The 57,671-nt window shown below is 45.0% G+C and carries 45 protein-coding genes (1 of these 45 running past the window's edge); 26 read left to right on the forward strand and 19 right to left on the reverse strand.

Annotated features, from left to right (window positions below; all coding sequences use genetic code 11):
• Positions 1-199: 199 nt before the first annotated feature.
• Complete coding sequence (locus tag QUA33_RS28260) at positions 200-463, reverse strand: HNH endonuclease signature motif containing protein (protein WP_445243251.1); 264 nt, start codon at positions 461-463, stop codon at positions 200-202.
• On the opposite strand from QUA33_RS28260, the gene QUA33_RS15655 reads away from it, so the two are divergent.
• From QUA33_RS15655 to QUA33_RS15670, 4 genes are all read left to right on the forward strand, one after another.
• On the forward strand, positions 385-651 hold the full coding sequence (locus tag QUA33_RS15655; protein WP_333149364.1) for a hypothetical protein: 267 nt from the start codon (positions 385-387) through the stop codon (positions 649-651). The genes QUA33_RS28260 and QUA33_RS15655 overlap by 79 nt on opposite strands.
• A gap of 252 nt (positions 652-903) precedes the next feature.
• Positions 904-1,104 (forward strand): hypothetical protein, encoded by a 201-nt coding sequence (locus tag QUA33_RS15660; protein ID WP_333149365.1) that lies wholly within the window; start codon positions 904-906, stop codon positions 1,102-1,104.
• A 22-nt stretch (positions 1,105-1,126) separates the two neighbouring features.
• Complete coding sequence (locus tag QUA33_RS15665; protein ID WP_333149366.1) at positions 1,127-1,333, forward strand: hypothetical protein; 207 nt, start codon at positions 1,127-1,129, stop codon at positions 1,331-1,333.
• Complete coding sequence (locus tag QUA33_RS15670; RefSeq protein ID WP_333149367.1) at positions 1,330-1,725, forward strand: hypothetical protein; 396 nt, start codon at positions 1,330-1,332, stop codon at positions 1,723-1,725. The genes QUA33_RS15665 and QUA33_RS15670 overlap by 4 nt, the downstream gene beginning before the upstream one ends.
• An 81-nt stretch (positions 1,726-1,806) precedes the next feature.
• Here QUA33_RS15670 and QUA33_RS15675 read toward each other — a convergent pair whose 3' ends face one another.
• The 3 genes from QUA33_RS15675 to cobU form a co-directional block, all read right to left on the reverse strand.
• Entirely contained in the window at positions 1,807-3,876 is a 2,070-nt protein-coding gene (locus tag QUA33_RS15675) for an AarF/ABC1/UbiB kinase family protein (RefSeq protein ID WP_333149368.1), read from the reverse strand.
• A 77-nt stretch (positions 3,877-3,953) separates the two neighbouring features.
• Positions 3,954-4,376, reverse strand: coding sequence for a hypothetical protein (locus QUA33_RS15680; RefSeq protein ID WP_333149369.1), 423 nt, complete (start codon positions 4,374-4,376; stop codon positions 3,954-3,956).
• A gap of 277 nt (positions 4,377-4,653) precedes the next feature.
• The gene (gene cobU / locus QUA33_RS15685) at positions 4,654-5,229 is read right to left on the reverse strand and encodes a bifunctional adenosylcobinamide kinase/adenosylcobinamide-phosphate guanylyltransferase (protein ID WP_333149370.1); all 576 of its coding nucleotides are present in this window, start codon (positions 5,227-5,229) and stop codon (positions 4,654-4,656) included.
• Positions 5,230-5,415: 186 nt separating this feature from the next.
• Between cobU and QUA33_RS15690 the strand changes: the two genes are divergently transcribed.
• Both QUA33_RS15690 and QUA33_RS15695 read left to right on the forward strand, forming a co-directional pair.
• On the forward strand, positions 5,416-6,387 hold the full coding sequence (locus QUA33_RS15690) for a glycosyltransferase (RefSeq protein WP_333149371.1): 972 nt from the start codon (positions 5,416-5,418) through the stop codon (positions 6,385-6,387).
• Between the two features lie 101 nt (positions 6,388-6,488).
• On the forward strand, positions 6,489-7,445 hold the full coding sequence (locus QUA33_RS15695; protein ID WP_333149372.1) for a glycosyltransferase family 2 protein: 957 nt from the start codon (positions 6,489-6,491) through the stop codon (positions 7,443-7,445).
• A 95-nt stretch (positions 7,446-7,540) separates the two neighbouring features.
• Here QUA33_RS15695 and QUA33_RS15700 read toward each other — a convergent pair whose 3' ends face one another.
• Positions 7,541-8,338, reverse strand: coding sequence for a cation diffusion facilitator family transporter (locus QUA33_RS15700; protein WP_333149373.1), 798 nt, complete (start codon positions 8,336-8,338; stop codon positions 7,541-7,543).
• A 55-nt stretch (positions 8,339-8,393) separates the two neighbouring features.
• Here QUA33_RS15700 and hpsU point away from each other — a divergent pair, with 55 nt between their 5' ends.
• On the forward strand, positions 8,394-9,071 hold the full coding sequence (gene hpsU, locus QUA33_RS15705) for a hormogonium polysaccharide biosynthesis acetyltransferase HpsU (protein ID WP_333149374.1): 678 nt from the start codon (positions 8,394-8,396) through the stop codon (positions 9,069-9,071).
• A 19-nt stretch (positions 9,072-9,090) separates the two neighbouring features.
• Here the strand turns inward: hpsU and QUA33_RS15710 are convergent, their stop codons facing one another.
• A complete protein-coding gene (locus tag QUA33_RS15710; RefSeq protein WP_333149375.1) occupies positions 9,091-10,419 on the reverse strand; it encodes a response regulator in 1,329 nt (442 codons plus the stop codon).
• Between the two features lie 5 nt (positions 10,420-10,424).
• Complete coding sequence (locus QUA33_RS15715) at positions 10,425-14,912, reverse strand: PAS domain S-box protein (RefSeq protein WP_333149376.1); 4,488 nt, start codon at positions 14,910-14,912, stop codon at positions 10,425-10,427.
• A 989-nt stretch (positions 14,913-15,901) separates the two neighbouring features.
• On the opposite strand from QUA33_RS15715, the gene QUA33_RS15720 reads away from it, so the two are divergent.
• Both QUA33_RS15720 and QUA33_RS15725 read left to right on the forward strand, forming a co-directional pair.
• Complete coding sequence (locus tag QUA33_RS15720; RefSeq protein WP_333149377.1) at positions 15,902-17,413, forward strand: mechanosensitive ion channel domain-containing protein; 1,512 nt, start codon at positions 15,902-15,904, stop codon at positions 17,411-17,413.
• A 10-nt stretch (positions 17,414-17,423) separates the two neighbouring features.
• Positions 17,424-18,596, forward strand: a complete 1,173-nt coding sequence (locus QUA33_RS15725; protein ID WP_333149378.1) for a flagellar assembly protein H — start codon at positions 17,424-17,426, stop codon at positions 18,594-18,596.
• Positions 18,597-18,683: 87 nt separating this feature from the next.
• Here QUA33_RS15725 and QUA33_RS15730 read toward each other — a convergent pair whose 3' ends face one another.
• A complete protein-coding gene (locus tag QUA33_RS15730) occupies positions 18,684-19,292 on the reverse strand; it encodes a TetR/AcrR family transcriptional regulator (RefSeq protein WP_333094518.1) in 609 nt (202 codons plus the stop codon).
• 114 nt (positions 19,293-19,406) lie between these two features.
• On the opposite strand from QUA33_RS15730, the gene QUA33_RS15735 reads away from it, so the two are divergent.
• From QUA33_RS15735 to QUA33_RS15745, 3 genes are all read left to right on the forward strand, one after another.
• Positions 19,407-20,834, forward strand: a complete 1,428-nt coding sequence (locus QUA33_RS15735) for an HlyD family efflux transporter periplasmic adaptor subunit (protein WP_333149379.1) — start codon at positions 19,407-19,409, stop codon at positions 20,832-20,834.
• 149 nt (positions 20,835-20,983) lie between these two features.
• Complete coding sequence (devC, locus tag QUA33_RS15740; protein WP_333149380.1) at positions 20,984-22,168, forward strand: ABC transporter permease DevC; 1,185 nt, start codon at positions 20,984-20,986, stop codon at positions 22,166-22,168.
• Positions 22,169-22,411: 243 nt separating this feature from the next.
• On the forward strand, positions 22,412-23,128 hold the full coding sequence (locus tag QUA33_RS15745) for a DevA family ABC transporter ATP-binding protein (RefSeq protein WP_333149381.1): 717 nt from the start codon (positions 22,412-22,414) through the stop codon (positions 23,126-23,128).
• A gap of 80 nt (positions 23,129-23,208) precedes the next feature.
• Here QUA33_RS15745 and QUA33_RS15750 read toward each other — a convergent pair whose 3' ends face one another.
• The 3 genes from QUA33_RS15750 to QUA33_RS15760 form a co-directional block, all read right to left on the reverse strand.
• The gene (locus tag QUA33_RS15750; protein ID WP_333149382.1) at positions 23,209-24,264 is read right to left on the reverse strand and encodes a glycoside hydrolase family 104 protein; all 1,056 of its coding nucleotides are present in this window, start codon (positions 24,262-24,264) and stop codon (positions 23,209-23,211) included.
• 102 nt (positions 24,265-24,366) lie between these two features.
• Entirely contained in the window at positions 24,367-25,632 is a 1,266-nt protein-coding gene (locus QUA33_RS15755; RefSeq protein WP_333149383.1) for a glycosyltransferase family 1 protein, read from the reverse strand.
• A 562-nt stretch (positions 25,633-26,194) separates the two neighbouring features.
• On the reverse strand, positions 26,195-27,112 hold the full coding sequence (locus tag QUA33_RS15760) for a YihY/virulence factor BrkB family protein (RefSeq protein ID WP_333094511.1): 918 nt from the start codon (positions 27,110-27,112) through the stop codon (positions 26,195-26,197).
• 111 nt (positions 27,113-27,223) lie between these two features.
• On the opposite strand from QUA33_RS15760, the gene QUA33_RS15765 reads away from it, so the two are divergent.
• Together QUA33_RS15765 and QUA33_RS15770 are read left to right on the forward strand one after the other, a co-directional pair.
• Positions 27,224-28,309, forward strand: a complete 1,086-nt coding sequence (locus tag QUA33_RS15765; RefSeq protein ID WP_333149384.1) for a hypothetical protein — start codon at positions 27,224-27,226, stop codon at positions 28,307-28,309.
• 252 nt (positions 28,310-28,561) lie between these two features.
• Positions 28,562-29,455 (forward strand): CNNM domain-containing protein, encoded by an 894-nt coding sequence (locus QUA33_RS15770; protein WP_333149385.1) that lies wholly within the window; start codon positions 28,562-28,564, stop codon positions 29,453-29,455.
• 171 nt (positions 29,456-29,626) lie between these two features.
• Here QUA33_RS15770 and QUA33_RS15775 read toward each other — a convergent pair whose 3' ends face one another.
• Positions 29,627-36,628: an FkbM family methyltransferase gene (locus tag QUA33_RS15775; RefSeq protein ID WP_333149386.1), complete on the reverse strand. Its 7,002-nt coding sequence runs from the start codon at positions 36,626-36,628 to the stop codon at positions 29,627-29,629.
• Between the two features lie 479 nt (positions 36,629-37,107).
• Here QUA33_RS15775 and ftsH3 point away from each other — a divergent pair, with 479 nt between their 5' ends.
• From ftsH3 to QUA33_RS15795, 4 genes are all read left to right on the forward strand, one after another.
• Positions 37,108-38,946 carry an ATP-dependent zinc metalloprotease FtsH3 gene (gene ftsH3, locus QUA33_RS15780; RefSeq protein WP_006633639.1) on the forward strand — a complete coding sequence of 613 codons (1,839 nt, stop codon included), beginning with the start codon at positions 37,108-37,110 and terminating at the stop codon, positions 38,944-38,946.
• Positions 38,947-39,093: 147 nt separating this feature from the next.
• On the forward strand, positions 39,094-39,456 hold the full coding sequence (locus QUA33_RS15785) for a nuclear transport factor 2 family protein (RefSeq protein WP_190733226.1): 363 nt from the start codon (positions 39,094-39,096) through the stop codon (positions 39,454-39,456).
• A 240-nt stretch (positions 39,457-39,696) separates the two neighbouring features.
• Positions 39,697-40,335, forward strand: a complete 639-nt coding sequence (locus QUA33_RS15790) for a bifunctional 4-hydroxy-2-oxoglutarate aldolase/2-dehydro-3-deoxy-phosphogluconate aldolase (protein WP_333149387.1) — start codon at positions 39,697-39,699, stop codon at positions 40,333-40,335.
• A 101-nt stretch (positions 40,336-40,436) separates the two neighbouring features.
• On the forward strand, positions 40,437-40,958 hold the full coding sequence (locus QUA33_RS15795; RefSeq protein WP_333149388.1) for a L,D-transpeptidase: 522 nt from the start codon (positions 40,437-40,439) through the stop codon (positions 40,956-40,958).
• A 124-nt stretch (positions 40,959-41,082) separates the two neighbouring features.
• Here QUA33_RS15795 and QUA33_RS15800 read toward each other — a convergent pair whose 3' ends face one another.
• Both QUA33_RS15800 and QUA33_RS15805 read right to left on the reverse strand, forming a co-directional pair.
• Positions 41,083-41,913 (reverse strand): DUF1963 domain-containing protein, encoded by an 831-nt coding sequence (locus tag QUA33_RS15800; protein WP_333149389.1) that lies wholly within the window; start codon positions 41,911-41,913, stop codon positions 41,083-41,085.
• A gap of 77 nt (positions 41,914-41,990) precedes the next feature.
• Positions 41,991-43,580 (reverse strand): Hsp70 family protein, encoded by a 1,590-nt coding sequence (locus tag QUA33_RS15805; RefSeq protein WP_333149390.1) that lies wholly within the window; start codon positions 43,578-43,580, stop codon positions 41,991-41,993.
• 376 nt (positions 43,581-43,956) lie between these two features.
• Here QUA33_RS15805 and QUA33_RS15810 point away from each other — a divergent pair, with 376 nt between their 5' ends.
• The gene (locus QUA33_RS15810) at positions 43,957-44,637 is read left to right on the forward strand and encodes a CPBP family intramembrane glutamic endopeptidase (protein WP_333149391.1); all 681 of its coding nucleotides are present in this window, start codon (positions 43,957-43,959) and stop codon (positions 44,635-44,637) included.
• 71 nt (positions 44,638-44,708) lie between these two features.
• Here the strand turns inward: QUA33_RS15810 and QUA33_RS15815 are convergent, their stop codons facing one another.
• Positions 44,709-45,008, reverse strand: a complete 300-nt coding sequence (locus QUA33_RS15815) for a hypothetical protein (protein ID WP_333149392.1) — start codon at positions 45,006-45,008, stop codon at positions 44,709-44,711.
• A 1,193-nt stretch (positions 45,009-46,201) separates the two neighbouring features.
• On the opposite strand from QUA33_RS15815, the gene QUA33_RS15820 reads away from it, so the two are divergent.
• The 6 genes from QUA33_RS15820 to QUA33_RS15845 all read left to right on the forward strand — a co-directional run bounded on the left by QUA33_RS15820 (position 46,202) and on the right by QUA33_RS15845 (position 52,268).
• Positions 46,202-47,341: a glycosyltransferase family 4 protein gene (locus QUA33_RS15820; protein ID WP_333094490.1), complete on the forward strand. Its 1,140-nt coding sequence runs from the start codon at positions 46,202-46,204 to the stop codon at positions 47,339-47,341.
• Between the two features lie 504 nt (positions 47,342-47,845).
• Positions 47,846-48,475 (forward strand): hypothetical protein, encoded by a 630-nt coding sequence (locus tag QUA33_RS15825; RefSeq protein ID WP_333149393.1) that lies wholly within the window; start codon positions 47,846-47,848, stop codon positions 48,473-48,475.
• A 37-nt stretch (positions 48,476-48,512) separates the two neighbouring features.
• Positions 48,513-48,893, forward strand: a complete 381-nt coding sequence (locus tag QUA33_RS15830; RefSeq protein WP_333149394.1) for a glycosyltransferase — start codon at positions 48,513-48,515, stop codon at positions 48,891-48,893.
• Positions 48,894-49,022: 129 nt separating this feature from the next.
• The gene (locus QUA33_RS15835; protein ID WP_333149395.1) at positions 49,023-50,393 is read left to right on the forward strand and encodes an O-antigen ligase domain-containing protein; all 1,371 of its coding nucleotides are present in this window, start codon (positions 49,023-49,025) and stop codon (positions 50,391-50,393) included.
• A 442-nt stretch (positions 50,394-50,835) separates the two neighbouring features.
• Positions 50,836-51,630 carry a WecB/TagA/CpsF family glycosyltransferase gene (locus QUA33_RS15840; protein WP_333149396.1) on the forward strand — a complete coding sequence of 265 codons (795 nt, stop codon included), beginning with the start codon at positions 50,836-50,838 and terminating at the stop codon, positions 51,628-51,630.
• 194 nt (positions 51,631-51,824) lie between these two features.
• Positions 51,825-52,268, forward strand: a complete 444-nt coding sequence (locus QUA33_RS15845; RefSeq protein WP_333067855.1) for a DUF4079 domain-containing protein — start codon at positions 51,825-51,827, stop codon at positions 52,266-52,268.
• 81 nt (positions 52,269-52,349) lie between these two features.
• Here the strand turns inward: QUA33_RS15845 and QUA33_RS15850 are convergent, their stop codons facing one another.
• Complete coding sequence (locus QUA33_RS15850; RefSeq protein WP_333149397.1) at positions 52,350-53,258, reverse strand: alpha/beta hydrolase; 909 nt, start codon at positions 53,256-53,258, stop codon at positions 52,350-52,352.
• A gap of 371 nt (positions 53,259-53,629) precedes the next feature.
• Positions 53,630-54,475 (reverse strand): bifunctional 2-polyprenyl-6-hydroxyphenol methylase/3-demethylubiquinol 3-O-methyltransferase UbiG, encoded by an 846-nt coding sequence (ubiG, locus tag QUA33_RS15855; protein WP_333149398.1) that lies wholly within the window; start codon positions 54,473-54,475, stop codon positions 53,630-53,632.
• Between the two features lie 228 nt (positions 54,476-54,703).
• Here ubiG and QUA33_RS15860 point away from each other — a divergent pair, with 228 nt between their 5' ends.
• On the forward strand, positions 54,704-55,435 hold the full coding sequence (locus tag QUA33_RS15860) for a TIGR04283 family arsenosugar biosynthesis glycosyltransferase (protein ID WP_333149399.1): 732 nt from the start codon (positions 54,704-54,706) through the stop codon (positions 55,433-55,435).
• A gap of 1,300 nt (positions 55,436-56,735) precedes the next feature.
• Here the strand turns inward: QUA33_RS15860 and QUA33_RS15865 are convergent.
• Positions 56,736-57,422 (reverse strand): DivIVA domain-containing protein, encoded by a 687-nt coding sequence (locus QUA33_RS15865; protein WP_333149400.1) that lies wholly within the window; start codon positions 57,420-57,422, stop codon positions 56,736-56,738.
• A protein-coding gene (gene coaD, locus QUA33_RS15870; protein ID WP_333094476.1) for a pantetheine-phosphate adenylyltransferase crosses the window boundary here: on the reverse strand, positions 57,305-57,671 show its 3' portion. It continues 212 nt past the right edge of the window; the window shows 367 of its 579 coding nt (coding positions 213-579); its start codon lies beyond the right edge, outside the window — the gene reads right to left on this strand; it ends in the stop codon at positions 57,305-57,307. Before coaD ends, QUA33_RS15865 begins: the two co-directional genes overlap by 118 nt.

The raw sequence follows: 57,671 nt of genomic DNA on the forward strand, positions 1-57,671 counted from the left end.
AGAGAAATAAGTTTATTGGCTCGCGTTCTGGGACTACTTAGCTCAGATACTCCAACCAGCGGTTATTGAGCAGTTACGACAATCCAACAAATTGCATCAGCTATGGTTCCATGAAAGCTGTTGCCCGAATTAGGATTTGGAATTAAGTTTGCAGCAGCAATTACTGGGATAAGACTTTTACCACCTCCAGGCGTAACAATCATAAAAATTTTTTTATTTGTTCTCCCGCCTTGATGCGTTTACAGATTTGATAAAATTCATCTTGATGCTTTCTTAAATTAATAGGTTCTGTGGGAGATTGCGAAGAAAAAATATCTAATTGGATTGCATCTGTCATGTTTCTGTTCTCCTCAGCAGTTTTTTGATAATGACATTTGGGGCATAATGCCTGCATTTCGTGGACATTGGTTCTCTGAGTTTCTGCCCATCGCTCAATATGATCTGCGTGCCAGTCTGAAGGCAAATCGCATCTGCAATGCTGGCACTTGCCGTTGGCGGCATACCAGAGGGCAGCGCGTAGCCGTTTCGATCGAAGAAAGCGACTCTGATTCTGCATCTGAAAAAGCTATAAGGCTTACGCAGCAAGTAAAAACATCTACTGTAGAAATTTTATCTATTGTTGAAGTTTTAGTCAACATAAAGATTTTATGAGCTAGCTGTCTGCACTTTTGTGAACAGGATAACGACGAAGCAGGCAGGGACATCTTGCTGGAAGAATCTGGTAGCGATACCTGGTTCGGCGTTTCCGGCAACAACATTTCTTAATGCGGTGGGGTTGCTGTTTTTTGGCTATGTAGGTATCATAACGTATATCGCGCAACCGCGCAATACGTAGTCAGGTCGCCACGTAGTAAACCGCCCCCTCGCCAGATGCGAGAATACAGGTATGCGCGTATGAGAGACATGGCTAAAAAAATTCCACCTGAAATGGCTGAACTAAGCGTTTACGTAGATAAAAGGCTAAAGCTACGATTCAAACTAGCTTGCACAGCTCAAGAAAAGCCAATGAGCGAAGTCATCGGTTTACTGATGAAGCAATGGCTAGAGACAGCAGAAACCCCGCCAGAGCCTAAAACTAAAGCGGGGCAAAACCTTCAAGACTGAGGAGACATTAAGCGAGGGACAAATGTTGAGAGACGCAGACAACCCAGAAAAATCTTGGGAAGACTTGGAAGCCGAACTCGCTGAACACCCGGACAGACCTTTTTATGCTCGGAGTGACGCAGAAGCTGCTAAGCGATGCGAAGAGCAAAACCGCGAAGCAACAAGACACCCCGATGCAACCGGAAGAACCTACTACACCTGTGACGAGAAAAAAAGGAAAAACCGATGACCGAATATCGATTAACACCCGCAAAATATCACCACGTACAAGTAGTTGTTTCCCTGAACCGCGTTCACTTAGACAACTATAAAAACCCTGATGAAGCATTGACAAAACTGCTAGAACTTGGTTACACTCCTGAATTGCGATATCAATGGAATCCAGATCGAAACGAATTTGATTTATACGCCCTAATTCACGACTTACCGCTAGAAGAATCGCTAATGACCGATGAAAAGTGTCAGGAGTTTTTCAAGCATTTCAAACACAGCCAAATATATTCGATCGGGTGCGGTAACGCTGACCCCGATTGGCTATTTGCTTGGGATTTTGATGACCCTCGCCGTCACGCCAAGCCCGAAGAAATTGAACCTTTACCAGCAGCTACAGCATTAGCTTAATTAAAAGAACGCAGACGAAATTTCATCTGCGTTCATCTGTGTTTATCTGCTAATATCTGCGGTCAAAAACTCCCCATCCAACTACTTCGCAGCAGGTAAAGACAACTGAGGCGAAGTTTTAGCATAGCTTCCATTCTCAGGAATCATTGTCGGTTCCTGGGAAAGCAAAAACTCGCGAATTACCCTAGCAACTGCTCTTTGAGCTAAACCGCCGACTACTTTCTGCCCCATGTTCTGCACTTCAGGTTTCACCAACAACTGCGGAAGTAGCTGCAATACTTTCATCGTGTCAAAACCGGGAGTTGATTGCAAAATATCCCAAATCCGCTTGATGTGTTCTAAGTTTTTTTGTTCAGTTGGTGAAACCACAGGTTGATTTGCCTTAACTCCAAACCATTCGCCGACTACTGCTTTGGCGTTAGCAAAGGCGTTGCTGGAAAGCGTGTCGAGACTTTTGACTAATTCGAGGACAATACGATCGCGAATGAAATCTCCTCTTTCGGAAAATAAATATTCTAATGCTTGGTTCAAGATTTTGCTGACATCGTAATCCTCGCTCTCGCGGGCATTGTTGAGCAAGTTTTCTAAGCGGTTCCAGCGGAATTCGCCTTGTTTGAACAGCAAATCTTGTAGGGATGCTCTCAATTCCGGTGCGGGGTCGCTCAACAGCCGTTTTGCAACGTAAGGATAAGCTTTGCTCAACACTTTGAATTCGGGGTCAACGTTGATGGCAATGCCTTCTAACGTGACGAGCGATCGAATAATCAAAGCGTAGTAAGCTGGAACTCGGAAAGGATATTCGTACATTACCGCCGAAAGCTCGTCAGTAATGCTTTTGAAATTGAGTTCGGCAACGCTAGCACCCAAAGCATTGTTAAATACGCCCGCCAAAGCCGGAATAATTGGCGTCAAATCGGTGTCGGGAGTTAAAAACTCCAACTTCACGTAATCTTTTGCTAAACCTTCAAAGTCGCGGTTCACCAAATGCACCACAGCTTCCAACAAGCCGTACCGCTGATAAGGTTTAACTTCGCTCATCATCCCGAAATCGAGATAAGCTAATTGACCGTCAGGAGTTGCCAAAAGATTGCCGGGATGCGGGTCAGCGTGAAAGAAACCGTGTTCTAGGAGCTGTCTGAGAGAACACTGCACCCCCACTTCAATTAAGTAAGGAGCGTCAATTCCTTGAGCTTTAACGGCTTCTAAATTCGTAAGTTTGATGCCGGTGATCCACTCCATTGTTAAGACGCGGCGGCGGGTATATTCCCAGTAGATGCTGGGAACGTAAATGTCTTTGATGTGGCCGTATAGTTTGGCAAACCGTTCGGCATTTTGTCCTTCGTGGGTGTAGTCCATTTCTTCGTAAATGCGCTCACCCAACTCGTCCATAATGCTTGCGAGGTCACTGCGAATTACTTTGAAGTTGTTTTGTGCCCAAACTGCAACGCGCCGCAGGATGTAGATATCTAAGCCGATGTTTTCGGCTAAACCCGGTCGCTGGACTTTGATTGCGACTGTTTCCCCGGTTTTGAGTTTGCCTTTGTAGACTTGTCCGAGAGATGCTGCTGCGATCGGATCGGGGCTGATTTCTGCGTAGATGTCTTTGGGGTGGGCGCCCAATTCTTCTTGGATGAATTGATATGCTACTTCGTTGGGAAATGCTGGCAGTTGGTCTTGCAGCGTTGTTAGTTCTTCTAAATATACTGGCGGTACTAAGTCGGGCCGTGTTGAGAGTGCTTGTCCGATTTTGATGAAAGCTGGGCCGAGTTGGGCCAGAATTTCTCGCAGTCGGACGGCGCGACGCTTTTGGTTGGTGGCGGTACGACCTGTTTTGCCGTCGAACCACACACTGAAGGCAAAGCTAAAAAATGTCCAAACAACGCTCGACAGCCTTCCCCAGACTTGTAGAGGTCTATTTCGGTACAGGGCTGCGATCGCCACGGGATCGTACCGAACAGCATCTCCGGCTAACTCGAAAGCTATGTCTCTGGCTGATTTGAGCCGATCGTCCGTTACGGCATCCGTCTCTAGTGATACTGGTACTGCTTGCAGGGGAGTTGTATTTGCATCTTGGAGATTGCCGAGTACAGCCTGAGTCCCTGAATTTACATAAGTTTGCGGGGAGGCTGGCGATACTGTCTTGACATTCATAAATCAGACCTAGTGTGAAGCATTGTAAATATATTGTAACAATTTAAGGAATAAGACCCTTCTTCCTTCTTATATACTTACTCGCCGCTGGATCTTCTGAGTCGATCGCGAATGCCTGACAGTTGCGATTGGCTGCTGACTGGCGATCGAGGTTGGGGCATTTCGGTATCGGGCCAGTTCGGTAAGTCGTTACAGGGACAGAACTCCGGGGGCATTCCGGTTTGTTGGAACACTACGGGCATAGCGCAGCGCGCGCAGGGACTGATTTCCCAAGCTGGTGTCAGCAGTTGGGCAATTGTTTCGTTTGTGCCTTCGAGGTAACAGTCTCCGCTGTCGCGGGAGATGATTTTTTGCCAGCACTCTTCAAATTCCTGGCTGTAGCGATCGCCCGCATTTACCGATCTGGGCAGCAGCGCTTCGGAACCGTTGCGAATTAATACTTTTTTGCCTAACTGAAACCAGTAAGCAATATATTTTCTTACTTCACGATCTGATGCCATAACTTTTAGTCAACCCTTCAACTAATTGATTATTTTAGACTTTTAATTTGAAATTAGCACTCTTTCTTAAGAGACATTTTAGCTTTTACATAATTTCAAAACTTTGCTATTCCTCATGTCAAATTCTTGGGCGGTTCCCCCTAAAGAGTAGGTTTTTTGATTAATTCATGTGACTCTTGAGTTTTCAATATTAGTTAATATTATACCTAATTTTCAGTTAAAATTGTCCACCGGAAAACCGATATGTTTTCTCTCTTGTCGATCGCGACTCCGGCTGTTAATTTTTCGCTACGGGCGGCAGCGGGGTACCCAGAGCCCTGAGATCCAAGGCGTAACCTCCGGTGGCGAGATAAACATTATTGGCGATCGCCCCGATGTGGCGCACGAGAGTGCCGAGGCGATCGCGAAACAGCCGCCCCGCCGGATAAGCAGGCACAACGCCCCATCCGGTTTCTTCCCCTACCAAAATTACATCAGCCGCCGCCGACTTCAAACAGGCTAGCAAATCTTGCTGCGTAGTAGCCCAAGCACCCGCTTCTTGTTCCAAAAGATTTGCCGTCCAAGTTCCCAGGGAATCAATCAACAAGCAATCTGAGGGCTTGCTGGCCCGCACAACGGCCGATAGTTCGATCGGCACTTCTAGAGTTGCCCAATCAACTGGACGGCGATTTCGGTGCTGTTCGAGGCGACCCAGCCACTCCAAATCCGTTTCATCAACGCGACTGGTAGCCACATAGATTATTTGTTTGCCCGAACCCGCCGCCAGAGTTTCGGCCCATTCACTTTTGCCACTTCGGGCAGGCCCAGTTACTAAGATTAATTGTCTAGATGTGGTTGGTTCTGAGTTAGTCATTAGTTATTAGTCAGCAGTCATTAGTCAGATACAAATGATTAAACACAATTACCAATTACCAATTACCAATTACCAATTATCATTTAAACTGCCAACTACCAAATGCTTTTTAAGCGATAATAGCATTGATGAGACAATATCAGAGTAAGTCGAGCGAGAACCCCCGTATTTCCCAAGCTGTTATTTATGCCAGATCGTCCTCTGATATCAGCGATTATTTGCACCCACAATCGCGCCGCCTATTTAGGTGGGGCGATCGACAGCTTGCTGGTACAGGATTTTCCCGACAACTTTGAAGTAGTAGTAGTGGATAACGCTTCTAGCGATTATGCAAGCCCCGAAAGTGCGACTTCGCGCACCCGCGAGGTGGTAGAAGCAAGACAGGGCGATCGGCGCCTCAAGTACGTCTGGGAACCCGAAATCGGTCTGTCAGTAGCCCGGAACACCGGGGCTAAGCAAGCTCGCAGCGAAATATTAGCTTATCTCGACGACGACGCTATTGCTGAGCCGAATTTGCTCAGGGTGCTGCACAGCGCTTATCAAAGCAATCAAAAACTCGCCGTAGCTGGAGGCAAAGTCAATTTGCTGTGGCCTTCTGGAGTCAGCCCGCCCGAATGGCTGTCACCGGGATTAGCCCAGAACTTGGGATCATACGATTTAGGCGATACTTGCCTGTACGTCACTGCTGCCGGTTTGACTCCCAGGGGAGTAAACTACTCAATCCGGCGCGCTTTTCTCGAACAAATTGGCGGCTTCGATGTCAAACTCGGTAGAGTCGGCAAAAAGTTGCTGTCAAATGAAGAGTTGCGAACCACAGAATTAGCTTTAGAGTTAGGTTGGCAAGTAGTTTATCTACCGGAGGCCCTAGTGCTTCACCATGTCGCAGCAGAAAGGCTCAACAAAGCTTGGTTTCTAGAGCGCGGGTGGTGGCAAGGCGTCAGCGAGTGTTATCGCGAACAATTGTCGGATCGAGACGGTATTGCTCAGCTTGGGCGGGGGGGTGAAAGAATATTGAGGGGTGTCTGGAAGTCTTTTAAATATATTAGAGATCCAGGGCTGCGCTTTGAAAACTTCGTTTTTGCCTGGGGTCAAATCGGTTATTTGAGCGCAGCCATCCGCGGCCTGATTTTTGCACCGAAATCGACCAGCAGGCATTAGGCTATAGGCAATATCCCTCGCTGCTCAAGTCGTCGGCGCGGCTGTGCCGATCGCACTTCATCTACAAAAACTCGACCGCATTCAGGTTCAAGCACTCGATTATGACATCTAGTTCATCCAAGATTCCGGTTTCCGTTCTCATTCCGGCAAAAGACGAAGAACTTAATCTACCAGCGTGTCTGGCCAGCATTGCTAGGGCGGATGAAGTTTTCATGGTTGATTCCCAAAGCAGCGATCGCACGGTAGAAATTGCCATCAGCACCGGCGCAAAAGTAGTGCAATTCTACTTCGACAACCGCTGGCCGAAAAAGAAAAATTGGTCATTGGACAATCTGCCTTTTCGCAACGAATGGGTATTAATTGTCGATTGCGACGAGCGCATTCCGCCGGAACTTTGGGACGAAATCGCACAGGCGATCGAAGATCCCAATTTTGACGGCTACTACCTAAACCGCAAAGTATTCTTTTTAGGCCAGTGGCTGCGTTACGGCGGCAGATATCCCGACTGGAATTTGCGTTTGTTCAAGCATCAAAAAGGACGTTACGAAAATCTCGGCACTGAATCCGTACCCAATACTGGCGACAACGAAGTTCACGAACACGTCATTTTAGCCGGTCAAGTCGGCTACTTAAAAAATGACATGATCCACGAGGATTACCGCGATTTATTTCACTGGATAGAACGGCACAACCGCTATTCTAATTGGGAAGCTCGCGTTTATTACAATATTATTGAAGGGCGCGACGACAGCGGCACTATTGGCGCTCACTTATTTGGAGATGCCGTACAGCGGAAACGATTTCTCAAAAAAGTTTGGGTGTGGCTGCCTTTTAAACCAATGCTCAGATTTATTTTATTTTACTTCATTCAGCTCGGCTTTTTGGATGGAAAAGCTGGCTATATTTATGCAAGGTTATTGAGTCAATATGAGTATCAAATTAATGCAAAACTTTACGAGTTGCGTTGTTGTGGCGGTCAGTTGAATGTGGCAGAACCAGATCCGCCTCTGTCGCCGCCAGTAGTTATAACTCAGGAGACAGAAGTGAAATTGCCTTAATATTTTGGAGGCATGGGGGAATTGGGAATTAGGAATTGGTAGTTGGGAATTGGGAATTAGGAAACCCACACCCTACCGAGCGGCTTGAGGGATTTTCATTTAATAAGTTCTTCTAGGGATGGGAACAGCAATTTTTCTGCGCTCACTTTTTCGCAATCACAAGGCTGTTGACTTGCGGATATTGCTGATACTTTGCCCAGCAGCAATTGGATGCTTTCGATTAGCAATGGTAGAGTTAATAAAATAATTGATGCTGATACTAGCAAGCTAATTAAGCCGTCAGCCCAATTCCAGTGCAGCCACGCGACGGCGATCGCAGCTAAAATTACTCCAGCCGACGAAAAAATGTCGGCGACTGCGTGCAGAAAGGCGCTTTTGAGATTCAAGTCGCCGTGACAGCAGGAATGCAAGCAACAAGCATTAATCGAGTTGATGCTTAAACCGACTATGGCGGTAATTAACATCGGGAGCCCTTCTACTTCGGGAGTTGGGGACTGCAAACGGGCGATCGATTCGGAGGCTATCCACAGGGCGATCGCCACTAAACTGATACTATTAATTAAAGCAGCAATGATTTCTCCTCGTTCAGGGATTGACGATTGTGCGATCGTACAATCTACGGATTTACTTTTGCGTTTGACTGAGGAGTACCAAGTGGCTGTCAAAGTTATTGCTAAAGCTGCTACATCTGAAAAGACGTGACCCGCATCTGCTAATAGGGACAAACTATGAGAATTAAGTGCGGCGATTAACTCTGCTACAAAAAAGCTGCTAAGCAGTACCAATGCTGTTTGTAAAAGTCGCACTTTGCCAATTCTGGGATTTATATTCTCGCATTGTGCGATATCCTTGGCGTTTTCAGAGTCAAAATTTTCCCTAATTAGAAATGTCATGCAGCAGTCCTTAAGGTTAAAGTCGATTTTAAATTAAACATTAAATTAACTATCAATGACCGATTATAGACCAAATCCGAACCAATATCCGGAAAATCCGATCGCAAATTCCCCAAATCCTGAAATAAAGGATAGTTCAATTAGAGACAACCAGCCAAATAGTTTAACAGGGGAATCTTGGGTTGATTTGCGGCTGTACAACCAATCAAAGTTCGATCGGGGAAAGCCCGGTTGGCTAATTTTGCTTTGGTGGTTCGTGCAGGCGATCGCATTTCCTCTCACTCCACACCCTTTTAACGGCATCAGAAGCGGCTTGCTGCGGTTATTTGGAGCGAAAATAGGTCGGGGTGCGATCATTCGCCCCACGGCTCGTTTTACCTATCCTTGGAAAATTGCCATCGGAGACTACAGTTGGATCGGAGATGATGTTGTATTGTACAGTCTCGATCGAATTGCGATCGGCAAACACTGCGTCATTTCTCAAAAAAGCTACCTCTGCACCGGTACTCATGACCCTCAAGACCCAGCCTTTAGCTTAATAACAGCACCTGTAATCATTAATAACGGCGTTTGGATTGCCGCCGACTGCTTCATTGGCCCAGGTGTCGAAATCGGTGCAAATGCGTTAATTGGAGCTCGCAGCAGCGTCTTTAAAAATATGCCTGCAGGCTTTATTTGCACAGGAACACCTTGTCGTCCCCGCTATCGGCGAGAAATTAACCAAAGTTCATAAGAGACATTGCAATGGGAAACTAAGCAGCTTTACAAGCTTGCTGCCGAATTGGAATTTCAATGACGAATTCTATTCCCTTTCCTAATCCAGGCTGGCAGTATAATCTGCCCCCATGCTTTTCAACGATAATTTGGTAACTGATAGATAACCCCAACCCAGTTCCTTTACCGATCGGTTTGGTGGTAAAAAAAGGGTCAAATAGTTTCGGTTGTAGAGTTTCGGAAACTCCCCGACCGTTGTCACTAATATGAATAGCAACCCAATTATCGTCAATTACTTTTGTAGAAATTTGAATGCGGTTCGGGTGTTGTTTGATTTCTGCAAAGGAACGCTGCTGATTTGATTCATCTAAAGCATCAATGGCATTGGAAATAATATTCATAAACACTTGATTTAATTGTCCCGCATGGCATTCTACTTGTGGAAGCTGCCCGTAATCTTTTATTAGTTCAATCTCAGGATGCTCTGGTTTTGCTTTTAAACGATGATGCAGGATGGTGAGTGTACTATCAATTCCTTCATGGATATTTACTGCTTTCACGTCTGCCTCATCCAGGCGAGAAAAAATTCGCATAGACTTGACTATCTCCTGGATGCGCTGCGTTCCTAAGTTGATTGAGTTAAGAACTTTGATAAAATCTTCCTCCAGAAATTCCAGTTCTATTTCATCCATTGCTGCTTGAATCCGAGGGGTGGGATTTACATAATCTTCTTGATAGAGGTGTATAATTTTTAGTAAGTTATGAGCATACTCTTGGGCATAACCCAGATTGCCAGAAATGAAATTTATAGGGTTGTTTATTTCATGAGCAATCCCAGCGGCCATTTGCCCTAAGCCAGACATTTTTTCGCTTTGGATTAACTTAAGCTGCATTTGTTGTAAATCTTCATAGCCTTGGCTAACTTCTAAAACTTTCTGCTCCAATAAGATATTTTTTTCTTCTAATTTTTCAGCTAGAACATGAAGCTTTAAATGCAGCTTGACGCGAGCTAATACTTCCTCCTGTTGGAAGGGTTTGGTAATATAATCTACAGCCCCAAGCTTAAACCCCTCAACTTTATTAGCCGTATCCGAGAGCGCAGTCATAAATATAACGGGAATCTGTTTAGTTTCTGGATTAGCCTGTAATCGACGACAGGTTTCAAATCCATCAATATCGGGCATCATGACATCTAGTAAGATTAGATCTGGTAGAGCATATTTAACTCGCTCTAGTGCCATTTTTCCAGATTTCGCAACTCGAACTTCAAATCCTGCTTGGCTTAAGGCATCAGATAATACACCTAAGTTGGCTGAATTGTCATCAACTATAAGAATCGTACCGCTTGCTTGAATTTCTGAATTCATAAACCTTACTTGTAGGACTGAATAAACGTTATAATCTCTTCGTCTTGAAAGTCCTTTGCCATCTGATGCAATATTTTAGCAAATGGAATGTATTTTGGGTCTATTGCTTCAAGTAATACCGCCTGCTTAACTATTTCTAGGAAATTTCCTTTCATAGCCAGTTCGTATAGCATTTCCATTTCTGTAGCAGGCGGGGCAATTAGCTCATCGGTGTCTGATGCGATCGCCAGCGGATCTTCATTAGCTTCGTAAACCCATTCCAAATCAAGATACTGTTGTAATTTTTGCAGGAGTTCCGTTGCTTGAACAGGTTTGGGAATAAAAGTGTTGCCTCCTGCTTCTAAACTTCTGTATTGATCGGTTTCAAATACGCTGGCCGAAGAGACAATAATGATGATGTCTTTGAAATTTTCCGATTCTCGAACCCGCTTAATTAGCTCGAAGCCATCTAGTTCGGGCATTAATAAATCGGTAACGATTAAATCTGGCTGCACCTCTAGAATTTTTTCCCAGCCTTCCTGCCCATCGTTCGCTTCAGACACCTCAAAGCCGATCGGACTGAGCAAATTGCTAATTACCGAACGGTTAGCCCATTTGTCATCAATAACCACAATCTTAGGTTGGCGGTCTTTGATGCCGATAATCTGCCCGCGATGGTCGATTTGAGATGTTTTTACCCATTCATCGGCTTGAGATAGATTGACATCAAACCAAAAAATACTGCCAACATTCATCTCACTTTTAACCTGAATGGTACTGCCCATTAGTTCTACAATCCTTTTGCTAATTGCCAGTCCCAATCCCGTACCTTCCGTCTGCCGCCTGCGATCTCCTACCTGCTCGAAGGGCTGAAAGATAGCTTGGAGTTGATCTTGTGCAATGCCGGTACCTGTATCGCGTATTTCAAAGCGAATTTTTTCTTCTGTGGCAAAACTGACTATAAAAGTAACAGTGCCCTTATCCGTAAATTTAATAGCGTTGCTTAAAAGATTAATTAACACTTGTCGCAAGCGTTTTTCATCCGCACGAATACCGATCGGGAGTTCGGGGCTTGATGGAAAATGAAACTGAATTCCCTTTAGTTCAGCTCGGATACGGCACATTTCTGCGACACCTTGCAGGAACGCCGGGAAATGAAAATCCGTGGGCATGAGTTCCACTTTCTGTGCTTCAATCTTCGACAAATCGAGAATATCATTGATTAAGGTCAGTAAATGGGAACCGCACTGATAAATGACATCAATGCGCGATCGCTCTTCTTCATTCAAGACTTTGGAACGCTGAAGAATCTGCGCGTAGCCCATGATGCCATTAAGCGGAGTCCGCAACTCGTGGCTCATGTTAGCAAGGAATTCACTTTTGGCCCGACTAGCTGCTTCTGCGGCTTCCCTGGCTTTTGCCTGTAAGATTTCTGCTTGTTTGCGATCGTGGATATCGATACAAGTGCCAACCCACTCCCGGAGGCTGCCATCTTCTTCCAGAAGTGGCACCCCTCTAGCTTGGAAATAACGATAGTTTCCATCCGTTCCGCGCATTCGATATTCCATCTCAAACAGGCTTCTCGTTTGCACTGCTTCCATCCACACCTGAACTGTTCGTTCGCGATCGTCCGGGTGGATTGTATCTAACCAGCCAAAACCAACCGCCTCAGCTTCCGTTTGTCCGGTGTAAGCTCTCATACTCGGTGAATCCTGGCATCTTCCTTCAGCATCCGTTGTCCAGACAATTTGGGAAATGGCAAGGATTAGCGATCGATAGCGTTCTTCGCTTTGTTTGATAGCATCTTCGGCTTGTTTGCGATCGTGGATATCATTGCAAGTACCAACCCACTCGCGGATGTTGCCATTTTCATCCACAATTGGTACTCCCCTACCTTGAAAATAACGATAGTTTCCATCCGTTCCCCGGATTCGATATTCTATATCAAACAGGCTTTTCGTTTGCACTGCTTCCATCCAAGCCTGACTCGTTCGTTCCCGATCGTCCGGATAAATTGGATCTAACCAGCCTAAACCAAGCACTTCAGCTTCAGTTTGCCCGGTGTAAGCTCTCCAACTCTGTAGATCAGTGCCTATTCCTTCAGCATCCGTTGCCCAGACGATTTGGGATGTGGCAACCATTAGCGAACGATAGCGTTCTTCGCTTTGTTTTAGAGCATCTTCGGCTTGTTTGCGATCGCTAATATCTCGTGTGGTGGCGATGATGCCGAGGATATTGCCCTTAGCATCCCGCCAAGGAGCCTTGGTAGTGAAAAAGGTCGCGGTGGTTTCACCCTGAGAGACATCTTCCTCGTAACTCTCAGTGATTCCTGCTTCCATGAGTTGGCGATCTTTCGCCATAATTGCACGGGCACTGTCAGGCGGCAGTAATTCCAAATCATCTTTGCCGATGATTTCCTCAATTGGCTTGCCTATGAAGTTTGCCAAATTCGAGTTAAGGGCAACATGACGCCCTTCCCGATCTTTAACGACAATGAAGTCTGGTGTACTTTCCAAAATTGAGTTTAGCAGTGCATTACGATCGCGCATCTGGGCTTCAGCTTGTTTGCGATCGTTAATGTTTCGCGCTATGGCGATAATACCGAGAATATTGCCTTGACCGTCCCGCCAAGCGGCTTTTGTGGTTAAAAAATAATTGCTGGTCTCACCATTTGAAATTTCTTCTTCGTAGGTTTCAGTAGTACCTGTTTCTATAATCTCCCGGTCTTTTGCCATTATTGGAACGGCAGCAGCAGGGGGCATCAGTTCCGAATCATCTTTACCCACAATCTCCTCTATGGGTTTACCGTCAAATAATAAGTTTGCCACAAAGGAATTAAGGGCAACATATCGGCCTTCCCGGTCTTTAACCACAATGATGTCTGGCGTACTTTCCAAAATAGAGCTCAGCAAGAGGTTGCGATCGCGCAACACAGCTTGCTGTTCGCGCAGAGCTTCTTCAGCTTGTTTGCGATCGGTAATATCTGTATTAGCTCCAACCCATTCCAGAATTGAACCATCCGCGTTCAGAATTGGTACACCACGACAACTCATGTAGCGATATTCCCCGTCATAGCGACGCATACGAAATTCAACTTCATAGAACGATCGATTGGCAACAGCAGTTAACCAGGCAGTAGTAATAGACGAGCGATCGTCTGGATGGATAGCGTTGCTCCCACCCCTTCCCTTGTAATCATCAAATGTCTGTCCTGTAAATGCACTCCAAGTAGGTTGCTCGATCGCCATTTCGCCGTCCGCATTGCAGATCCAAATAATTTGAGCGCTAGCTTCCATCAAAGAGCGAAATCGTTCTTCACTTTGTTTGAGGACTTCTTCTGCGTTTTTGCGATCGCGAATATCGCGCGTAATCGTGGCAATCCCTACCGGTTCATTAGTCTCTGGATGTTTGACCAGAAATAGGGTGTAGTCTACCGCAATGGGTTGACCTGTCACGAAATGTCTGAAGCGGTAATCACTCCGCCAACTTCCCTCTTGCATTAGAGTAGGCAGAACACGCTGCTGTACAAAGTCCAAATCTTCTGGCATGAAGAAGTCGGTAATGTGTTTGGTTCTGGCTTCGTCCAAACTACTGAGTCCAACCAAATCCAGACCAGCCTGATTCAGTATCATCGGGCGACCATCCATTGAGGCAACGCCAATAAAGTCACGGCTGTTCTCGATCGTTGTAGCGAGCAATTGCCGTTCTTCCTCTGCTTTTTTGCGATCGCTAATGTCCCGTGCAATAGTGGAAATAAACTCGACTTCGCCTGTTTCCGTTTTGTGGACGATTAAAACTTGGGAAACGGGAATTTCTTTCCCATCGCGTGACAAAAACACGGTTTCACCAGCCCAGCTACCCTCTCTTAAGGCGGTTGGAAAGACTTCATTTTGGAATTTTGTCGTTGCCGAGGGAGCTAATACAAAATCTACACTAAACGGAGATCGTGCCTCCTCTGGAGGTACCCCCATCATTTTCTGTCCGGCTTTGTTGAGGTACACGTTATGCCCTGTTGCATCCGCAATCCCTACGAAGTCGGAAGTTGCTTCCAAAATTGCCGTCAGTCTTGCCTGCTTTTGTTCGGCCCGCTTGCGATCGGTAATTTCAATTACAATCCCACCAAGACCAAAAACCAGGCCATTTTCATCCAACAAAGGATAGTAAGATGCTTGCCAGTAGCGCACGATGCCCGGTTCTTTCGGTGTTTCACCCACTAATTCATAGTCAAGAATTGGCTTGCCCGTATCCAGAATGCTTTGCAGCATTGGTTCCACAGTCTGAGCCAATTCTGGCAGCACTTCACGCACTGACCTACCAATATGGTCTGCCACACAAACGCCATTCATCTGGGCCAAAACTTCGTTAATTTGGACATACCGGAGTTGGCGGTCAAAAATCAGCATTCCGGCATTGGCACCTGCAAAAAAAGCGTCGAAGTGAGCCTGTCGCAATACCTGTGCTGTTGTGATCTCTTGCTGTGGCAGTTGGGTTTTCTCTGGTGGGAATTTGCTCATGTTGGCTCGTGCATTTCAGCTTTTATTCTAGAACTTCTGTCCAATTGTGCGATCGCAAGGTTTTCCTTGTTTCCTATTTGGTTACTGAAGAAAACCTTCAGTAGGGCGACCATTCGGTTTTCAATCGGCGATATATGTATACCTTGCGACAATATTTCAGTTAATTCTTCGGATGTATCGCCAAGCAGTTCTATTGCTCATCAATTCTATTCCTAATCAATCCTATTGGTAGAACGTTGGTGACAACCTAAGCTAGGGAAGCGTTTGTCAATCAGCAATTATGCTCAGTATTTACTCAGATTTTGGGTGGAGAACTTAGATTTGGGCGATCGAGCAATCATGTATCGCGCCATATTTATTTCGACCCAACCCCAAACCGCCAATTTTCCACTCCTGAACAAGCAAGTATTTTCAGTAATTTTACTGATTGACAAATGTGATTAAGTTATAGTTTTTCCTCCAGGTAGGTAGAGTGCCAAGTATTCTTGGAACGTTATCAATTTTAGCTAGATTCAGTTAAATTTTCACTTAGATATACACAAAACGCACGCAACTAGCAGATTAATAGCAATATGTCTCCCACCAGTTAAAGTCATTGTAATACTTGCATATTTGACTTGTCCACTTAAAGAGTCATTCAATAATCCCTGCTTAAGTTGATAACGGGACTTCAAAAAAAAATTAGTGGAGAGTATGATAAACTCGAATCCAGTTAATGTTGACTAAAGTTAGTAGAGCGATCGCTTTAATAATACATGAGTCTGCTATTTTATCGCGAAAAAGTGGCGCACTAACCGCAGGCCTGCGAAGACCAGGTAGCCGAAAAATTGGCAATAGGGAGAACTGCGTAGTATGAGGAAGCACATCTCTCTGTAACGACTTCACTTTTTTGGCCACTAAAAATAGGTTAAAATTTATGATTACGAGTTCAGTATTTTATTTTTACATTGGGTACTGAGGACTTTATTTTTTACTACTCCCCTTGAAAAATGACAACACAAACAACCTTAAAGCCTGAATTTAAATTAAATACAATACCAGAAGAAGTATTCACACAGATCTCGCAAATATTTACCGCTACCCTATTTAAAATAGGTGAAAATCCTGTATCCTTGCAGTCACTGGTGGAACTGATTGTATTGTTTATGGCTATCCTTGTGATAGCACGATATTTTACCAACTTTCTTAAGGAAAGATTGCTTGTCAGACTGGGAATTGACGAGGGAAATCGGGAAGCTATCGCAGTAATCATTGGGTATTTAATAGTAGCTTTGGGGGTGATAGTCGCCATCCAAAGCATTGGCTTCAACCTCGCTTCTTTTGCAGTAGTTGCGGGGGGGCTGGGAGTCGGAATTGGCTTTGGCATCCAAGATTTAACAACTAATTTTGTCAGCGGCTTAACGCTGCTTTTAGACAGACCCGTGAAAGTCGGAGACTTTGTAGAATTAGAAGGATTAATGGGAATAGTCAAAAAAATCTCGATTCGATCGACAATCATCCAAACCATTGAGGACTCCAGCGTCATAGTTCCCAACAGCAAAATGATTAGCAACAAAATTGTTAATTGGAGTTACGAAAACTCGCTACTGTGTCTGCGAGTTCCCGTAGAAGTAGCGGAGAATAGTAACCCGCTGTTAGTTACAGAAACTCTGTTAAATATTGCTTACGCGGAAGCGGGAGTTTTATACGAACCGAATCCAAAAGTATTGTTTGTCGAGTTTGGTGATGATAGTTTTAAATTTGAACTTTTAGTTTGGACGGACAGACCGACTGAAAGAGAAGTAATTAAAAGTTCTTTGAATTTTGCAATTGAATACAATTTCCGCCAGCAAAAAATCGAATTTCCATTCAATGACAGAGAAATTTATTTACAAAACCCCGAAGTTTTGTTGTCAATTTTTAACAAAAAAGAAATTGCTATTGACCTCTCGAATAGTTACTCGGAAAATGATCGAAAACCGGAATTTTTTGGCGAGGGAGTGAAAAAGCCATCTTCCCTTAGTTGTTTGCTGCGAGAGGTGGAATACTTTGAAAACCTGACCGATCTTGAATTGCGGCAATTGATTGAAGTTGGGTACCGCAAACGGCTGCGCTCGCAAGAATTTTTATTTCACGAAAACGACCCTGGAGATGCTTTTTATATGATTCTTTCAGGTTCAGTCGAAGTTTTTGTGGAAGCTATTGACAAACATCTGAATAACCTCGGCACTGGTCAGTTTTTTGGGGAACTTTCTTTGATGTTGGGAATCCCCAGAACTGCTTCGGTGAGAGCTTTAGAAGAAACAATTTTGTTTGCCATCAATAAAGAAGGTTTCCAGAAAGTTTTAACGGAACGACCTGATTTATCGGAACAGATTATTAAAGAAATAGTCAAGCACAAAGAAGAACTAAGCGAGAGACAGCAATTATTGCGAGAAATGGAATTAGTAGATGCAGCAGAAGAGGATGAAAATCCTGTAGAATGGGTGAGAAAACGGTTAAAAAATCTATTTAGTGTGTGAAATAATTTCTATGACGCGATTTATTCACGATCTTTTTGCCAAAGAATACCTGGAGGAATTGCTGTCGCCGCTCGGAACGGTTAATATCGGCCGCGATGTGACTTCCGAAGTCCGAGAAATAGATGTTTATTTTACTCCCCGAACCGCAATGCCCGCATACTCAGAAACCCTGGGATTGTTGGGAAAAATGGCAAACACAACTGCAATTTTTGAACCGTTTCGCAATCCTGCTAACGTCAGCGAAATTTGTAGCTGTCTGGGGAAGTTATTGGACGTGCGAGGTGAATTGGAACGGAAATTTAGGAGAGAAAATACTCGCTATGATGACGCTCAGTTACCCAAACTGTGGATTTTGATGCCCACAGCATCGAAAGCATTGGTAGATAGCTTTAATGCGATACCAGACACAGAGAATTGGATGCAGGGAATCTATTTTTTGGGTGAATCTTTGCGATCGGCAATTGTGGCGATTCACCAGTTGCCAGAAACTCCAGAAACTCTGTGGTTGAGGATTTTGGGCAAAGGGGGAGTGCAGCAAAGGGCTATTTCCCAATTGAGCGCTTTAGCAACAGACGATCCGTTGCGGATTATCGCGCTAGAATTGCTGTATCGGTTACAGTCAAATTTAGTAACCGATGCGCCACAAGAATTAGAGCCAGAAGAGCGGGAGTTAATTATGGCCATTGCACCACTTTTTCAACAACAAATACAAGCAGCACAGCAACAAGCTAGAGAAGAAGGACTAGAACAGGGACTAGAACAAGGCCTAGAACAAGGACTAGAACGGGGGCTAGAACAAGGGCTAGAACAAGGACTAGAACGAGGCAGACAAGAACAACAGCGCTTAATCTTAGAAAACTTTCTGCGAGTTCGATTTGGAGCATTAAGCCAGAAAATGACGGCTTTTCTATCTCCAATATCCAAGTTGCAGGCGGCGGAATTTACAGTGCTGTTGCTGGCAATATCGATGTTAACCGTTGATGAATCTGGGCGGGAAGCAGCAGTTAAATTGTTGGCTGAAAGTGTCTTGCAAATGCGATCGCCTGAATTGGGCGATCTTCTGCCTACAGCCGTTACTAATTTATTGGCTTTGCCGGTGACAGAATTGGCATTGTTTGTAGAACAACTACCGCAGTTATCGGCTGAGGAATTGAGGGACAGGTTAGGCAAAACACCTGACTAAAACCTGCGATCGCAGCCATAAAGCGATCTTGCTCTTTATGGCTGCGAAAATTCTCACATAAAATTCCTCGATTCTGTCGATCGCACTTTAGGAATTGGACTGCGGCGACAAAATCAAGTGCAGCAGACCGTCGATCAGTCGATCGCGCTCCATTGGCAGAATCTCTTTGCCGTGCATCATATGCTGCGTTAACTGGAAATATACCAAAGATCCAATAAAAATCCGCGCTGTTGCCTCGGGATCGGGCAATTTTAACTCTGGATGCGATGCCAAATATTCCGCTAGCCGATCGATACCCGGTTTAGCTAAGTTTCTCACAAATGTCTGCGCTAACTGGGGAAAACGCCCCGATTCCGCAATCACTAACCTCACAAAATTGAGAAATTCAGGTTCCTGGGTCACCTGATCCAATACATTTGTGGCAACGAATCGCAGCGCTACAGCCGGTTCTTCATCCAGAACTGTAAAATGGACTTTTTTTCGCGCCAGCCGCTGTACCAAGGCCGCGAATAATCCTTCTTTATCTGCAAAATAGCTGTAAACCGTGGCTTTGGAAACTCCTCCCGTCTTCGCTACCTTGTCCATACTCGTGCCCGCGTAGCCGTGGGCTAAAAATTCTTGCATCGCACCTTGCAGGATTTGCTCGGTTTTGTCACCTCCTGCTGCGTCTGGTTCGATCGGTTTTGTCCTTGCCATACCTTGCTTCTGTAATTTTTATTTGGGCTCTTGACATCATTATACTGAACGGTTTAGTATTAGAACGTATCAGAACTAAACGGTTTAGTTTTATTTATCAAAAAGAGGTATGTCATGGTACACCAACCAACAGCAGACGGCTTATCCTCAACTCCATCCCTAGTTAAACAACTCCTAGTTGTTGCAGCACTAGCAACCCTGGCGGCAGGGGGAACCACAGGCTACACGATCTGGCGATCGCGCATACCCGATCCCAACGCAGTAGCTGCAGCAGCATCCGTGGCGGCATCCCAATTAACGACAGTTACAGCCTTGGGGCGACTGGAACCCAGGGGAGAAGTAATTAAAGTCTCCGCCTCCGGTGCGGCGGAAGGAAACCGGATCGATCGACTGTTGGTAAAAGAGGGAGACAGGGTGAAAACAGGTCAGACGATCGCAATTTTGGACAGCCGCGATCGCCAGCAAGCCGCCCTCGACCAAGCTCAAGAACAGGTGCGCGTCGCTGAGGCAAACCTAGCAAAAGTGAAAGCAGGAGCCAAAAACGGCGAAATCCAAGCCCAGAAAGCGACTATTAGCCGTTTATCCGCCGATCGCAGCAACGAGATCGCAGCGCAACAGGCGATCGTTGCCCGTCTAGAAATCGATCGCAGCACCGAAATTGCAGCGCAACAAGCCACAATTGCCCGCATCAGGGCCGAACAACAAGGTGAAATTCAAACCCAACAAGCCGCAATTGCCCGTCTACAAGCCGAACTCCGCAACGCCATAAGCGAAGATCGGCGCTACTCCCAACTGTATGAACAGGGAGCAATTTCCGCCTCAACTAGCGACAGCAAAAGCCTCGCAGCCGAAACAGCCCAACAGCAACTCAACGAAGGAAAGGCAAAACTGAATCAAATTCAGGAATCCCGCCAACAGCAGATTAACGAAGCCCAAGCCAAACTCAACCAAATTCAGGAATCCCGCCAACAGCAAATTAACGAAGCCCAAGCCAAACTCAGCCAAATTCAGGAATCCCGACAGCAGCAGATTAATGAAGCTGCTGCAAATCTCGATCGCATCGCCGAAGTGCGTCCCGTTGACATAGCAGCAGCCGCCGCCGAAGTCAGTGCCGCCACGTCCGCAGCCAAACAAGCCAAAGCCAATCTGGATCTAGCTTACATCCGTGCTCCCAGAGACGCCCAAGTCCTGAAAATTCACACGCATCCGGGGGAAAGGGTGGGAAACGACGGCATTGTCGAACTCGGACAAACTCGCGAGATGCTGGCTGTTGCGGAAATCTACGAAAGCGATGTGGACAAAGTACGCCTCGGACAAACCGCCAAAATTACTAGCGATGCTTTGACCGGCGAATTGCGGGGAACTGTCGAACATATTGGTTTGCAAGTGCAGCGGCAAAACATTGTTAACACCGATCCTTCTGCGAATATTGATGGTCGAATTGTGGAAGTAAAAGTGCGCTTAGATGAAGCTTCCAGCCAGAAAGTAGCGGGATTAACCAATTTGCAAGTCAAAGTGGCGATCGGGGAAATTAAGGATTAAGAATTTTTTAACCACAGAGAGCGCTGAGGACACAGAGGAAGAGAATAGAGAGATGAATCATTCTGACTTAATTATTAAAGATTAAGAATTGTTCCAACATCAGGTTGCTGTCTTTAATCCAAAATCTAAAATCTAAAATCTAAAATAGTATGCTCGGACTTATCAAACCCTTACAACAGTTAAGACGCAGAACTTCCCTCGGATGGCTGCAACTGAGTCACGACAAAGGGCGAATGCTGGTTGCAGTAGCAGGAATTGCCTTTGCTGACGTTTTGATGTTCATGCAGTTGGGCTTTCAAAATGCGCTTTACACCAGCAATACGCGCCTGCACCAAACCTTGCAAACAGACTTAGTTTTGATTCACCCCCAAGCGCGCAATTTGATTAATTTGTCTTCCTTCCCCAGGCGCAGATTGTATCAAGCAATGAACGTACCGGGCGTGAAATCAGCCGAGCCGCTTTACGTGAAAATTGCTAACTGGAAAAATCCCGAAACTCGACGCGAAACGTCGCTGATGGTGGTCGGTTTCAATCCGAATCGCCCTGCGTTTGCGCTTCCAGAAGTTAACCAAAATTTGAGCGCGATTAAATTGCCGGATACCGTGTTGTTCGATCGAGCTTCTAGGGGAGATTACCAAGGAACGATCGCACAAATTGCTGAAGGCAAAGCCGTTAAAGCTGAGGTAGAGCGGCGCACGATTAACGTCAGCGGTTTATTCACAGTGGGAGCATCTTTTGCCGCCGACGGTATTTTGATGACTAGCGATCAAAATTACCTGCGCCTGTTTCCCAGACAAAACGCCGCCAGTGTTAATGCCGGATTAATTCAACTGCAACCGGGGGCTGACCCCGTGGAAGTTCAACAAGTTTTGAAAGCATACTTGCCGGCGGATGTCAAGGTACTAACCAAACAAGAATTTATCGATTTTGAGAAAAACTATTGGGCTAAGAATACTGCGATCGGCTTTGTATTTAACTTAGGGGTCGCGATGGGTTTTGTAGTTGGTGTGATTATTGTTTATCAAGTTCTCTCAACCGATGTCAGCGACCACATGGGAGAATACGCTACTTTCAAAGCAATGGGCTACCGCAATGTTTATTTACTCGGCATCGTTTTTGAAGAAGCTCTAATTCTTTCCGTCCTCGGTTTTTTGCCAGGAGTAGGAGTCTCTCTCGGACTCTACTCTTTAACTCGCAAAGCTACAAATTTACCCCTTTATATGACGCTGCTTAGAGCATTTATAGTCTTACTTTTGAACGTGATTATGTGTACTATTTCTGGAGCAAGTGCCACTCGTAAACTGCAAGCAGCCGACCCGGCAGATATGTTTTAAGGGAAAATGAATCAGAGAGTATGAAAGACTAAAGCCCTGACTAAAAACATATTTTTGTCATCCTTCTCTTCTTTTTACTCTGCCTTGTTGGCGACAAAAGCGGTTTATTAGACTTGAAGTGAAAAAATTCCCAATCTGGAAATCCATCTGTCTTCATCTGCGTTAATCTGTGGTTTCCCTCTCAATCAAAGATTTAGGCAACCTTGTGTCTTAATTAAATCTCCAACCTCAAACCAATAACATATGAATTCTACTACTCTCTACCCAACAACCAACGCATTACAGATTCCTGCACCTGTAATTTCCGCGCACCACCTCGACCACTACTTCGGTCAAGGTCAACTGCGAAAACAGGTACTTTTTGACATTAATCTCGAAATTAAAGCAGGTGAAATCGTGCTGATGACGGGGCCTTCCGGTTCGGGAAAAACAACGCTTTTAACTTTGATTGGCGGATTGAGATCCGGTCAATCGGGAAGTCTCAAAATTCTCGGTCAAGAAATGTGCAAAGCGAGTGCCGACCAATTGGTAAAGGCGCGACGCAAAATTGGCTATATTTTTCAGGCGCATAATTTACACCGCAGTTTGACGGCGCTGCAAAACGTGCAAATGGGTTTGGAAGTTCACGGCAATTTGTCGCGTTCTCAAATGCGCGAGCGCTCTGCAAAAATGCTAGAGTTAGTAGGACTGGAACAGCGGATTAACTATTATCCAGATGACTTGTCGGGAGGACAGAAACAAAGAATTGCGATCGCCCGCGCTTTGGTCAGCCAACCGCAAATTGTTTTAGCGGACGAACCGACAGCCGCCCTGGACAGCAAATCCGGTCGCGAAGTGGTGAATTTGATGCAGCAATTAGCCAAAGAACAGGGTTGTACTATTTTGTTAGTAACCCACGATAACCGAATTTTGGATATTGCCGATCGCATCCTTCACATGGAAGATGGAAAATTAGCATAAATAGTTATTAGTTAGTTGTTATTTGTTGGTTGTTATTTGTTGGTTCTAATAACAAATAACAAATAACCCATAACAATGAACTAATTGCTAACAACCAATCCTGGGCGGTCAATCCCCAAATTTTGCAGGTACATTGCTTCGAGTTTGGGCATCGACGATTCCACGGAACCGCCATAACGCCGAAAAGAAGGCCAGATGTAAGCGAGTTTTCTGACTGCTGGCTCCAATCGACCCGCTTCTATATCTTCTAATGCACCTTTTTCTCGGATTAACTCTACAGCTACAAGGTCTTGATTTTGGGGGCTGAAATCGCTGATGCTAAATTTTTTGGCAAATCTGTCCCAAGTGGTGCTGAGAAACTGATATCGCCCCGCTGCGTCGGAACATAGTTTTTTGCCATAGCGGCGGCCGCACCTCATTTCCCTAGGATGATCTTGAAAGCTGACAAATTTCGTGCCTGTGTACTGAGTGCGGTAGCCGTCGGCGCTAGCGGTTCCTTCGGCGGCGGCAATTGTGTCGAGAAAGGCTTTTACTCGACGTTCCGGGCCGATGCTATCGAGTCTGTTATCCTGTATGGGCTCTGGTGAATTGAGGGTTGCAGTTTCCGATTTACGATCGCGCTCGATGTTATCCTCTCTGAGGTCTGGTGAATCAAGGGCCGCAACTTCCGGCAGACGTTTCGGGGTGGGCGAGCTTTCTGCCGAGACCGATTGCCCCCACAGTCTCGGGGTAATTCGACCCAAAAAAAAGCATAAACAGATGCACAAACTCCATGAAAGTTTAAAACGGAGGCGTTTGGACAGTTGCCTGCGCTGCCGCACAGGCCACCCGTGCAGGGGGAGGACTGCGGGCAAGATTCCCGTTTGCTGGCCGAAGGCGAACAGCGATTTCAGCGCTAGCAAGGTTTGCTTGTAAAAACCGGGTGCAAGTTTTCGAGATCTCATTGCTGCAGCGAAAGTCTCGACATCAGTTAGAGTCACTTCTGCCAGCGGTTTTTCTACAAACAGCCGAAAACGGTTGGCCGCCTGCCAGCTAAAGCGCTTGCTGCGGGGGGATTTTTGCTCCACCCAGAGGCGAATTAGCTCGATGTCTGAAATGGGTTGCAGATGGCTTCCCAGATGTTCTGGCGCGTACAAGAGTACCTCCTGATATCACTTCTAGTTGAAGGTTCCCAGTGAGAACGGATGAGTGAAACAGGGAGCAAGGGAAACTGGCTTCAACCATACTAAGTGATACTACTAAGCGCTCACCGGGTCAAGCTGAATGACCGATTGTTCGAGCAGTTGAGTGTAAAGTTGACCCAGTTGAGAGGCGATACCGTCCCAACTGAAATAGGTTTCGACGTGCTGGTGGGCTGTGTGTCCGAGTTGCTGACGCCATACTGAGTCAACTAACAAGCGATCGATCGCATCGGCAAAGGCTGCTTCATTTTTCGGCGGCGCCAGCAAACCTGTTTCTTGCGGCACTACAGTATATTTCAGCCCTCCCACGTCGGAGGCGACTACGGGCGTGCCGCAGGCCATCGCTTCAATGGCGACTAAACCGAAGGGTTCGTAGTGGCTGGGAACGACGCACACATCGGCGGCGGCGTAATAGGCGGGGAGAATGTCTCGGCTCAAGGCGCCGGGAAAACTGGTAATGTCGCTCATGCCGAGTTCTTCAACGATGCTGCCGATACGATCGCGCTCTTTGCCATCGCTTTCCCCCTCACGCCACCCGCCGCCAATTATGAGTTTTAAATCGGCTTTGGGCACCGCCGACAGACTAACGGCGCGGACTAAAGTTTCTATGCCCTTGCGGGGGTCGAAACGGCCGACGTACAACACGACTTTGGTTTCGGGGGCTATGCCCAAGTGGCGGCGGGCCGTCGATCGGGCGATCGAGCCGAACCTTTCAGTGTCGGTACCGCAGGGAATGATGTCAATATTGCCTTTTGACGAAACCAGAGACCTCATGTGTTCTTTTTCTTGGGGACTGGTAGCCACTACGCGATCGGCTGTTTCCAAAAGTGTTTTTTCTACTTGCAGCCTGGTTTTGGCAATCATCGGAATTGTCGAAACCGACTTGTATTTAATTGCTGCCAAAGAATGGTAAGTGTGAACTTGCAGCAGAGGTTGCGATTTTTTCAACTCCATTCCCACCCAAGAAGACAGCCAGTAATTTGTGTGAACTAAGGGATATTGAAAGCCTGACTCTAACTGAAATTTGTGAAATTCTTGAACAAAGATTGGCAAATATCCATAAAGTTCATCGCGGGGAATAAATTCTTGTGGCCCTGCTACTAGCCTAATTGTCCGGCAATTGGGACTGTGCTGTACAATTCTTGCTTGTTGGCGATCGGATAAGCGGGTGAACATATCAACTTGCCACCCCTGTTTAGCCAAAGCTTCTCCTACTTGACGCACGTAAACATTTTGCCCGCCCGCTTCTTCTTTGCCAATTTCTATAGCGGGATCACCGTGTACGGAAATGAGAGCGATGCGTTTTTTATTTAAGGAATTCATGCTTTTTTACCGAAAATTTAAAAATTTTTAGGAGAAGATTGAAAGTGCCATTTTGGCTGCTGCGCCGGGACTGGAATCTTCTAGCTAATTTGTATTAAAGTCAAAATGCGGGATCGATAAATCATCCTTCAGGGATAAGTTGCAGGGAAAAATTTACATACGACTTCCTTCTGCTGACAGAGACGTGCAGCAGCTAAAAATCTAGATAATCTAAATGGAAATGAACGAGGGTAAAGGGAATTTTCCGTATTCTTGCCTGTGTCAAACTCGCACCTTCTAGCCATCTCTAACTAGAGCCTGCTTTTAGCTTGCTGCTAGAGATGCCAGATCGGTCGAAGGTATAGTTTTACCCCTCTGGATAAATAAGTAAAGCTTTCTCCAAAGCAGAAGTCGGTTGTCCCAAAGACCGAATGTTACAGGGCCAGCGAAAAAAAAGCAAAATTATTGCATTCAAAATTTTTCTTTCCTTCCGCCTTCGGCCTTCCTTCTTGCTTGTTGCTTGTGGCTTCTTATGTCAAACCAGGAGTGCGAGTTTAACTTCTAATTTCCGGTTTGTCTAATCTTAAGAGTTCTTCCGATGTTTGCGTGCGGAGGATTCACCGTTTTCGCTGTTTAGGATATTCTTTCGCGAACCTGGCATTAGAGATCCGTATCGGTTAGCCCAAACTTGGGTAAACTCGGCACCTAAGAAGAGAATTTGAGCGGAATAATTAATCCAAAGCAGGATAATTACGAACGATCCCGCAGCACCGTAGGTAGAGGCAATACCGCTACCTCCGAGGTAAACTCCAATTAGGGATTTGCCGATCGTAAACAGCACTGAGGTGATGGCGGCGCCGATCCACACATCATTCCAGGCAAGATTGACATCGGGCAAAAGTTTGTAAATTAACGCAAAAAGCAGCGTAACTACGCCAAAGGAGATAGCAAAGTCCACAATCTGCCAAATGTTGATTGGTAATTGCAGCAAGCCGTTCAACCAATAGCTAACGGCGGCTAAAATGGCACTAATTACTAAAGATACTAGCAGTAGAAAGCCTATGCCTAAAATCATTGCAAAAGACAATATGCGGTCTTGCAGAAATCCCCAGATTCCTCGTCCGGGAGGCGGTGAAACATTCCAAATAGTATTGAGGGCTTCTTTGAGATTAGTAAACACGTTGGAAGCGCCCCACAAAAGTGTAGCGATACCTACTAAAGTAGCAATCATTCCCGACTTCGGTTCGGAGGCTTTGAGGATCAGTTCTTGGACGGTTTCGGCGCCATCTTTACCGATTAAACTTTGGAGTTGGGCGACGATTTGACCTTGGGCTGCGTCTGCACCAAAGACTAAACCGGCGATCGCAATTACGATAATTAGCAACGGGGCGAGGGAGAAGACTGTGTAATAGGCTAGGGCGGCGGCTAAGGTTGGGGCTTTATCTTCTTGCCATTCAGTAAAAGTTTGTTTGAGCAGCGATATGACTGTTTTTAAGTTCACGGTCTTTGGTTTCCTTATACTTATCGTCCAAGGGATCTTAATAGGTTAAGAGTTTTTTAGCCTCAGCCACAAGATAGATTTATCGATTAGCAAATTCGGAAGATTACTTTTATGTCTGATTCCAACACAACTGTTAATACCACCGATATAACATTGTCCAAAAAAGCAATTTCTTGGGCAAAATTGAGCGCCCTAGTAGCGGTGGTCAATTTTTTGCTCGTACTTTTCCATTTCAGTTACCTTCAGTTGCGGCCTGTTTATCAGAGCTATTTTCCAGGTTTAGTTAAAATTTATGACCCGATTAAAGGCATTGATTCAAGTTTACAAAATCCAGAATATTTGAAAAGCGCTGACCAGTTTTGGCGAATTGATGCGTTGTTTATCGGTTTTTTTGGGGCGGAATTTTTGATTAAAAGTCTGTTCCACACCCGCCGCAAACCGGGGGTAACTTGGTTTGATTTTGTGCTGAGGCGCTGGTACGAGGTGTTTCTGGTGATACCGATTTGGCAGGGGTGGCGGATTCTGCCGGTATTGGTGCGGCTTCACAAGTCGGGTTTGGTGAATCTCGATCGCGTAGTTACTCAAGTTACCTATGAACCGGTGGCTTATTTAGCCAATACGATGTCGGAATACATGATGGTGCGGTTTATCAATCAAGCTAAAACTTCCATCAAACAGGGCGACGCGGCGCAGATGTTGCTGGCGCAGCAGCCGTACCTTCACGTCAATCAGGAAAATACGATCGAACAAATTACCAAGCGGATTTTGGATCTGACAATTTACAAAGTTTTGCCGCAGGTGCAACCGGATTTGGAAGAATTGCTGCACCACAATTTGGAAACAACAATCAAACAGTCGGATTTCTATCAAATCCTGCAAACTTTCTCTCCGATTAATATTTTGCCTACTGAGATGACGGAACAGCTAGCGAATTATTTGGCTCAAACTGCTGTGGATGTGGTATCTACTACTTATGAAGATGATAAAGGTCGAAAAATTCTCGATAATTTCAGCCAAGAATTTAATCAAAGTTTGCGGCGGGAATTGCAAGATGAAAAAACTCTCGGTGAATTGCAGTCGCTGCTGTCGGATTTGTTAGAAGAAGTGAAGTTGAATTACATTCAAGGCGGGTTGAAGTCCGATCCGGTGCAGACTTTTACGGAAATTAATTCGCTTCGGGGAGTAAGGGAGAGTTGATACAGCAATGAGTTCCGGTGTTGTGAATTAGATTTTTTTTTAACGAACCGATGAAACTCGCGTTAGCCCTATTATTGCGAAGGAGGATAAGAGAAGAGAAAGAGTTCACAAGTTCTACGGGTAAGGTGCGCCTAGGCGCACCTACGAATAAGGGTAGTGGGGATATCCGAAATGTGGGGGGATAAACCTATCTGAATCCCAAGCTAAAATAAAAGAATTAACCTAAAACCTCTATCATATTAGATATCTATCTTGAACAACCTTACTTGCCTGGAAATAGAAGTCGCTCAAACAACGCTGAGATTAGCAATGTTGGTGGGCTTAACACTTTTAATCGCCTTTTTTGTGGCGTCAGAACTAGCATTAGTATCAGCCGATCGCCATCAAATCCGCCAACTCGCCCACTTGGAAGATCGCCCAACCGCTAAAACCGCCGAACTCGTCCACCAAGCTCAGAACAACATACCGCATTACCTGTCTGTGACTCAAACTGGCACAACAGCAGGGAGTTTGCTGTTGGGTTGGTTGGGTGAGGGAGCGACTGTACACTGGATCGAACCGTGGATCGACAAATTGCCGATCGGTCATTTGCCTGCCGTGCTGACTGCTCATTCGATCGCAGTTCCCGCAGCATTTATCTTAGTAACTTACGTAGAAATAGTATTAGGAGAACTAATCCCCAAAGTATTAGCAACCCACGCCCCAGAACGCACCGCTTTGCTGTTGATGCCGGCCCTCGAACTCTGCTCAAAATTACTGTGGCCGCTGCTAGCAATTCTCAATGGTACCGTGCGGCTGCTGACTGGTTGGATTACCAGTAAAGAGTCTCAACCGCTGCTGCCACCTTCCCAGGCAACTATCCTTCAAAAAGATGCTCATTCGGCACTAATTTCTGGTCTATGGGAAGTGACAGCAGTTAACGAAAAACTCGGGTTAAATCTGCCGACTGACCAAGCTTACCAAACAATCGCCGGATTCGTGATCCACAATTTAGGTAAAATGCCCAATCAAGGCGATCGGCTATTGTGGGGCGAGTTAGAAATAGAAGCAGAAAATGTAGTAGAAGGCAGTTTAGAAACAGTGCTAGTGCGTCAGGTAACTCGCCCTTTGTTTGAGACTCAGCAGCCAGAACTCGTGTTAAATTAAATTACTACGGGTAGGCACAATGATTTCTCAAATCTTTCTCTTCCCTTCTATTCTCTTCCTACCCTTCGGGAACGGCTTCGCCGAACGTGTCATAAGCGTCTTCGCGGTTCGTTTCAATCCTGAGATTTGAGATTAGCAACTAATCCCAAATCTCAAAATCTGCGCCTTTCATCACCCAACAGCCACCTTAACCGCACCCCCAACAAACTGCTCGTAATCTTCCAACAACCACGGAGGCAAACAAGTATTCGCATCCTGAACCCGCAACTGTCCAGGGCGACAATACAGCATCGCCGCCAACAAATTATTTACAGCTTGAGGCGCTCCAAACCCTTTACTCAACTTCACAACCAACGAGTTAAAAAACTCGCGATCGCTCTCATGCAGCGGCTCGTTAATAAACCCGCTGCCCAACATTGCTTTGTAACCCTTACCAAAATCGCTCCGGTACAAAACTTCTACTTGTTCGTCGGAAACGCTCAGCCACAAATCGGCAACTTGCTTGCGAATATGCCGCAAATCTGCTATTACCAATTCAGCCGTTGGGTCGATTTCATAGAGATTGACCGCAGCAGTTAATTGATTGAGAAACTGCGGCAGATAATCTTGTTTGACAAGTGGTTGTTCTGTTGTCGCAAATGCGCTTTCAAACACCTTTTCGTAATCTTCAACCAACCACTGCGGCAAGCGGGTACGAGCATCGGGAACCCGCATTTTACCTGGTACAAAATACAGCATTGCCCCCAGCAGAGCATTGATAGCTTGAGGCTGCACCAACCCTTTACTAATGTCGGTCAATTGCTGCAAAAATTTTTGTTCTGCTTCAGTCATTGCTTCTGCTTGCAAGCCACATCCGAGTATTGATTTATATCCCTTGCGAACTTCTCCTCGATAAAAATTTTCTAGTTTCTCTGAAGGAACAGTCAGCCAAAAATCAGCCATTTGTTTTCTGATTTGGCGGAGTTCCAAAACTACCGATTCGTCAGACGGATCGATGCGGTAAAGATTGACGCATCCTAACAGTTGATTTGCCAATTGCGGGGATTGAATGTATTGAGCTAGCAAGTCAGAAGTTGACTCAGAGTTGACAGCGGAGTCACTCTCAAAAACTTGTTCGTAATCCCCAATTAACCAGTGTGGCAAACGGTTGCGAGCGTCGGGAATTCGCATGGTTCCCGGCGGGAAATACAGCATCGCAGCAAGCAAGGCGTTGACAGCTTTGGGATGCACTAATCCTTTGCTAATCTGGGTTAATTGCTGCAAAAATATTTGTTCGCTTTCGATCATCGGTTGACGTTGGAAACCGCTCTTGAGCAGGATTTGATAGCTGTTACCTGAAGCACTTCTGTAGGCTGTTTCGAGATTTTCGGTGGGAACGTTCAGCCAAAAATCAGCGATTTGTTTGCGGATTTGACGCAGTTCGGATATTGCTGAGATGTTTGATGAGTTTCTTTGGTAAAGCTGGACGTTTTTCGAGAGCATCTCGCCCAAATCTGCCTGTTTGGGAATGCTATCCTGTAAGCTGCGGGATGCTTCCAGGTGGTTGGTTTGCCATTTGCCAAAGAGTTCTTGGAATAATTTGCCGATCGCCCCAGAGTATGCCACACTGTCAAAACAAGCCGGATTAGCTTGCATTTTTTGCTGAATTTCCTGCCGTTTTTGCTGCCGCAATTGCGGGTTAGTGCCGAGGGTAACGGCTAGCTGAATGTAAGATGCTTCGTCATATGCAATTAAATCAGGCATAGAGAGCGATCGTACCACTGCAGCTCCCATGCGCGATCGCAAAGTATCGCCATCCCTAACCACCGTTGGAAGTCCCACCTCTAACGGATCTACAAGGGAAGTAGTCCCCGCATAGGGATAGGAATCCAAATAAACATCCCCCAACTTCAAAACTTCTTTAACATCCGCACGGTTAGGAAAACTCTTCAACACCCGCAAACGATTACTCTCAATGCCATACTTAGCAAAAACGGCTTTCATATTATTCACAAAAGCCCCCCCTGGATAATGATTAGTCCAGCTAGGGCCGAAGGGCATTAAAAACAGCACAGAATTAGGAACAGCCGCCATAATCTTTGCCCATGTTTCCCTTAACTCCGGCACTAGCTTATACAAATTAGCACTCGAAATAAAGACAACCGATTCTTCGGAAATGCCGATACTATTTCGAGTGAAGTTAATGTTAGGAGTGTAAGGTTCGAGGGTATAGCTAAAACAGCAGCCAGGCCCGTCAATAGTTGCTAATTCCTCGCGATAATGCTCCTGTCCTTCAGGTGCAGGTTCCATCAACTTACCAGCAATGTAATAGTCAATGTGTCGCATTCCTGTGGTAATGGGAGAATTAAAACAGGTAGTTTGTACCCGCGCTAATCGATGCAGCGCCAGTAAACTAATCGGATGAGTAACCGCAGTAATATTGGTAGCAATCAGTAGAAGATCTAAGTCATCAGCCCGAATTGTTTGAACTTGACTTGGCAAGTCATTAGACAGTTTAACCAGTCTGTCAGCGCGACTTTGACAATACTGTTCTAGTTTATTACCGTCGAGATTGAGAGCGTACAAAATAATTTCAAATTGCTCTCGATTCAGATATTCAAAAGCTGGCAATGTAGCGAAAGTTTCCGTCATCGCCCCAAAATGTTTAGTCAGGACACCAAGGCGAATTTTATGCCTGTTCGCAGGTCTAGCCGGAAAAATGCAATCAATCGCAGCGCCACGATTTTTCATGGCATATTCAATAATATCTGCCCGCTTCGTGTATATATCCTTGAGATTTTTACTGTTGAAGTACAGAGGAATAAAGTTAGCACTTTGAGTGAAAAACCAGGCGATATCCTGCCACACTTGTGAGTTTTGGTTCTTGAAGATATTGCTATGCAAATAACTGACCCATCCCTGCACATATTGGCAATAATTGTCAGCCTCTCCTATTTCTTGAAAGAGAGTAGGCGCGGCAAACATAAATTTGAGATAGTCGTTGACAAACCAATTAGGTATAGCTGCATTTTCATAATTCAGCAGTAACTGATCTGCACGACGATAGAGGGCGGCTGCTAGTAGGTAGTTAATATCTTTGGGATTTTTAACTCCCTGGGAGAGATGCGATGCTAGTCGATCGATAACAGTCTTTTCGGCATCTGTCAGCGCTTCATCTTTGATATTGCTGTTTAGCAGTAGCTGATGCGCCTTACCTGCATCACCGCCATAGGCATTTGCCAGTTGTTCTGCGGGCAGATTCAGCCAATAATTGGCAAGTTGCTGCCGGCATTGGCGGAGGTTAGCGAGGTTTACTTCATTAGCTTGGTCTTTTCGATACTCTCCCACATATTGGGACAGCAAAGTTAAAAATTGTTCGGGTTTGTTAAATTCAACTAATTCATTAGCAATTAAATTGCCGTGTTGCTGCAAAATCTGCTGTGACCAACGCACTTCTTCGGGTTTGTAAAGTTGAGAGTGGAGGTGAATAAGTGTGGCTCTCATTAAATCTAATTTTGGGCGATCGCCTGCCATTTTTTGGGTTCTGCTAGAGCCGTCGCCGTGCTGCCTGTAATAGAGATAAGGCTTAGGTAATCGATCGCCTAACCAGCCTTTTTCATAGGCAGAAACCCAAAATTCCCAATCTTCGCATCCCAGCTTCATCACTTTTTTCAAGCCGCCTACTTGCTCGTAAATCTCCCTTCTAAATAGGGAAGTAGCGGGGGCTTGATTGTCTCTCAAAAACCGATTGGCATCAAAGTCACCGTGAACAACTAAATCGCAGTTGGCTCCGAAGTGCTGCACATCTGTATAGACAAAACCAACATTCGGTTTTGCTAATAAAATTTCGACGCACTCCTCTAGAAATTTGGGATGAAGTTTATCATCAGCATCTAGGAATAAAATAAACTTTCCTGACGACTGATCAACGCCAAGATTTCTCGAATCAGCCGGCCCGGTGTTGGGTTTATCTATGAGGCGAAGCGATTTTTGAGGATACAGTTTAATTAAATATTTTCCGAAGTTGCTGGTATCATCCGTGCTGCCATCATTGACAATTATGCACTCCCAGTTTGAATAAGTTTGACTGACAACACTTTCAACAGCTTCTCTGAGTAAAGTTGCGTGGTTGTAGCAGGGAATGATTACGCTGACGAGTGTTTCTGCGGAGGTGCGGTAGGGCATGGCATTTAGCTGTGATGGAGAGATTGAAACAGGTAATGTAGTGGCTGGTTTTACACCTCGGCGGGCGATCCCATATTCATCCCATATTTGCCGAGTTTCTTGCTGCGATATTGGCGATGAATGTTCCAAACCTTGTGGATTTTCGCAGTACAAGCCGAGAATTTCTGGCAAGTGCACAATCTTTTCGGTTTTGCCAATCCGCAGCCAAAATTCGTAATCGCCAGCCGCCGTAAACTCTGTTCGGAAATAGCCGTATTTTTCGTGCAGCGATTTTCTCCACATCGGCTGGGGGCCAATAATGCAGCGCCGTTCGAGTTCGCTGTAGTCAAAGGCTGGCCAATTCCAGCGCTTTTGGGCTTGGGTTGTGGCAAAAGTATCGTTAACTGTGTTGGTAATTAATTGATCGGCATAAACCAGACTTACTTCTGCGTTTTCGTCCAAGTATTTCGCCATGCTTTCTAGGGCATCGGGGCGGTGTCTGTCATCGGTATTAGCATTAGTCATGTAATCTCCGCGCGACATCTTAATACCTCGATTCCAGGCTGCATATAATGTCTCGCGATCCGAAGTGCGATCGTACACAATATTCGGATATTTCGCTTGAAATTCCCGCACAACAGACTGTTCATTTTCTTGGGAACCGCTGTCAATTACTATGATTTCGAGTTGGCCCTGTTTGTACAGCGTTTGCTCTACCAAGTCCTGCAAGCAGCCGCGGATAAATTTTTCGGAATTGTAAGTAGAAACGATCGCAGATACTTTTAAAGCCGACGGGACAGGCTGGGAACGCTCAACTGCAGAGCGCTCTAAATTGATTTGGTCGCTAGTGTCATATCTAATTATCTGCTGATTTTGGTCAATCATTTGCCCAGCTTGTACAGCGACACTTGTTAGTTGTGCTTGTAACTGATTGGGATTATTTGACAGCATTTCCTGAAATTTCCGTGATAAATCAGGCTGGAAAAATCCTGTAAAGTGAATTCCCATCTTTTGCCAAAAATCGTTTATGTAATTCACCGGGTGTTTGAGATGATACGCGATCGCAGTTTCTAAATATTTGACAGTCAACCCTTTTTGCTGAGCGATCAGCGGTATCCACAAATCCCACCAAGGAAGACCTAAGCAGAATTGAGAATTAGGAAAATGTTTTAATAATTCCTTGTCAAAGAAGAAGAAATCAAACCCCTTAGCATAAATTTCTCCCGCTGCTTGTTCGGCGGGAGAATCAACATCAGTTCGCGAACCAAAAACTACGGCATTTTCAGCCTGTTTGCATATAAATGAAATCAAATCGCCATCGGCTTCCAAGCGAATATCTGAATTAACAATTCCGCAGATTTTTGTACCGCAATCGCGCAAATAAACAAACAGATCGTCAAGATACACTAACGGTCTTCCGGCTTCTGTCCGCGCGTCGCGTTTTACCTCATGAAAAGTAACATTTTCATAGATTGGCTGCAATTGGCTAATTTCTTCCCTGCTATTGAGCGAAACAGCCTCAAATCCAAGGGAACGCCAGCTTTCTACAGCCGCCCGCTGATTTGCTATATTTCCCGGTGCAATACTCGTTAATATTGCCACACTGTTGCTATCGAAAGCTGGCGATCTCCTCAAACTAAAATGATCACTATATTGATGGCTGACTGTGGTTTTGACATAAAAAGCATCCCCCCAAGATGGATGAGATGGAGTGGCCACTGCTACTCGTTGAAAGCCATAGGTTCTTAGAAAATCATCCACTTGGTCGATTAACGCACACCCTTCATACAGTTCTTCGCAATTAACCTCTGTACTGATTGCATCAATATATTTTAGAGTTTCCGTCGCCCCTTGCAAAGCCAAAAGTTCTGCACCTTGAATATCAATAACCAGGATATTAAACTCCGATGAATCCAGTCGGCTTTCTTGCAGTAGCGAGTCAAGAGTTCTCGACGGTACGGTTACTTGATTAACCTCCACCATCCCGGGGTAAATTTCCTTGTGAAGCTTTAGCGGCAGAATGCTGCTGCTCATATCGTGGGAATTCACCCGCAAGTTAACTGTGCCGTTTTGGTTGCTGACAGCACAGTTGGCCAGCCACACATTAGGTATCCCTGCTATATGCACTTTCAACCTTTCAAAAACCGACGGGTTAGCTTCCACAAAAAGCACTTTTTCCGCACCCATCACTTGATATTCCTGCATTTCTTGCCCTTCATGAGCGCCTATGTGGATAATACCTCTGGCCTTAATCGAGTGTTTATGGCAAAGATTTTGTAAATCGAGATACCCTACCGTTACAGCTACTTCCTTACTGATTGGCGGTACTGTTTTTTTCTCCGATGTATTTTGTTTATCTACCTCAAATTTTGCGTAGATATCTCCCCACAGCAACGCATCATTAGCAGACTCTAAATAATTTAAAAGCTGGTCGTCAGAAACCCATTCAGAAAAGACAAAATTGCTGGCTTCGCCGTTGGCAAGGTTGAACAGCTTATATCCCAAACTTTTAAGATGATTGATGCAATTTTTCGTGTCTTCAATAAATTCTATAGCAAATTCAAATGATAGGTAGGGAATTGGTGCCGATAGTCCTTTTAATACCTGATACTCAAATCCTTCAACATCTATTTTACAAAACTGCGGTTTTCCCCACCTTTCTATCATCTCATCTAAGGTAGTAACTTCGACTGTAATACTTTGATCCCATTCATATTTAGAAAAACGTCCTGTCTTCCATTTTTGCGAAAATGTTGATATGTAATTAGCATCAGTACATACTGAAAGCTGCATAGTCCCCGCTTGCTCACCCAAGCCTTTATTAAGGATGACAGCATTGGGATTTTGCTGGTATTTTTTATTTAAAATAGCTAAACAATCCGGTTGGGGTTCAAAGCATATTACTTTCGCCCCAGCAGCTAAATACAAATCTGCTTTCTGCCCAATGTTAGCTCCGACATCAAAAACAGTATCTCCCGGCTTAACAAAATAGCTAATAAAATTACTTGCCATTGATAATTTAATGTCCATTTTTCTTGCTTGATTATTGTTATTTGTCACAAGTGAAAGCCCAAATCCAGACCTTTGTCCACCGTCAATCTTAAATTTCGACCTTTTACAGCATCATTTTATAGAGCGCCCAAGCCCTGACGCTGAAACTTTTTGAGTTGTTCGGTTTCTGGTATCAGAGCGATCGCACTGCTATTTCTCCAAGGCTTATTCACAGTTATACGCCAAATCTTCTCCCTAAACAGGAATGGTGGCATCGCCACCACTTTTGAAAATCTTGACAAATTCTGTCTTATAGTGTATGAGGAAACGCAAAAATTAGGACAACACCCGAATCTCCTGACGCCGCGCAGGGCAGTTCCGTTCCCGCGACCTCAGACCGCCACAGCAGGGCCGGGATTCCCCACCACACAAAAACAAGTTACAATTACGTTAAGATTGATGAACATAAATAAAAATTCCCAAATCACAGGGACTAAAAATTAGGAGGATCGACCTCGGTGAATAAACGGTGGAGAAACGCTGGCCTGTACGCACTGCTGGCTATTGTAGTCATTGCCTTAGCAACGGCTTTTTTTGACAAACAGCCCCCAAGCCGCGAAGTTTGGAAGTACAGTCAATTCATTCAGGAAGTCGAAGGCAAGAGAGTAGACAAAATAAATATCAGTTCCGATCGCAGCAAAGCCCTGGTCACAGCCCAGGACGGCAACAAGGTACTCGTTAACCTGCCGAACGACCCCGAACTGATCAACATCCTGACCAAAAATAACGTAGATATTTCAGTTCTACCGCAAAGCGACGAAGGTTTCTGGGTAAAAGCCCTCAGCAGCCTGTTCTTCCCGATTCTGCTTTTGGTCGGACTGTTTTTCCTAGTGCGGCGCGCGCAAAACGGGCCCGGCAACCAAGCCATGAACTTCGGCAAATCCAAAGCTAGAGTCCAAATGGAGCCGCAAACTCAGGTGACTTTCGGCGACGTGGCCGGCATCGAACAAGCCAAGCTAGAGCTCGCAGAAGTCGTGGACTTCCTGAAAAATGCAGACCGCTTCACCGCAGTCGGAGCAAAAATTCCCAAAGGCGTGCTGCTGGTCGGCCCTCCCGGAACAGGCAAAACCCTGCTGGCAAAAGCAGTGGCTGGAGAAGCCGGCGTTCCCTTCTTCTCGATTTCCGGTTCAGAATTTGTGGAAATGTTCGTGGGTGTCGGTGCTTCCCGCGTCCGCGACTTGTTTGAACAAGCTAAATCGAACGCTCCTTGTATCGTATTTATCGATGAAATTGACGCAGTAGGCCGCCAGCGGGGCGCTGGTTTGGGCGGCGGTAACGACGAACGGGAACAAACCCTGAACCAGTTGCTGACCGAAATGGACGGCTTTGAGGGCAATACTGGCATCATTTTGATTGCTGCCACAAACCGCCCCGACGTGCTCGATGCGGCGCTGCTGCGTCCGGGTCGCTTCGATCGCCAAGTTGTAGTCGATCGCCCCGACTTCGGAGGCCGCCTAGAAATTCTCAACGTTCACGCCCGCGGCAAAACTTTGTCGAAAGACGTGGACTTGGAAAAAATCGCCCGCCGGACACCCGGTTTCACCGGTGCGGATTTGTCCAACCTACTCAACGAAGCAGCAATTTTAGCCGCCCGCCGCAACTTGACAGAAGTCTCGATGGATGAAGTCAACGATGCGATCGACCGCGTGCTCGCAGGCCCGGAAAAGAAAGACCGCGTGATGAGCGAAAAGCGCAAAACTTTGGTAGCTTACCACGAAGCCGGTCACGCTTTAGTCGGTGCGCTGATGCCCGACTATGACCCCGTGCAGAAAATTAGCATTATCCCCCGCGGCCGCGCTGGCGGTTTGACTTGGTTCACACCCAGCGAAGATCGGATGGATTCTGGCTTGTATTCTCGGTCTTACTTGCAAAATCAAATGGCGGTAGCTTTGGGCGGCCGCATTGCTGAAGAAATTGTCTTCGGCGAGGAAGAAGTAACGACTGGGGCGTCGAACGACTTGCAGCAAGTGGCAAGAGTAGCGCGGCAAATGGTGACTCGCTTCGGAATGAGCGATCGGCTAGGCCCTGTAGCTCTAGGTCGCCAACAAGGGAATATGTTCATGGGTCGCGATATCATGGCTGAACGCGATTTCTCGGAAGAAACCGCAGCGACGATCGACGATGAAGTGCGTTTGTTGGTAGAGCAAGCTTACCGCCGCGCTAAAGATGTACTCGTCGGCAACCGCCACGTCCTTAATGCTTTGGCAGATATGCTAGTTGAAAAGGAAACTGTGGATGCTGATGAATTGCAAAATTTGTTAGCTAATAGCGATGTGAAAATGGCGACGATCGCCTAATCAATTTTGGATTTTGGATTTTGGATTTTAGATTAAATCTAAAGTTTGAAATCAATAATTGGGGTGATTCTTGGATTGTCGGGAATCGCCCCGATTTTTTTGTGGACACACAGGAAGCAGCGAAAAAAAGCATTGGAGTAGCAAACCATGATCGTCACTGAAGATAGAGCGCGTGAACTTGCACTTGATTGGGTAGAAGCTTGGAATACTCATAACCTCGATCGAATCATGTCCCATTACGCAGAAGATGTAATTCTGATATCGCCTGTCGCAGCGCAACTGCTAAATGAACCATCTGGGACAGTGACAGGCAAAGAAGCCCTACGAAACTACTTCAAAAAGGGGCTGGAAGTTTATCCTGACCTCAAGTTTGAGTTGCTTGATGTGATGTGGGGAGTTTCCAGTGTTGTCCTTTACTACATCAACCAAAAAGGCACGAAGGCAGGTGAGTTTATGGAAGTCAGTTCAACCGGAAAAGTGACTAAAGTTGTTGCTCATTACAACGGGTAGAGCGAGGTTATGCAAATGGCGGTAATATGGATGGCACAACCGAGCGATGCTGAGGCTTTACTTACTCTAGCTAGCGAGTCAAACGCAGCCCACTCGCCTGTGGTGTAAAGAAAATAACGCAATTTTAACCGCCCCCTCGGAAACCCACGGAGGTGGGTTTTGCTTGTATATACGCGGTTTCAACCGCTCGGTCTTCCGATATGAACTGTATTGAATTATCTGGGGGCAAAATCAGTTAGCATGAATCATCAATCTTGGTTGACACTACTAAAAAAACATCGGGCGATCGCAGTCATCCGTTCCTCAGAAAAGCAACTTGCTTGGCAGATGGCATCAGCGGTAGCAGCAGGCGGAATCCAGTTTATTGAAATTACTTGGAACACCCACAAAGTCGCTGAATTAATTGCCGAACTCCGGTCTGAATTCCCTACTTTTAGTATTGGCACCGGCACTTTATTAAACTTAGAAGAGTTGCAACAAGCAATAGACTGCGGCGCTCAATTTCTATTTACGCCGCACACCGATTTAACTATGATTAAAACAGCAGTTGATGCCGGAGTGCCGATCGTCCCCGGTGCTTTTTCTCCTACGGAAATTGTGACCGCGTGGCAAGCAGGCGCTACCTGCGTTAAAGTGTTTCCGATATCGGCTTTGGGAGGCGCGGCTTACCTGAAAAGCCTGCAAGGCCCCCTGGGAAACATTCCTTTAATTCCCACTGGCGGGGTTACGCTGGAAAATGCGAAAGTATTTATAGACGCCGGGGCGATCGCCGTGGGTTTGGCCGGAGACTTATTTCCTAAACACTTAGTGGAAAATCGCGATTGGCGGGCGATCGCCGCAATTGCCCGAACTCTCGCCCAAAACTTAACAACTTGTTAAGTCCAGTTTCCCAATCCAACATTTCAAATCTAAAATCTAAAATAGGACAAGCCAATCTAAAATCTAAAACCTAAAATCTAAAATAGTACGAGGTGTGAGAAATGAACAGCATTATCAACTCAACTTACTTCCGCCGCGCTGGAACTTTCTGTGCCGGCTGCGCCCTCACTTTTGCTGTATTCTGCGGCGGTTCAATTCCTGTAATTGCCGGCGAACAGCACAACATAATTGCCAATAAAATTATGCAGTTGCAGCAATCCAGCGAACGCTGGATTGAAATAGATTTGTCAAGACAAAGGTTAATAGCTTGGGAAGGAAATATACCTGTTTACGCGGTGGTTATTTCCAGCGGCAAATCATCGACTCCAACCCGCACGGGAACCTTTGCCGTTGAAACCAAATACCGCGTTACTAGAATGACTGGACCGGACTACGACGTGCCGGACGTTCCCTATACAATGTATTACGACGGCGGCAATGCAATTCACGGCGCTTACTGGCACAATTTGTTTGGCAATCCCGTTACTCACGGCTGCACAAATGTAGCTGTCAATCACGCTAAATGGCTATTTGAATGGGCCTCGGTGGGAACACCCGTGGTGGTGCACAAATCTCAGGTTTAGGGAATTGGGAATTGGGCATCGGGCATAGTCAAACACTATTCAATCTGTTAGAACCCCGACTTCTTAAAGAAGTCGGGGTTCGGGGTATTATGTTTTTTTAGGTGGGCTTACTTAACTGCTGCTTTTAACAACAATCCCAATTGTATAAAACTTTACTAAAATCTAATTCTCTGAGTGCTGATTCATCAATAAAAAAGTTACCTACACCACTGTCTCCCCACATGATATCTACTGTCTCATTGCAGCAATCGGCATCCATTTGGAATAGAAGAATGTCTGGCTTTTGTTTTTGATCGGAGTTACTATTACATTTTCTTACGTCGTCTTGTGTAAAATATGGATAACCACCTATTTTATGACCCAAGGAATGCGATATTTCTCGGTACTTATCCTCAATTTCATGGTTCATAAATAACTCGTTAATTTCTTCTCCTAATAGTTCGGTAAATTGGTAGTCAATGGTACTGATAGGCGCATATTTTTTAGTAAATTGCAAGCCGCAACTGCCCTGAACAGGAAAAATTTCTGGTTCCGGCAAAAAATCATAATTGGTAATAATGTTTTCAACTTTGAAGTCGGGATGAGGAAAATAAATTATTTTGAATTGGTCTTCGATTGTATGATTATCTGCATTGGAAGAATTGTCCAAATTTAAACCATATAGGTCATCGTCAGCTATATAGAACTGTAAGATACCCCGATCGGGAAAACCATCTAAAGGCGGTATTTCATCAAAGTTGAGTTGCGCTAGCAAAAATAAATATTTACCGTCACCAGTTTTGGGATATTCAAAGCCTTTAGGTAAATAAGGAAATCCTCCAAATTTACTCTGCCACCAATTAACCTGGTCATTATTCTGGATTTTAATTTCAATGTAAGGTTTAATGGTAGCTTCGATTCGGTCGCGATACTTTTCTAATTCGGGAGAGAGTGGAAATTCTAGTTTATAATTCATCTGCTTTTAACAATCAATTTCTTTTGAACGCAATCAGTAGGGTGCGCCGAAGCGCACCTTACCTGTAAAACCTATTCTTAACTTAGCTGCACCACGGGTTTATCCTCTAACAAAGTTTCATTTGTCAGCAAATCTTCCACGGTAATTCGCAAAAAGCGCTGTTCGTCAACGCGGAAAAAGATTTTGATGCGATCGCTCCCCGGATACCCAGGCGGCGTCAATTGCGCGATGCTGCGTGCTCCTTCTTTATCATTTAAGGGCTGTACCGATGTTTGGCCCGCGAGTTGGCGAGTAATTAGCCTGTCGCCGTCAAAATATATCTCCGTGCCGCCAGTTTCCGCTCCCAATTCGCCGATAATTAATTCTATACTTGGCTGACTTTCTAAAGAAGCCCCCAAGACTAACTCTACCGGTTCGCTCATCGGATAAGACTGGCCGGATTTGATTAAACTGTGCCAACTGTGGCAATTGTCGCGGCGGTTCCAGTAGCGAATTCCGTAACTGTGATAGAGAAAATCTTTGATTTCTATGCCTTGACTCAGTTGCAGAGCACCTTGGGCGATCGCTTCAAAGGGTTTGTCGCAGCGAATTTTTGCGAGATCGAAATATTGCTGCACCCAACGCCCGACAGCGGGAATTTGTACAGTACCGCCAACTAGCAAAACTGCATCGATATCGCCAATTTCTAAGCCTTGGCGCCGCGCTTGCTGCAATACTTGATTCATGCACTCGTCTAGTTTGTCAAAAAACTGATGTTCAGCGAGGATAGATTCAAAACGAGATCTATCTAATTCTAATTCGTAACTCTCAAAATTTTCGTCATCAAAATAAACCTCAACTGCCTGATTCACCAAAGACAATTGAATCTTTAACCGTTCTGCCAATCTCGTTGTAATCGGAGATTTTGCCAGCCCTTTTGTTTGAACAAAATAGTCAACCAGCCAATTATCAATATCAGAACCGCCTAAATTTTGTCCTGCTTTAGCCAAAACCCGGGCAACTTTTGTTTTTTGCGCTGAAGATTCAGCTAATAGCTTTTCGCCCCACTTAAGAATAAAACCGAGGGGCTTTTTGTCGGAGGAAGCGTCCAAACGCACCAAAGAAAGGTCTAGAGTTCCGCCGCCGAAATCAATGACTAACAGATTTTCGCGATCGGCTAAACCGTAACCCAAAGCAGCCGCCGTAGGTTCGTCCAACATCCGCACCTGTTCTACTTCCAGAGATTGAGACACTTTGCCCAACCAATGGCGGTAAGCTTCAAAACTATCTACCGGCACAGTAAAAATCAAAGAATCGATCGGCAAAGGCAGTTGGCGAATTGAATTAACAATTTGACTCAAATACCACTCACCTACTTGTTCAAAAGTAATAATTTGCCCGTCAAGTTCCGGCACAAAACCCTGAACTGAAGTGCCAATTCCCCGCTTAAAATTGCGAAAAAACCGAGAATCTCCACTCAAATCCCGGCCTTTATCGCGGACTTGCTGACCGAGTAAGACTTTACTTTGAGCAGCGTCCTCAACGTAGAGTAAACTAGGAATGAGGGGCGGATTTTGAGCCGAGATTGCCGACAATCCCGGTAATTTCAAAGTTTCGGGCTGCTGGAGGACTTGATTCCAGCGAGCGACGACGGTGTTGCTAGTTCCAAAATCAATTGCGATCGTCATTCAGCCAAAATACACAGCTACTAGGGGGATTTAATCATATTATGGTATTTCGAGTCACCAATGCCAACAGATTATCAAATTGTGTTTGAATAAAGACTTTTTTGCCACAAAAACTTCTTTAACGGCGGAGTCTTCAATTTTATGTAACTGTATATTTTTCAACTCCACAAATAAGCACCACTTTTATAAGCGGCACAAAACTCATACCATTTTAAATTTTAGATTGAAAAATGGAGAATAAATGACTGCATAAAGGTTTGGATCGCGGCACTACAGTTACCTGGTTTTTTGAAAGTGGTAGCGCCTGTCTGCAGTGACCAAGATTTTACCTTTGATCTTAATCCAATTTTCCAATGAAGCGTGAAAAATGCTGGATATGGGCGATCGCAAAAAAGCACTATTGGCTCTAACACTACTTGTCCCTGCTGCTAGTATTGGTATCATAGCAGGCTTGTATATTGCCCCGGAAAGCTGGGGGCAAACACTGTCAGTCTTGTGTCAAGTTTGGTTGCTGATTTTTCCGATCGCGTGGTCTGTTTTTGTCGATCGCAAAAAGCTGAGTTTCTCCCTACCCAAGCGCCAAGAATTGCTGGCTGGATCTATTTGGGGAATATTCATGTTGGCGGTGATTGTGGGTATCTATAGCCTCTTTGGGCAGCAGTGGATCGATCCTGTAGTTGCCAAAGAAAAAGCGCACCAATTAGGTATTACCAGCCGTAACATTTACTTGATTGTAGAAGCATATTTTGTGCTTGTTAACTCGCTGATTGAAGAATTTACTTGGCGGTGGTTTGTCTGCAACAAGTGCCAGATTCTCATACCGGGAACAAAAGCAATATTTCTGAGTTCGCTATTTTTCACGATCCACCACATTTTTGTAATAGCAGCTTACAGCGACTGGCAGGCTGTGATTTTAGGTTCTTTAGCTGTATTCACCGCCGGGATAATTTGGTCTCAGTCTTATCTAACTTACCGTTCGCTTTGGCCTAGTTATATCAGCCACGCGATCGCAGATTTAGCCCTAGCAAGTATTGGTTGGAAAATCCTCTTTAACTAGCTGCTTTTTCAGCGACTATTCCTGGCAATTGTACAGTAAAATTTGACGTTTTGCCCAACTTACTCTCCAGATTAATCTCTCCCCCACGATCCGGACGGCGTGCCACTACCGCAGGCGATCGTACACCCTGATAAATTGTAAGCTTTTGCAAGGTATTTGTGGCTGTAGCTGCGCTTCATGCCAACTAGCAGCGACAACTGTTTGCTGGCATTCATGCTGATTGTACTGGGTTCTTGACTGATGCTGTGCAATAATCGAACGTTCATATCTTCCCACGGGCAGATGCTTTCCGTTAAGGTATCTGATTTAAGTTCAAAGTTTTGTTTTGCTGGCGATCGCATAATTTTAGCTGCATGAAAACTGGCCAACATATCGCTATCAGCATCGGTGGCCGAGCCCCCAAGAGCACACCGATTGTCATCCGGAATTGCAAACTTAGGAAAAATGATGCTTTCATAACATGAAATTTTTTGTACGCGAAATCGTTTGATAAATACCACGAAGTTGCTGCTACTGCTTAGGAGTCAAGGTTTGCACGATATAGGCCGATCTACTTTGAGTATTCCTTTGATCTTTATAGGGTCATTTGATAATTGGCTGCTGAATTATTGTTACGGTAATTACTTAGACAGGAATTGGGCAGTAACGCTACATATACTCTGCCCCGCAGTGGCAGTCTCTTTTGGGAAATTTTTCAGGCGATCGCCTTTTATTCACAAATTTAAAACTAAGGCAGCTAATTAAATTTATATCCGTGAAACTCTATGTTCTGTAGCACGATTGGGAAACCTATTTTTTCAAACAGTGGACGCATCAACCGGGTTTTTACACGAACATACGACAAGTGAGGGCGAGAGATATCGCTTGAAAAACAGGCTTGATTTCCTCATTCGCACGTCCACGACGGTGATTCGCGCGATCGCGCCCCTGCTGGTATCTGAGAAAACTACCATGTCTGAATCCTGACAAAATAGGATATTGTGTCAAGCAATACCTAAAGGACTGTTACCCAAAAATCCCAGCTACCGATGGATGTTTATATCTATTCCAGCGATGGAGGACTCAAAATTCTCGAGGTAAGAATCTCCCTCTTTAATTAAGTATAAAATTTTGCCAAAGGCGATGTCAACCTACTGAATATTGTTGCAAATGCTACCTTTATTCCATCTTAAAATTGGGGTGATATTCGGTTTACCGTACATCCTTGTCTGTTTGAGACTCAATGATGTAATCTTTAACATACGGTGTTGTCTAGCTTGGTGCTTGTCGCGAAAAAAGCTACTATTTCATGAGGTATCTATCTATAGTAGGAAATTTCGCTTACCTGCAAATTATCCCTCTAGGAACTGTTTCGCGATCGCATCAATCTTTATTATCAATGCAACGACAGTGAAGTTTTGGCAGATAGATATTGGGGTGTTGCGAACAGTCGGTCGGTTGGATTCTATGTAAACACCAGGAAAGCGGTAATTAATATTCACCCGCCCCTCTTTCCTTTTGGGCTCTAACATCAGTGCTGGTAGCAGTGCCGAATGCGATTCCAAGTCTTAAGCGGGACTTAAAAATGAAAATCACCTTTGTTCTTCCTACTCTGTCTCTAACTGGTGGAATACGAGTAATATCTATTTTCGCAGAACTTTTGAGAAAGCGAGGACACTCCGTGTTCGTCATCTCTGTACCCCCTCCCCAGCCGAGTATGCGCCAGCAAGTCAAGTCGCTGCTGCGGGGACGGGGTTGGATTTCTCCACCAGAAAACGAACCCTCATTTTTCGATAACTTAGGTGTAGAACACAAAATTACCGATCGCTACCGCCCGGTAGAAGATAAAGATGTACCTGACGCTGATGTAGTAGTGGCCACCTGGTGGGAAACCGCCGAGTGGGTAGCTAAACTATCTCCTAGCAAAGGAGCAAAAGCTTATTTTATCCAGCACCACGAAATTTTTGACTATCTACCTCAAGGAAGAGTAGAAGCAACTTGGATGCTGCCCATGCACAAAATTACGATTTCTGAGTGGTTAGTTGAGCTAGCTAGGACTAAATATGGCGATCGTCAAGTTTCCTTAGCTCCTCCTACGGTGGACACGAAGCAATTTTACGCCTGTCCTCGCAACAAACAATCGGTTCCTACAGTTGGTCTAATGTACTCTACAGTCTACTGGAAAGGAACTGACATCGCCCTCAAAGCTTTTTCCCTAGCGGCAGAAAAGATCCCCAACCTGCGTCTGGTTGCCTTCGGTACAGAGGCCCCATCCCCGGAATTGCCGCTACCGGCAAATGCCGAGTATGTAATTCAACCCGACCAAGACAAAATCAAAGACTATTACAGCAAATGCGATGCATGGCTGCTGGCGAGCCGCTCAGAAGGCTTCGGCTTGCCTATTATCGAAGCGATGGCGTGCCGCACTCCCGTCATCAGTACCCCAGCAGGCGCTGCTCCTGAAATTTTGAGCGGGGGTACTGGCATACTTGTAAGACCTGAAGATCCCCAAGAAATGGCAAAAGCCATAGAGTCTATCTGTCAGTTGCGAAATTCCAAGTGGCAAGCCATGTCTGAAGCAGCCTATGCCAAGGTGAACAATTATACGTGGGAAGATGCCACGGATCATTTTGAAGCCGGCTTGAAAGTTGCTATAGACAAATCTAAACAGCGCGACGTTAAGATAGTTTCGTTTTCTCCCTATGGAAAAATTCCGGTTGGCTAACTGCTGCAATTTGAAATTCGGCGCTACCCGCGTTTTCGGCGCCGGATTTCTGGGCAGAAACTCAATATCCTTTGGTGGAGTGCTTCTGCCACAAGTAAAATAAATTGCCCGTGTCCTGTTTTCTACGCAGCAGTCTCGACACGAATTCTGAGCGCAGGGAGGAAGGAATATTGGTTATAAATTGATCTGCCAAAATCTGAAAAAGAGTGCAAAGGAGGTTTTAAGGCTGGCTCCGTTACAGGTTAAACTTGTCTAGTCGTCACACATCTGCCAATTTGTAATTGGGAAAAGTCCCTGACGACAAAGTAAGATCGATCGGCTCGACTATCGAGTTACGATCGCCTCCAACACAGATCCGCACCCCGCAGAAAAGCCAAGCAAAGGCTGGTAAGTGCCAACTTGCTTTAAGGATAAGGAGGAGTTTTAACCAGTATCAATCTTCAGCATCTATTCAGCAAAGTTACTTTTGTCCTGCCTACCCTTAGTCTTAAAGGTGGGATGAGGGTGTTATCTATCTACACAAAACTGCTGCACAAGAGAGGATACAAAATATTTATTGTCTCTATGCCCCTGCCACAGCCGGCTTTAATTCAACAATTGCGATCGCTGCTGAGGGGTAGGGGTTGGCAGTCCGCTCCTAAAACACAAAAGTCTAACTTTGACAAGGTGGATGTCGAAAGTCGAGTTATCGAAACCAACCGTCCAATTACTGACCTTGACGTACCTGATGCCGATATTGTCACGGCTACTTGGTGGGAAACTGCCGAGTGGGTGGCAAAACTCTCTCCCAGGAAAGGAACGAAAGTATATTTTTTGCAACATTATGAGGCTTTTGACTACGTACCAAAAGGTCGAGTAGAGGCAAGTTGGCGGCTGCCGATGCACAAAATCGCTGTGGCCCAGTGGCTGGCCGACATAGCTCGGAATGAATACGGCGAGTTGTCTGTATCTCTTGTCCCTTCTACGGTGGACACCAAACAGTTTTACAACCCCCTGTCGCGAGGGAAGCAGCCCCGAGGCAAGCAATTAGTTCCCACAGTCGAGCTGTACTTTAATACAACTCCTTGGAAAGGCTGCGATCTTGCCCTCAAAGCTTTCTCTCTAGCTGCTAAAAAATTCCTAACGTTCGTTTAGTTGCATTTGTTCCGGCCACGATAGTTCTAATCCCAATTTGCTGCATGAGGGTAATGAGTATAATAAAGAACCTACTCAAGACCAACTAACAGATTTTTACAGCAAATGCGATGCTTGGGTGTTTTCCAGCAGATCCGAAGGCTTCGGCTTGCCAATTTTAGAAGCTATGGCTTGCGGCACTTCAGTGACTGGCACTGCTTCTGGTGTGGCTCCGGAACTACTTGCTGGGGGGGGTGGCATACTTCTCAAGCCAGAAGATCCAGAGAATACGGCAAAAGCGATCGAGCAGATTTGTCAGTTGTCTGATGCCGAATGGCGCGCAATGTCCGAGACTGCTTTGGAAAGGGTGATAAATTATACTTGGGAGGATGCAACTAATCTCTTCGAGGCGGCACTGTACACTGCTTTGGAACTTTAGGCACAATTAACGAACAAGACGTAAAATTGAGGTTGATGTAAAAGATTGGGGTGGGGCGATCGTTTAAACGAGAATTTTTATCGGGCAATGTGAGTTGTCTTTCTATAATTTTACTGCCAAAAAATACCTATGGTTGCATTAATCCCACTTGCTATGTTCGGCTTTATTCCAGTCGTTTTTTACCTGTTTGTGAGGTTTCCGGCTCAACGGGCAGTAATTATAAGTTTTGTAGCAGCGTGGCTGTTTTTGCCGCAAGCTTCTTATCCAATCCCTTCATTGCCACCGTATACCAAAATCTCCGCAGCTTGCTACGGCATTTTGCTGGGGACTCTGATCTACGATACGGCGCGCCTCACATCTTTTAAGCCCGGTTGGCTGGACGTGCCAATGGTAATTTACTGTTTGTGTCCAATTTTTTCACAAGTTAGTAATGGTGGCAGCCCCATTTCTCCGACTATTAACCAAATCGTTACTTGGGGTCTGCCTTATTTTTTAGGACGCTTGTATGTGGGCAATTTAGACGGGCTGCGACAATTGGCGATCGGAATTTTTGCAGGTGGGTTAGCCTACATTCCTTTTACTTTAGTTGAAGGAGTTAGGGGCCCGATTCTCCACCAAATGATTTACGGCGTCAATGCCTTTGACGACTGGGGTCAAGCAAGGCGTTTGGGGGGGTGGAGACCAGTAGTGTTTATGCAGCACGGTTTGATGGTGGGCCTGTGGATGATGACAGCCGCCTTAATTGCTGTTTGGCTGTGGCAAACTGGGACGCTTAAAAAGTTTATGGGCCGTAACATCAAGACTTTAGCAATTATATTAACTATCGCTTTTTTCCTGTGCCGTTCAACAGGCGCCTACAGTTTATTTGTAATGGCGTTGCTAGTATTATACTCTGCAAAGTTTTTTCGCACCTCTTTGCCATTGCTATTTATAATTGGATATATAGTGTTTTATCTGTATGTGGCTGCATCGGGTCAATTCTCGAGCAAAGACGTGATTGGATTCATCAATCAAGTATTTGGCGAAGAACGAGCTGCCTCTTTGAAGTTTAGATTTGACAATGAAGAGATATTGGGGGAAAAGGCGCGGCAAAGATTTATGTTTGGCTGGGGAGATTCGGGGGGTAACCGCGTGTATAACGAATACGGTGATGATGTCTCAGTTACCGACAGCTTATGGATTATTGCATTTGGCGTCAACGGTGCAGTCGGTTTGGTTAGTTTATTTTCTTCCTTGTTACTTCCTGTTATCGTCTTTTCCTTGTTCAAATATCCCGCCAGAACCTGGTCTAATCCCAAAGTGGCACCTGCAGCCACCCTGGGAATAGCCTTAACTATGTACGTGTTTGACTGTGTTTTGAATGCTATGACTAACCCGATTTTTGCGCTGATTGCAGGAGGAATATCAGGTCTGGTCTTAAAAGCTCCAGAAAGTCTTAAGGCCAAGAAAACCAGTTCCCCAGCAAGAAGACAGTCGCTGGTTCACCAAAAATCATCCTGATTTTCGGAAATGGGACGCTGCTTCACTTTAAGCTTGACACTATCTTGCCATTCCTGGAGACAACAACTAAAAAATCTACCACTTTTGGATGAAATCCAGTTCAGAAGTTGCGACATAATTCTCACTAGGTTAAAATTTTAATCTCATAAACTATTTTTTACATTCATTTGCAATGCTTCAACAAGTATTAGCAGGGGATGGCTTTTTTCTTGAAACTGTGTTGCGAGTTATAAACTTAGAAACTGGGCTTTATACACTTTTTCTAAAACGAGCTGATTCTTTACATAATCTTTAAACATACTCACTAGACAGGCAGGGTGTAGGAGGATATACTGATAAAAGTATGTTCGCTGAAGCACCCAAGTAGTTAAAACACGAAACTGTATTGTGGGTGATAATAGTTTGAGTTGTAGTTTAATATAAAGCGGGAAGGGCATCATAAATGAAAACAGTTAATTTATTGAATGTCTCGATAGATAACTTGTCAATCACAGAGTTGTTTGAAAAACTCGACTGCGAAGGTGGTGTCGTATTTACACCCAATGTAGACCACTTGATTAAGTTGCAGTATGACCGCGACTTCTATGAAGCTTACAATACATCTACTTATAGAGTCTGCGACAGTCAAATATTGATGTATGCCTCCAGGTTTTTGGGTACTCCTCTCAAAGAAAAAATTTCTGGTTCGGATTTGTTTCCGGCATTTTATATGTATCACAAAGATAACGAGAAGATTAAAATATTTTTGCTAGGAGCCGCTGAAGGTATAGCTAAGAAAGCCCAAGAAAAAATTAACCAAAAGATTGGGAGAGAAATAGTAGTTGAAGCACTTTCTCCTTCTTTTGGCTTTGAAAAAAATGAAGAAGAATGTGAAAAAATAATTGACCAGATAAATAAATCAGGAGCTACAGTTCTCGCCATAGGAGTGGGAGCTCCCAAGCAAGAGAAGTGGTTGATTAAATACAAGAGCAAATTAACACACGTCAAAATATTCTTAGCCGTAGGTGCAACCATTGATTTTGAAGCTGGTTGCAAAGCAAGAGCTCCCAAATGGATGAGCGAAGTCGGCATAGAATGGGCGTACCGACTGTTAAGTGAACCGAGAAGGTTGTGGAAAAGATATTTGATTGAAGGTTTGCCTTTTTTCCGATTAATCTTAGAACAAAAATTAGGGTTTTATAAAATGCCTTTCATGGACAGCAAAACCACAAATCTAAAATGGGAAGGTGGCTCCTAAAAATGGCAGCGACAAATCTCTAGCGTAAATTAAGCTGAGTATCAGAGAAAGTGCGTTTGACTTCCACGCAAGACTGATACCATCTGTGGATAGTCCGATCGCACTTTATCTCAAAATAATTCATTTTTGCTTTCAAATCCAGGTAAAATCGGAAAGAAACCTTTTGTGGAAAATCCTAATTAGGGATGCAACCGATGAATCTGCCTTCTTTCTTGTGGTTGTGGAAAATAGCGGCTTGGTCAATGGGTGTTTCCCTGTTGGCTTATCTGTTGCTGGCCGTTACTGGAACGTGGATGTTTGCCGCTAGGAGTACCAAACAACCGCGCCCAAAATGGCTGCGTCCCTTTCATTTAGCCACTGGTGCGGGGATGGCGACTTTGGTAATTTTACTGCTGGGAATTGGTGTAGTCGGTACGCTAGGATACTACGGCAATTTGGGTCACTCGGCTCATTTACCTGCCGGGTTAGCTGTTGTGGCTTTGGTGTTGGTTTCTGTTGGAAGCGGGCTGCAAATTGGTCCTAAACATCCTTGGGCGCGTCCCCTCCACATCGGCACTAATTTGGCTTTGTTTGGGGGATTTGTGACTGTGTTGCTCACAGGATGGACGATCGTACAAAAGTATTTGCCGAAAGTTTGAAACCTGTCTGTTTGACCTAAAACTATACCAACTGTTCGAGGGAAAACATATATGTAAGGTGCGCCGCCGCGCACCCTAGGTTTAATTTTTTTGCGTGAGTCCGCTTTGGGTGATGAATTCTAAAATATGCTGCGCGGTAGTCTGTGGCTTTTCTAAGTGGGGAACGTGCCCGCAGTCGGGTATCCAGATTAGTTGAGAATTGGCGATCGCCCTTGCAAACTTTTCCGCATCCGCCGTCCCCAAAATCCGGTCTTGCTTTCCCCACAAAATCAGAGTCTGCTGCTGAATTTGCGATAATTTTTCCCCAAAACCTCCGTAACCGCCGCTTTTGGTAAACGCAATTAAAGCTTGATTCCAGTTGGGCATTTCCAAGTGCAAAGCAGCACAAGTTTGAGCGTCTTGAGAAGCCAAATTTTTATCGAAATAAGCATTGACGCTAATTCGCTGGCGAATTTTGGGATTGCGTAAAAATGAAGTAGCCAGATACCCTAAAGGAGGAATTAAAAACTTTCCCTTATTAGAACTGATGGCAAAACCTGCGCTATCTATTAACACTAATTGTTTCACAGCTTCGGGATAATTGAGAGTGAAATCAATTGCGGCTGCACCTCCCATTGAAGCCCCGACTAAGATTACAGGCCGCGAAATTAGCGTTTTCCAAAAATAGTAAAGGTGACTTTCAATTGCCCTCGCGCTGAATGCCAAACCAGCCGATCTTTCTGTAAAGCCGAAACCCAACAAATCAACCGCCCAAGTTTCATTTTCAGCAGCTAGCAGCGGCAACAGGCGGCGGAATTCAAACAAGGAACTGTCGAAGCCGTGAAGTAGTAAAATTGGTGTGTTTGCGCTGCCTTGGCGCACGTAGGTTGTGGCAATTGGCTCAGAAGATAGGGGAGTAGTAATTGCCTCCCGTTGAATGCTTTGGGCTAAAGCAATTGAGGTAGATTCTGTGAGTTGTGCGATCGATTTTGGCAGAAAACTTGCTGGCATAATTCTTGATAAATTGTGAATCGGTAGGGGCGATGCCACTGTGTTCGCCCCAACATTTAAGTATATATGCTTGCTCGATCGCTATTTCAGGAGTTCGGGCGAGTCATTAAAATTCGATCGATACTCAGTATCCCTCAGCCCCGGCTTAGGTTTGTCGTGCGATCGCCAATATAGCAATTCTCAATTGCCCGCAATATAGTAAGGATACGGCCTCGTGCCTACGAAATATGTGTATTGCACTCAACAGCATAAGGTTTACCGCTGCGTGCATACCCTCAAAAATGGAATAGAGGGGGGTTGGAGACGGATTTGTCGATCGCAAAAATCCGTCTCCACCTCGCCCCGAATGGCAAAAGTTAACAATTAACTGATTAATTCTTCGCCCCAACGCCAACATACATAATCGACCGATCTTCATTAATTTTGATTTTAAACAACCCAGACTTTTTGTAATCCATATAGTTAGCTAGATTCGATGTTAGAGTTTGAGATATTTGTTTAAAAATAGCCGCCGAAGGAAACACCTGCTTGCCGCGTGTAAAATCTTCCCAAAACCCGTGCATTGCGGCTAACATAGCGCCCATTTCTCCAAACATATCAAAACCTTTAATTTCAATCTTGCCAAAACCAATATCTTGCATTACCACAGACAGTTCATCCGGCGTAATAAATTTTTCCCAATCGTGAACGCCCCGCTTGATTTCCTGCAATGTATTTTCCATCAGTCCAATCATCACAATTTGCGAGGAAAAAGTTCGGTTAATTGTATCAAAAAAGAACAGTCCCCCAGGCTTGAGAATCCTGTGCACCTCAGACACAACTTTTTTGTAATCGGCTACGTGTTCCAAAACATCCACGCAGATTACAACATCAAAGGTATTGTCGTCGTAGGGCATATTTTCGGCAAAACCTTGCCTGTAGTCAATATCAAAACCGCTGGTAACTGCGTGATCTTGAGCTGCTACAATACATTTCTCCGATCGATCTATTCCAGAAACAATAGCGCCTCTCTCGGCCATAAACTCGCAAGAAAAGCCGCCCCCGCACCCGACATCTAAGGTTTTTAGCCCTTGCCAGTTAGTCGCGTGTCGGTCGAAAAACTCAAATCTGGGTTTGTTTAGATGGTATAAGGCATAAATTTTAGCATTTTCGTCCCACCAATTATCGGCATTTTCATCATAAAATTCTAAATCATTTTTTACTTCTGTTTTCTGCACGATTTTCTCAGTCCTGATTAGTGGAAAATATATAGGGCGATTGCACTTTTGCATGATTTTATAGGACTGACGCCAAAAAACCAATTTCTGTGAAAAATCTGAAGTTTCGTGACGAGTTGGCACGCAGACACTGGGTTTCTGAATCCGCGCGCGTAAGTTCTATTTTTTCGTTAGTTGTGAATCGCCACAGTTGTTTATTATAATAGCTCTGGCACAAATTTCAACAAGATGGATCGCGTTTCTATTATCATCCCAGTCCTTAACGAAGCGACTTGTCTGAAACGCACCCTCCGCCAACTCAGTATTCTTAATCCTCCCGCTTGGGAAGTGTTGGTGGTAGATGGCGGCAGTCAAGACGACACAGCGGCGATCGCACTTTCGGCCGGCATCCGCGTTATTTCTAGCACTACAGCCGGACGTTCCTTGCAAATGAACTTAGGTGCTCTTGTCGCCACCGGCGAAATTCTGTGCTTTCTCCACGCCGATACTTTAGTTCCAGACGACATTGTAGCAGTTATCCAGAAAACATTGTCCGATGCCGAAATTTCCGGTGGCGGGTTTATCTCCCTGATGGCTGGTTCGCAGCAAACAAGATGGGGTTTTTCCCTCCACAATTACCTCAAAACTTATTACGCGCCACTGTTATTTCGACCTCATTTATTTTTCAAAGGATTGCGCCTGCTGTTTGGCGACCAAGTTATTTTTTGCCGCCGTACCGATTTTTGGGAATGCGCCGGTTTCGATGCAGCGCTGCCAATTATGGAGGAAGCGGATTTGTGTTTGAAGCTAGTGCGACGGGGGAGACTTAAGTTAGTCAATCGGGTAGTGGAAAGTAGCGATCGGCGAGTTGCAAACTGGGGCGAATTTAAAGCAATTGCGATCTATCTTTCGATAGGTTTTTTGTGGGGTTTTGGCGTTTCTCCCCGCTATCTTAAGCAGTTTTATGAAGACATACGCTAAAACAAAAAATTAGATTAAATTCCCAGAATGTACAGGCTGTAATTTTTGGGCAGAACTTTCTGCACCAGGTAAATAATCGCCCAACAACCGTACAAATGACCTGTTACTAAAAAGCCGAGCTTCAGCAGCGGAGATACGAGGCTAATAAACTTATAAAACGCTAACAAAACCTATTTCAATACCGTCGAATCCAGGAGGAGATATAAAGGGAATGAATAAGCAGACAATATTGTGATTAACCCAGATACTCTATTTACTGGGAACTGCGATACTCTTAGAAAATGCGAGGACGGACAATACGAACAAAATTGCGTATCTTTGAGAAGATTAAAAAAAAACGAGCGGAGTAACCATCCCTCAGAATTAACTCCACTTATCAGGTAATATTCCCAAATGCTCGCTACATAAAAGAGGATAGTTGCTCCTAAGTTTGGCATTTTTCTGCGTTCGAGAGTTGAATTATGTCATACGAACCGCCCAAAAATAAACTTGTTGAAAATGGCTAAATCCAACTAAAAATCCAGCCAGCGCTCGATCGAAGATAGAGGTATCGATATATTTGAAAGCGCTTAAGTAGAAGAATATTGTAAAAAGTGTTTGAATTGTTAATCCCAAAGCCAAAAGTTTTCTGGGTTCTAAAAATTTTAATTTCACGAGAAGCCACAACCAGCCGTAGCATTTAACAATCACAACGATGAAGTAATAGGGAAACTTCACCCTTGCCTCTCAGGATATCTGTGAGTAATGACAGTAAATCAAATTTTTGCAGTTCCCCCAAAACATTTAAGATGTAGAAAGCTCTTGACGAAAACAGATAGGGGGGTATAATTTTTGACAGTCTTTTTTTTGACTACCAGTGCGGGATTATTTTGATTTTCCAGTTTGTTGGTGAGAAAAAACGGCTCAACATTAAAATGCAGGTACGCCAAATAGTTGTAATGTATCGATCGCGACAAATTGAATGCTGCGATCGCCAAAGGCGAAGAAGCCAGCATGAGTAATCACCACACTGACGATCGCCAAAGCTCTGATCTAATCAAATTCAGCGAACCGATTAGAAAGTTTTTTCATCGTAAAAATTAGACTGTAAAAATTTGAATCAAATTAGGAATTTTTTGTTTGATGAGTAGGATATCATAAAATGTTATATTTGCTTTTATGTTCACAAAACTTATCTCAGCGACAATAAGCCAGCGAGTGCTCGAATTGAGGAATAAAGACTATAGAGACTATTGCAAAAAAAAATCTACCTAAATTAGGTAGACTTTTAGAAATGTTCAAGAAATGAGTTCACTGTGGGCTAACCGTTGTTGTGATGGATGTGCGACGTAGAAACACTATCCAACTGATCGCGCCCGTTGCGGATCACGCGCAGCATATCGCTCAACTTGTGCTCGATATTATCCAGCACTTGGTCGGCATAATCGTCGGCTCCGTTTTGAATTTCCTCGCATTCAGCCATCGCCCTGACTCTCATCTCTTCCAATTCCTCTTGAGCCTGGTAGCGAATTTGTTCGACTTCCGCCAGCGTGGCCTGCTGTATTGCCTCACAGTCGAGCAAAACTTGCTGCCGCAACTGATCTGCCTCTATCTTCGCCTGCTGCAGCAGGCCCATATCGTTTAAAATTTCTGCTGCTCTCTGTTCTGCTGCTTCTATCACTTCCTGAGCGTAAAGTTCCGCCTCTTGAAGCAAGTCATCCTTGTGCCGAATGATCGTCTCGGCTTCCTGAAAAGCGATCGGCAAATTTAGCCTCACCAAGTCTAACTGATCGAGCAACTGTTCTTCATCCACCAGAGTGCGTCTGGTCATGGGAATTCGCGGGCTGTCGAGAACAATTTCCTCAAGCCGATTCAATTCCCGCTGGATGTCTACTCCTGCGGTTCGGGTGGGGTCTCCGAAGGCGGCTGTGTTCTGAGGGGGTTCGTTCTCAGTGCCGCGTCCGGTAGTGTCGGGTTCGATGCGAGTGGGTTCCTGCTGGCGTAACATTTGTAAATATCTAGGGCGACGTGTTTCGGAACAAGATGATCTACGGAGCCACCAAACTTGGCTATTTCTTTAACTACACTACTACTTAAAAAGCTGTACTCGTTAGAAGTTGCCAAAAAAACTGTTTCAATTTCACCCAGAAGGGTTTTATTGGTGTGGGCCATCTGGAGTTCCATTTCAAAATCTGTTAATACCCGGAGCCCCCGCAGCAGCACTTTGGCTTGTCGAATCTTAGCATAGTTTACTGTC

It is taken from the genome of Microcoleus sp. Pol14D4, assembly GCF_036701245.1.
Lineage (GTDB): Bacteria > Cyanobacteriota > Cyanobacteriia > Cyanobacteriales > Microcoleaceae > Microcoleus.

Bases quoted from the DNA above. Each gene is read 5' to 3' on its own strand.
- QUA33_RS15655 (WP_333149364.1), top strand. From the start codon at position 385: ATGCCTGCATTTCGTGGACATTGGTTCTCTGAGTTTCTGCCCATCGCT.
- QUA33_RS15660 (WP_333149365.1), top strand. From the start codon at position 904: ATGGCTAAAAAAATTCCACCTGAAATGGCTGAACTAAGCGTTTACGTA.
- QUA33_RS15665 (WP_333149366.1), top strand. From the start codon at position 1,127: ATGTTGAGAGACGCAGACAACCCAGAAAAATCTTGGGAAGACTTGGAA.
- QUA33_RS15670 (WP_333149367.1), top strand. From the start codon at position 1,330: ATGACCGAATATCGATTAACACCCGCAAAATATCACCACGTACAAGTA.
- QUA33_RS15675 (WP_333149368.1), bottom strand. From the start codon at position 3,876: ATGAATGTCAAGACAGTATCGCCAGCCTCCCCGCAAACTTATGTAAAT.
- QUA33_RS15680 (WP_333149369.1), bottom strand. From the start codon at position 4,376: ATGGCATCAGATCGTGAAGTAAGAAAATATATTGCTTACTGGTTTCAG.
- cobU (WP_333149370.1), bottom strand. From the start codon at position 5,229: ATGACTAACTCAGAACCAACCACATCTAGACAATTAATCTTAGTAACT.
- QUA33_RS15690 (WP_333149371.1), top strand. From the start codon at position 5,416: ATGCCAGATCGTCCTCTGATATCAGCGATTATTTGCACCCACAATCGC.
- QUA33_RS15695 (WP_333149372.1), top strand. From the start codon at position 6,489: ATGACATCTAGTTCATCCAAGATTCCGGTTTCCGTTCTCATTCCGGCA.
- QUA33_RS15700 (WP_333149373.1), bottom strand. From the start codon at position 8,338: ATGACATTTCTAATTAGGGAAAATTTTGACTCTGAAAACGCCAAGGAT.
- hpsU (WP_333149374.1), top strand. From the start codon at position 8,394: ATGACCGATTATAGACCAAATCCGAACCAATATCCGGAAAATCCGATC.
- QUA33_RS15710 (WP_333149375.1), bottom strand. From the start codon at position 10,419: ATGAATTCAGAAATTCAAGCAAGCGGTACGATTCTTATAGTTGATGAC.
- QUA33_RS15715 (WP_333149376.1), bottom strand. From the start codon at position 14,912: ATGAGCAAATTCCCACCAGAGAAAACCCAACTGCCACAGCAAGAGATC.
- QUA33_RS15720 (WP_333149377.1), top strand. From the start codon at position 15,902: ATGACAACACAAACAACCTTAAAGCCTGAATTTAAATTAAATACAATA.
- QUA33_RS15725 (WP_333149378.1), top strand. From the start codon at position 17,424: ATGACGCGATTTATTCACGATCTTTTTGCCAAAGAATACCTGGAGGAA.
- QUA33_RS15730 (WP_333094518.1), bottom strand. From the start codon at position 19,292: ATGGCAAGGACAAAACCGATCGAACCAGACGCAGCAGGAGGTGACAAA.
- QUA33_RS15735 (WP_333149379.1), top strand. From the start codon at position 19,407: ATGGTACACCAACCAACAGCAGACGGCTTATCCTCAACTCCATCCCTA.
- devC (WP_333149380.1), top strand. From the start codon at position 20,984: ATGCTCGGACTTATCAAACCCTTACAACAGTTAAGACGCAGAACTTCC.
- QUA33_RS15745 (WP_333149381.1), top strand. From the start codon at position 22,412: ATGAATTCTACTACTCTCTACCCAACAACCAACGCATTACAGATTCCT.
- QUA33_RS15755 (WP_333149383.1), bottom strand. From the start codon at position 25,632: ATGAATTCCTTAAATAAAAAACGCATCGCTCTCATTTCCGTACACGGT.
- QUA33_RS15765 (WP_333149384.1), top strand. From the start codon at position 27,224: ATGTCTGATTCCAACACAACTGTTAATACCACCGATATAACATTGTCC.
- QUA33_RS15775 (WP_333149386.1), bottom strand. From the start codon at position 36,628: ATGGACATTAAATTATCAATGGCAAGTAATTTTATTAGCTATTTTGTT.
- QUA33_RS15785 (WP_190733226.1), top strand. From the start codon at position 39,094: ATGATCGTCACTGAAGATAGAGCGCGTGAACTTGCACTTGATTGGGTA.
- QUA33_RS15790 (WP_333149387.1), top strand. From the start codon at position 39,697: ATGAATCATCAATCTTGGTTGACACTACTAAAAAAACATCGGGCGATC.
- QUA33_RS15795 (WP_333149388.1), top strand. From the start codon at position 40,437: ATGAACAGCATTATCAACTCAACTTACTTCCGCCGCGCTGGAACTTTC.
- QUA33_RS15800 (WP_333149389.1), bottom strand. From the start codon at position 41,913: ATGAATTATAAACTAGAATTTCCACTCTCTCCCGAATTAGAAAAGTAT.
- QUA33_RS15805 (WP_333149390.1), bottom strand. From the start codon at position 43,580: ATGACGATCGCAATTGATTTTGGAACTAGCAACACCGTCGTCGCTCGC.
- QUA33_RS15810 (WP_333149391.1), top strand. From the start codon at position 43,957: ATGGGCGATCGCAAAAAAGCACTATTGGCTCTAACACTACTTGTCCCT.
- QUA33_RS15815 (WP_333149392.1), bottom strand. From the start codon at position 45,008: ATGTTGGCCAGTTTTCATGCAGCTAAAATTATGCGATCGCCAGCAAAA.
- QUA33_RS15820 (WP_333094490.1), top strand. From the start codon at position 46,202: ATGAAAATCACCTTTGTTCTTCCTACTCTGTCTCTAACTGGTGGAATA.
- QUA33_RS15835 (WP_333149395.1), top strand. From the start codon at position 49,023: ATGGTTGCATTAATCCCACTTGCTATGTTCGGCTTTATTCCAGTCGTT.
- QUA33_RS15840 (WP_333149396.1), top strand. From the start codon at position 50,836: ATGAAAACAGTTAATTTATTGAATGTCTCGATAGATAACTTGTCAATC.
- QUA33_RS15845 (WP_333067855.1), top strand. From the start codon at position 51,825: ATGAATCTGCCTTCTTTCTTGTGGTTGTGGAAAATAGCGGCTTGGTCA.
- QUA33_RS15850 (WP_333149397.1), bottom strand. From the start codon at position 53,258: ATGCCAGCAAGTTTTCTGCCAAAATCGATCGCACAACTCACAGAATCT.
- QUA33_RS15860 (WP_333149399.1), top strand. From the start codon at position 54,704: ATGGATCGCGTTTCTATTATCATCCCAGTCCTTAACGAAGCGACTTGT.
- QUA33_RS15865 (WP_333149400.1), bottom strand. From the start codon at position 57,422: ATGTTACGCCAGCAGGAACCCACTCGCATCGAACCCGACACTACCGGA.